The sequence below is a fragment of the Stenotrophomonas sp. YJH_SMC_10 genome (assembly GCF_059371555.1).
In genome coordinates this window covers 1-42,597 of sequence record NZ_JCAFUS010000022.1, presented here as the reverse complement: position 1 = coordinate 42,597, position 42,597 = coordinate 1, and the positions used below count along the sequence as shown (strand labels likewise).

Sequence of the window (42,597 nt, the reverse complement as noted above, 5' to 3'; positions counted from 1 at the left end):
TAAAACAATTAATAGTTGCTTGATCAAACGTCTGCAAGATGGACAATCATCCTTCCTGCAGGCGCCTTCACAAGATACCTGCGCATACTTTCAAAGATCGAGGGAAGTGGCCTCAGCGCCGTTCCCGTGTGCTGCGAAGTTTCCTTCGTAGCGAGCCGCCCATTATGCCAGACTTTTTCAGTCCGTCAACACCTTCGTTCGATCATCTCGTTCGGCGGTGGTGGGCGCCCTGTTGTCGCTGAAGCCCCTTGGTGGCGACCCCTGCGACGGGGGAGGAGAAGTATGGCCCCATCCACATCGTTTGTGAAGGGGGTGTGGCGATTTTTTTCACCGGATGTTGCATCCGTTCATCCGTCGCGCCCCTGGAGGCATGCCGCGAAGAGCAAGAGCAGTCGAGCATGGCTCGACTCTACAAAGGAAGGGCCGGCTGCGCCGGCCCTTCCTTTGTCTCAGGCAGCGACCAGGCGCACGCGGGCGAAAGTACGCTTGCCGACCTGCAGCAGGCCTTCGAAGCCCGGCTGCAGCACCTGCTGGCCGTCTTCGACCACTTCGCCATCCACCTTCACCGCGCGCTCCTTGAGCTTGCGGTTGGCTTCGGAATTGCTCGGGGTCAGGCCGGCCGCAGTCAGCAGCGCAGCGATACGCAGGCCTTCGGCCGGAATCGCCACGTCCTGCAGCGGCAGCTGGGTGATGTCACCCTGCCCGGTCACCGCTGCTTCCCAGCCTGCAATGGCCTGCTCGGCCGCCGCGGCGTCGTGGAAACGGGTCGCCAGTTCACGCGCCAGGCGCAGCTTGACCACGCGCGGGTTCAGGCCGCCATTGCCCACCTGCTCACGCAGCTGCACGGCTTCGGCCTGGCTGATGTCGAAGGACAGCAGCTCGATCCAGCGCCACATCAGGGTGTCGTCCACCTTCATGGTCTTGGTGACGATGTCGATGGCCGGCTCGCTGATACCAATGTAGTTGCCCAGCGACTTGGACATCTTGTTGACGCCGTCCAGGCCTTCCAGCAGAGGCATGGTCAGCACCACCTGCGGCTTCTGCCCGTGGTGTTCCTGCAGGCCACGGCCCATCAGCAGGTTGAATTTCTGGTCGGTGCCGCCGAGTTCGACGTCGGCCTCCAGGGCCACCGAGTCGTAGCCCTGCACCAACGGGTAGAGGAACTCATGGATGGCGATGGACTGCTGGGCCGCATAGCGCTTGGCGAAGTCGTCGCGCTCGAGCATGCGCGCCACGGTGTGCTGGCCGGCCAGGCGGATCATGTCGGCCGCGCCCATCTTGCCGAACCACTCCGAGTTGAAGCGCACTTCGGTACGGCTGCGGTCCAGCACCTTGAACACCTGTTCCTCGTAGGTGCGGGCGTTGGCCAGCACGTCGTCGCGGCTGAGCGGCTTGCGGGTCAGGCTCTTGCCGGAGGGGTCGCCGATCATGCCGGTGAAGTCGCCGATCAGGAAAATGACCTGGTGGCCGAGGTCCTGGAACTGGCGCATCTTGTTCAGCAGCACCGTATGGCCCAGGTGCAGGTCGGGCGCGGTGGGGTCGAAGCCGGCCTTGATCCGCAGCGGACGGCCTTCCTGCAGGCGCGCACGCAGATCCTCAAGCTTGAGGATCTCGTCGGCACCACGGCCGATCAGGGCAAGGGCTTCTTCAATCGAGGACACGTGACTACTCCCGGCAACGCCGATTCTTGTGTGGGGTGTTAAAGCAAAGTTAACCCGATTGGCTTCACAAAAGCCAATGGGCACAAGGGTTTGACGCGGTTTTCTCAGGTGTCTATGGTAACCGGCGATCAGGCCCGCGCTCCCGGGCTGCCAGGAAAGAACCGCCGATGCACAATTCCGAACAAGGGCGCGCACGCAAGCAGCGCTTCCAGGAACGCCTCCACGTCCTGCACGACAACACCCTGCATCGGAAGCTCAGGCAACACCTTCCCGCCGCCTTCAATGAGCGCTGGACCCGCCGCCATTGGATGCATGCCAGCCTGTTTGCGACCATCGGCGCCCTGGTGGCGACGATCGTCCCCGGTTTCTCGCACACCATCGATGCCCCCTACGCCGACAGCCACACCAGCCTGGCGCTGCCGTTGCCGCCACTGACCCTGGCCCGCCAGCAGCAGGTGCCGGGCGACAGCTGGCAGGTGCTGCGCGTGCAGCGCGGCCAGACCCTGAGCGACCTGTTCGACCAGGCCGGCATTCCGGCCACCACGCTGCACCGGGTGCTGGACCACCCCGGCGCGCGTGAGGCGCTGACCCGCCTGCGCCCGGGTGCCGAGATCGCCTTTGACATGCCGCTGTCCGGCGACCTGCGCAGCATCCGCTTCGACCGCGATGCCGACAACCGTGTGGAGCTGAGCCTGACCGGCGATGACATCAAGGAAAAGGTGACCCGCCGCGAGACCTCCACGCGCACCGTGGTCACCAGCGGCGAGATCACCAGTTCGCTGTATGCCGCCGCGCGCCGCGCCGGGCTGTCGCCGTCGGCGATCGCGACGATGACCGACGACATCTTCAAGTACGACATCGACTTCTCCAAGGACCTGCAGCCGGGTGACCGCTTCAGCGTGGTGATGGATGAAACCTGGCGCGAAGGCGAGAAGGTGGACACCAGCAAGATCCTGGCGGCGACCTTCACCACCGGGGGCAAGACCTATTCCGGCTTCCGCTTCGACCGCAACGGCAAGTCCGAGTACTACGACATCAACGGCCGTTCGCTGAAGAAGAGCTTCATCCGCATGCCGATCCCGTTCGCGCGGCTGAGCTCCACCTTCGGCGCCCGCAAGCACCCGGTGCTGGGCAAGATGCGCATGCACAAGGGCGTCGACTACGCCGCGCGCACCGGTACCCCGATCATGGCCGCCGGCGACGCCCGCGTGCAGTTTGCCGGCGTGCAGAACGGCTACGGCAACGTGGTGATCCTCGACCATGGCCGCGGCCACACCACCCTGTACGGCCACATGTCGCGCTTTGCGAACATCAAGACCGGCCAGCGCGTGGCCCAGGGCACGGTGATCGGCTACGTCGGTTCGACCGGCCTGGCGACCGGGCCGCACCTGCACTACGAATTCCGCGTCAACGGCGAGCACCGCAACCCGCTGACCGTGACCATGCCGCCGCCGGAACCGCTGAAGGGCGCCGAGCTGGTCGCCTTCCGCGCGCAGACCGCGCCGGCGATGGCGCGCATCCAGGGCATGGAGAAGCTGATCTACGCCGACGCCAGCCCGGCACCGACCAGCCGCGACGAGGCTGCGCCCGCGGTGGCCAGCGCCAAGGACAAGCCGTCCAGCAGCCGCAAGCGCGGCTGAGCCCTGCGTTGACGAAGAAGGACGCGGCAGCCCAAGCTTGCCGCGTCCTTTTTTTATGCCTGCCATGAACACCACTGTCGACGCTGACGCCCCCCTGTACCTTGGCCTGATGTCGGGCACCAGCGCCGACGGCATCGACGCCGCGCTGGTGCAGTTCCCCGCCGGCGGTGGCTGCCGCTTCGTGCACGGCCTGACCGCCCGCTGGGAACCGGTGCTGCGCGCGCGGCTGGTGGCGCTGGGCGAAGGTGGCCCGCTGGAGTCGCTGGAGGAACTGGGCGCCCTGGACGCGCGGATCGCGATCAGCTTCGCCGACGCCGCCAATCAGTTGCTGGCCGAGGCCGGCGTCGACCGCCGCCAGGTCCGCGCGATCGGCTCGCACGGCCAGACCGTGCGCCACCGCCCGCTGGCCAGCCCGGCCTTCACCGTGCAGCTGGGCGACGGCAACCGCATCGCCGAACTGACCGGGATCACCACCGTGTCCGACTTCCGCCGCCGCGATGTGGCGGCCGGGGGCCACGGTGCGCCGCTGATGCCGGCCTTTCACCTGGGCATGCTGGGCACCGCCGATGAGGACCGCGCGGTGCTCAACCTGGGCGGCATCGCCAACCTGACCCTGATCCCGCGCGAAGGCGAGGTGCGCGGCTTCGATACCGGCCCGGCCAACGCGCTGATGGATGCCTGGTGCCAGCGCCACACCGGCCGCACCTTCGATGCCGATGGCGCGTATGCCGCCAGTGGTGCGGTGGACGAGTCCCTGCTGGCCGGCTGGCGTTCGGACCCGTGGTTCGCGCTGCCGCCGCCGAAGAGCACCGGGCGCGAACAGTTCCACCTGGCCTGGGCCGAGGCGCACATGGGCGAAGGCCAGTACGCCGCCGCCGATGTGCAGGCCACCCTGCTGGAGCTGACCGTGGCGACCGTGGTCGATGCGCTGCTGGCACAGCAGCCGCAGACCCGTCGCCTGCTGGTGTGTGGCGGCGGCGTGCGCAACCGGCAGCTGATGAAGCGGCTGGCAGCCCAGTTGCCGGAGGTGCAGGTGGAATCCAGCGCAGTGCACGGGCTGGACCCGGAGTACGTGGAGGCGATGGGGTTCGCCTGGCTGGCGCAGCGGACGATGGACGGGCTGGCCGGCAACCTGCCGAGCGTGACCGGGGCCAAGGGCCCGCGGATCCTGGGGGCGATCCACCTGGCGTGAGGTGGGCCATCCGCGCAGGTGAGGCGCTGTTGTAGAGACGAGCCCCACTCGGCTTCGCGCGGGCCAGGCCAGGAGCAGCCGAGCGTGCGCTCGGCGCTACAGCATGGCAGCGCGGCCGCTAATCGAAGCCCTGCCCTGCCGACAGGGCCTGCAGGGCGGCAATCGCGGCGGAGAGGGCGTCCACTTCGGGATCGCCGAAGCCGGAGCAGACCTCCAGTTCACTGCTGAACAGGCCCTGCTCCAGCAAGGCGGCGCAGGTCTGTTCGTGGGTCCAGCCGCGGGCGACCGCGACCCGTCGGATGCGTTCCAGCAGCAGCGGGTCCAGGTCCCGCAGCACAACGTCGGCCATGCTCACTTCCCCGTTCGCAAGGCACCGCCCCCTCGGCGCGTCGGGGGCGATGATCCCGCAGTCCGGGCGGGCAGGCAATCAGGCGACCGGCGGCGGCCCGCGATCGGCGATCCGCGGCCACAGCCACGCCAGCAGCAGCAGGGTTGGCACCACGGTGATCGAGCTGAGGATGAAGAACGTGCTGTAGGACGTGGCTTCGACGATGTAGCCGGAGACGCCACCGACGAACTTGCCCGGCAGGTTGGCCAGCGAGACCAGCAATGCGTACTGGGTGGCGGTGAAGTTGCGGTCGGTCAGCGACGACATGAAGGCCACCAGCACGGTGCCGGCAAAGCCCTGGAACAGGTTGTCGGCACTGAGCGCGGCGTAGAACGCCCACAGCTTGCCCGGATTGTGCGCCATCAGCAGGAAGGCCAGGTTGGACAGCGCCACGCCCAGCGCGGCCACCAGCAGCATGCGGCGGAAGCCGAACGCAGCCACCGCGATGCCGCCAAGGAACGCGCCGCCGATGCCCATCCACACACCGAACAGCTTGGAGACGGTGGCGATGTCGGCCTTGTCGAACCCCGAGTCGAGATAGAACGGCCCGGCCATCACCCCGATCACCTGGTCGGGGAACTTGAACAGGCCGACGAAGGCCAGCAGCACCAGCGCCAGTGCCACGCCATTGCGGCTGAAGAAGCTGGAGATGGGCTGGACGAACGCTTCGGCAATATCGATGCGGCGCTGCACGGCGGTGGCCGGGCGTTCCGGTTCGGCGCACAGCAGGGTGGTGACGATCGGCAGCAGCATCAGCGCGGCCATCGCCAGGTAGGCGACGATCCAGCCTTCGAACTGGGCCAGGTACAGCGCGCCGGCACCGGCCAGGATCAGGCCGATCCGGTAGCCCAGCGTATAGGTGGCGGCCAGCGCCGCCTGGGCGGTCTGCGGCGCGATCTCGATGCGGTAGGCATCGACGGCCGAATCCTGGGTGGCGCCGGCGAACGACGCCACCAGCACCCACATCACCAGCGGCCACACGCCCTGCTCGGGCCGCACGAAGGCCAGCGCGACCAGCCCGACCAGCACCAGCACCTGCGACACCAGCAGCCAGGAGCGGCGGCGGCCGAGCCGTCCCAGCAGCGGGAAGGCGTAGCGATCCAGCAGCGGCGCCCACAGGAACTTGAGCAGGTAGAAGAAGCTGGCCAGGCTGATCAGGCCGATGCTGCCCAGGTCCAGGCCGACGTCGCGCAGGCGCGTGGACAGGGTCTGCGAGGCGATCAGCAGGAACGGCAGGCCACTGCCGAAGCCGAGCATGGCCATGGTCAGCGCCGACGGGGTGCCGAAGGCGCGCTTGATGCCTGCCCAGCCCTTGTAGCTGACCGGCGTGGCAGCCTCGGTCACAGGTCGTAGTCCACGGTGAACGGGGCGTGGTCGGAGAAGCGCTCGTCGCGGTAGATCGAGCAGCTGCGCAGGCGGTCACGCAGGCCCGGGCTGATGAACTGGTAGTCGATGCGCCAACCGACATTGTTGGCGCGGGCGGCGCCGCGGTTGCTCCACCAGGTGTAGTCCTCGCCGGTGGGGTTGAGCAGGCGATAGGCATCGGCCCAGCCGCGGCCGGCGGCGACATCGGTGGCCTGGCCGTGGTCGGCGCACAGCGCGTTGAGCCAGTCGCGCTCTTCCGGCAGGCAGCCGGAGTTCTTCTGGTTGGACTTCCAGTTCTTGATGTCCAGCGCCGAACGCACGATGTTCCAGTCGCCGCACAGCACGTAGTCGCGGCCGCTGCGCGCCCACTCCTCGAGGATCGGCCGCAGCCATTCCATCACTTCGAACTTGAAACCCTGGCGCAGGTCGCCCGAGCTGCCGGAGGGAATATAGAAGGAGACCACGCTGAGATTGCCGTAGCGCGCCTCGATGTAGCGGCCTTCGTCGTCGAACGGCGCCCAGCCCAGCGAGGTGATGACCTGGTCCGGCTCGCGCTTGCTGTAGATCGCCACGCCGCTGTAGCCCTTCTTGGTGATGGCATCGCGATAGAAGCAGTGGTGGCCGTCCGGACGGAACATCGGGTCGGTCAACTGGTCTTCCTGTGCCTTGGTCTCCTGCAGGCACAGGACGTCGGCGTCCTGGGCCCGGAACCAGTCGAGGAAGCCCTTGGTCGCGGCGGAACGGATGCCATTGGCGTTGAAACTGATGATGCGCATGCGGGGGACCTGCGGCGGGAAACCGGGCAAGCATACCGGTTGCCCGCGGGGCTGCGCAGTCCGCCAGGCCGGGCTGCGGTGCGCGCCGCAGCGGGCCGGACGAGCGCGAAAGGCCCAGCTGGATTAGGATTTGTGCTCCAAATGAAGATGAATCGAGTTTTGATGAGCGACCACCGCCACCGTTTCCTGCAGCTGGCCCTGACCGCCGACGCCCTGCGCTTCGGCCAGTTCACCCTCAAGTCCGGCCGGCTGAGCCCCTATTTCTTCAACGCCGGTCGTTTCGACTCCGGCTCGCTGCTGTCCCAGCTCGGCGCCTGCTACGCCGACGCCATCGATGCCAGCGGGATCAAGTACGACGTGGTGTTCGGCCCGGCCTACAAGGGCATTCCGCTGGCCACCGCGATGGCCTGCGAACTGGCCCAGCGTGGCCGCGACCTGCCGCTGTCGTTCAACCGCAAGGAAGCCAAGGCGCATGGCGAAGGCGGCCAGCTGATCGGTGCCGACATGAATGGCAAGCGCGTGCTGATCGTCGATGACGTGATCACGGCCGGTACCGCCATCCGCGAAGCGCTGGGCATCATCCGCGCTGCCGGCGGCACCCCGGCCGGCATCGTGGTGGCCCTGGACCGCCAGGAGATCGCCTCGGAAGCCGACCGCCGCTCGGCGGCGCAGTCGGTGGCCGAAGAGGCCGGGATTCCGGTGATCGCCGTGGCGTCGCTGGCCGACCTGCTTGATTTCGCCTCCGGCAACCCGGAACTTGTGGGTTACCGGCAGCCGCTGGAAGCCTACCGGGCCCAGTACGGCGTCCGTTCGATCCGCTGACCGACCAGGGGAAAGGTCATGTCCCGAGTTCCTGCTGTTCTCTTTGCCGGCCTGCTGCTGGCCGTGCCGTTCACCGTGCCGGCGCAGTCGCGCGACGGCGGCAAGGTGGAAAAGAAGCTGTACTGCTGGAACGAGGGCAAGGAGCGGATCTGCAGTGATTCGCTGCCGGCCGATGCGGTCAATCACGCCCGCGAGGAGTTCAACGCGAAGAGCGGCCTGCGCAATGCGCAGGTCCAGCGCGCGTTGACCGACGAGGAGCGTGCCGCAGCCAGCACGGCGGCGCAGCAGCAGCAGCTGGACCTGATGGCCGAACAGACCCGCCAGCGCACCGAACAGGCAATGCTGTCCACCTATGGCAGCGAGGACGACCTGCGCCGGGTGTTCGCCGAGCGCCAGGAGGTGCTGGACAACAACCTGAAGACCGCCGAGTACAACGTCACCAGCCTGCGCGAATCGCTGGTGGCGCTGTTGTCGGCCGCTGGCGACCGTGAACTGGCCGGCGGCAAGGTAGCCGACAAGCAGGCCGAGGCGATCCGCCAGCGGCACGTGCAGCTGCAGTCGCAACAGCGCCTGCAGGCCGGATTCCTGCAGCAGCAGCAGGCGCTGAAGGCGGAAATCGAAAGCACGCTGCAGCGCTATCGCGAGCTGAAGGGCGTGGCGCCGGCGAGCCAGGCCCCGTGATTCGCTTGTGGAGCCGAGCCCATGCGCGGCTCCGGCGCCCGGTTACGGCTTGACCCACCGAATTTATGCACTCTTTACGCGTCGGCCCGGTCCGGCGCGTAGTGCGTTTATGGGCGGCAGGACGACGATGGCGGCCTGAGGTGGAGGGGTTCCACCAGGACGCTATTGCAATGTCCCCCTGGCTGTCGTTGTTGTGTGGCGTGCTGGTGCTGGTCGCCGCCGCCTATCTTCTCTATGTCGTGCTGCGGCCCGAGTCGTTCTAACGGAGCCGGCCATGACTGAGATGCTTGTCATTCTTGCCGCCAGCCTGCTGCTGGCGTGGCCGCTGGGCCTGTACCTGGCGCGCGTGATGCGCGGCACGCCGATGAAGGTCGACGTGCTGTTCAACTGGATCGAAAAGCCGCTGTACACGGTGTTCGGCGTCGATCCCTCGCGCGCGATGTCCTGGCGCGGTTACGTACTGGCCTTCGTACTGAGCAACGTGGTGGTCGCTGTATTGACCCAGGCGGTGTTCATGACCCAGGCCTGGCTGCCATTGAATCCGGACCAGATCCCGAACATGCGCTGGGACACCGCGCTGCACACGATGATCTCGTTCCTGACCAATACCAACCAGCAGCACTATTCGGGCCAGGCGCAGCTGTCCTACCTCTCGCAGATGACCGGCATCACCGGCCTGCAGGTGGTGACGCCGATGATGGGCCTGGCGCTGGCGGTGGCGACGCTGCGTGCGCTGTTCGCGCGTGCGCCGCAGGCTGCGGCGACCACCGGCAGCGGCGATGACCGCCAGATCGCAGTGGGCAACTACTACGTGGACGTGGTGCGCCTGTGCGTGCGCTTCCTGCTGCCGCTGTGCCTGCTGTGGACCCTGCTGCTGACCAGCCAGGGCGTGCCGTCGACGATGGCCGGCGGCCCGCAGGCCGCACCGATCGACGCCAGCGCCGGCATGGCCCAGCAGAAACTGCCGCTGGGCCCGGTGGCGGCGATGGTCGCGGCCAAGCAGCTGGGCGCCAACGGCGGTGGCTGGTATGGCCCCAACAGCAGCTTCCCGCTGGAGAACCCGACCCCGCTGTCGAACGCGCTGGAGGTGGTGGGCATCCTGCTGGTGCCGATCGCGGTGATCTTCATGATCGGCGCGTTCACCGGCCGGCGCCGCTTCGGCGCCCTGGTGTTCAGCTGCATGCTGGGCATGTCGCTGCTGTCCACCGGCGCGATGATGTGGAGCGAAGGGCATAGCGCCAGCGCCGCCACGCCGCTGCTGATGGAGGGCAAGGAAGTGCGCTTCGGCGCCGACGGCACCGCGCTGTGGGCGGCGGTCACGACCCAGGTCTCCAATGGCTCGGTCAACGGCATGCACGATTCGCTGGCGCCGCTGAGCGGTGGCATCGCGATGGTCAACATGCTGGTCAGTGCGATCTGGGGCGGCATCGGCTGTGGCCTGCAGCAGTTCATCGTGTACCTGCTGCTGGGCGTGTTCCTGGCCGGCCTGATGACCGGGCGCACGCCGGAACTGTTCGGCCGCAAGCTGGAAACGCCGCAGGTACGCCTGCTGGCGCTGCTGGTGCTGCTGCAGCCGATCACCCTGCTGGTGTTCACTGCGATCACCCTGGCCGTGCCCGGCCTGGCCGGCACGTCCAACCCCGGCTTCCATGGCATCAGCCAGGTGTTCTACGAGTATGTCTCGGCTTACGCCAACAATGGGTCGGGTTTCGAAGGGCTGGGCGACGCCACGCTGTGGTGGAACCTGAGCTGCTCGCTGGTGCTGCTGCTGGGCCGCTTCCCGCTGTTGATCATCCCGCTGGTGGTGGCCGCACAGCTGGCCGCCAAGCGCCAGGCGCCCGAGTCTGCCGGCAGCCTGCAGATCGAAACCCCGACGTTCGCCCTGACCCTGGTCTCGGTGATCGTCATCCTGACCGTGCTGCAGTTCATGCCGGCGCTGGTACTCGGCCCGATCGCCGACCACCTGAGCCTGGGACTGCACTGAGGACACCGCCATGAGTAGTCTTGCAAGTTCCACCCGTAGTTCCTCCGCCGCGCGCCCTGCCCTCCTCGATGGCGCCGGCCTGCGCCGCGCACTGATCGAAGCCGTGCGCAAGTTGTCGCCGATGCACCTGGTCCGCAGTCCGGTGATGGCGGTGGTGATGGCCGGCACGATCGTGGCCGCGATCGTCACCCTGACCGGCAATGCGCCGCTGGGCTTCGGCCTGGCGGTGACCGCGATCCTGCTGGTAACCGTCCTGTTCGGCAATTTCGCCGAGGCGGTCGCCGAAGCCCGTGGCCGCGGCCAGGCCGCTTCGCTGCGCCGTGCCCGCCAGGACCTGGTGGCGCGCCGGCTGGCGGCGCCGCAGCCGGGAGCGGCGGAAGCCCAGGTGCCGGCCGCCGAGCTGCGCCCGGGCGACCACGTGATCGTCAGTGCCGGCGAGCTGGTGCCGGCCGATGGCGAGATCGTGCAGGGCCTGGCCACCATCAACGAAGCGGCGGTGACCGGTGAATCCGCGCCGGTGCTGCGCGAGGCCGGCACCGACCGCTCCGGCGTGATCGGCGGCACCAAGGTGCTGTCCGACCAGATCATCGTGCGTGTCACCGCCGAGCCGGGCCACAGCTTCCTGGACCGGATGATCGCGCTGGTGGAAGGCGCCAACCGGCAGAAGACCCCGAACGAGATCGCACTGACCCTGCTGCTGGCGGCGATGACGCTGACCTTCCTGGTGGTGGTGGCCACGCTGCCGGCCATCGGTGCGGCCGTGGGCGTCAAGGTCGACCCGCTGCTGCTGATCGCGCTGCTGGTGTGCCTGATCCCGACCACCATCGGCGGCCTGCTGCCGGCCATCGGCATCGCCGGCATGAACCGTGCGCTGGCCGCCAACGTGCTGGCCAAGTCGGGCAAGGCGGTGGAAGTGGCCGGCGACGTCGATGTGCTGCTGCTGGACAAGACCGGCACCATCACCTACGGCGACCGCCAGGCCAGCCACTTCCATCCGCTGGCCGGCATCGACGCCAGCCAGCTGCGCGAGGCGGCACTGCTGTCCTCGCTGGCCGACCCGACCCCGGAAGGCAAGTCGATCGTACGCTTGGCGCGCGAACAGGGCTGCGCCACCACCGAGCCGGACCGTGCCGAGTACCTGGCCTTCAGTGCGCAGACCCGCATGTCCGGCGTCGATCTGGAGCATGGGCGGCAGATCCGCAAGGGCGCTGCCGATGCGATCCGCGCCCACGTGCAGGCGCTCGGCGGCAACGCGCCGGCTGAACTGGCCGGCCGCGTCGAGCAGGTCGCGCGCAATGGCGCCACCCCGCTGGTGGTGGCCGAGGGCCGCCACGTACTGGGCGTGATCGAGCTGTCGGACGTGGTCAAGCACGGCATGCGCGAGAAGTTCGCGCAGCTGCGGGCGATGGGCATCCGCACGGTGATGATCACCGGTGACAATCCGCTGACCGCCGCCGCCATCGCCGCCGAAGCCGGTGTCGATGACTACATCGCCGAGGCCCGTCCGGAAGACAAGCTGGCGCGCATCCGCCAGGAACAGTCCGGTGGCCGCCTGGTGGCGATGGTGGGTGACGGTACCAACGACGCTCCCGCGCTGGCCCAGGCCGACATCGGCCTGGCGATGAACTCAGGCACGCAGGCAGCGAAGGAGGCCGGCAACATGGTCGACCTCGATTCGGACCCGGCCAAGTTGCTGGCGGTGGTGGAGGTGGGCAAGCAGCAGCTGATCACCCGCGGCGCGCTGACCACCTTCTCGCTGGCCAACGACGTCTCCAAGTACTTCGCGATCCTGCCGGCGCTGTTTGCCGCTGCGGTTCCGGCCATGGCCGCACTGAACGTGATGCAGCTGTCGAGCCCGCGCAATGCGGTGCTGGCGGCGCTGATCTTCAACGCGCTGGTGATTCCCGCGCTGATCCCGCTCGCCCTGCGTGGCGTGCGCTTCCGTCCGGCCACGGCCACCGCGCTGCTGCGCCGGAACATGCTGGTGTACGGCCTCGGCGGCGTGCTGTTGCCGTTCGCGGCGATCAAGCTGATCGACCTCTTCCTTGTCCTGGTATTCGGCGCATGAACCGTTCTGCTTCCACCTCCACCTCCCTGCCCCGCGAAGCGAAAGCCGAGGCCCGCGTGGCCAGCCTGCAGGACGGCGCCGGCTGGCGCCCGGCGATCGGCCTGGGCCTGGCCACCCTGCTGCTGGCCGGCGCGGTCTACGCCGGCATCGCCACCGGTTTCGCCGGCCTGGCCTACCCCACCCAGGCCGAGGGCAGCCTGCTGCGCGACGGCAACGGCCAGGTGCGCGGCTCGGCCTGGCTGTCGCAGCCGTTCACCGGTGATGGCTACTTCCAGGCACGGCCGTCGGCGGCCAACTACGACCCGATGGCCGCGGCCGGTTCCAACCTGGCGCGCAGCAACCCGGCCCTGGCCGAGCGGGTTGCCGCCAGCACCGCGGCGGTGGCTGCGCGCGAAGGCGTCGCGCCGACGCAGGTGCCGGCCGATCTGGTCACCCAGTCCGGCGGCGGCCTGGATCCACAGCTGTCGCCGGCCGCTGCTCAACTGCAGGTGGCACGCGTGGCGCGTGCCCGTGGCCTGCCGGTGGAGCGCGTGCAGGCGCTGGTGCAGGCACATACCGAGGGGCGCCAGTGGGGCCTGTTCGGCCAGCCGCGGGTGAACGTGGTCACGCTGAATTTCGCGCTGGACCATGCGGCCAAGGCACCGTGATGCCAGCCTGCACCGGCTGCGCGCACAATGGCGGCCATGACAGCGGCCCCCATGACTGATGCGCGTACCCGCCAGGCCGATGCCCTGGTGGAAGGCCTGCAACGCGAAGCCGGTGGCAAGCTGACCGTGTTCCTCGGCGCCGCGCCGGGCGTGGGCAAGACCTACACCATGCTGACCCGCGCCCAGGAACAGCTGCGCCGCGGCGTGGACCTGGTGGTCGGGCTGGTGGAAACCCATGGCCGTGCCGATACCCAGGCGCTGCTGGAGGGCCTGCCGCAGCTGCCGCTGAAGGAAGTGGCCTACCACGGCCACACGTTGCAGGAGATGGACCTGGATGCCGTGCTGGCACGGCATCCGGCGCTGGTGCTGGTGGATGAACTGGCCCACCGCAACGCGCCGGGCAGCCGCCACGAGCGACGCTGGCAGGATGTGATGGAGCTGCTGGACGCTGGCATCGACGTCTGGACCACGGTCAACATCCAGCATCTGGAAAGCCTCAACGACGTGGTGATGCGCATCACCGGCGTGCGCGTCAGCGAGACCGTACCGGACGGCGTGCTCGATCGCCTGCACGACATCGTGCTGGTCGATCTGCCCCCGCGCGAACTGATCGCGCGCCTGCAGCAGGGCAAGGTCTATGTGCCCGAGCAGGCCGCGCAGGCGCTGCAGGCGTTCTTCTCGCCGGCCAACCTGACCGCCCTGCGTGAGCTGGCGATGCAGGAAGCCGCCGACCGCGTCGACAGCTGCCTGCGCGAAACCCGCGCCGCGCGGGGTGAAGGCAACCTGCCGCTGCGGCGCGGCGTGCTGGTGGCCATCGATGGCGGTGGCCAGAGCGAGTACCTGGTGCGGGTGGCGCGTCGCATCGCCGAGCGCCGCGACGCACCGTGGACGGTGGTGACCGTGCAGGGCCGGCGCCAGGACGAGGCCACGCGGCGCGAGATCGATGCGGCCTTCGCCCTGGCACGTCGCCTGGGTGGCGACGCCGAACTGCTGCATGGATCGAGCATTGCCGATGCCCTGCTCGACCACGCCGCGCACAACGGCGTGTCGACCCTGGTGCTGGGGCGGACCCGTGAGCGCCCGCTGGCGCGGATGTTCAACCGTACCCTCACCCAGCAGCTGATCCAGCGCGGCGCGCACTACGAGATCACCATCATCAGCACGCCGCAGGCCCGGGCGCGCTCGCGCCGCGAGGGCCTGCTGCCACCGATGCGCGGCATCAGCTACGAGCCGGTGCAGGCGCTGATCGCCACCGCGCTGGCCTGTGCGGTGGCCTGGCTGGCCGAACGCTGGGTCGGCATGGCCGACCTGTCGATGGTGTTCATCGTGGCAGTGGTGCTGGTGGCGGCGCGCACGCGCGCCAGCGTGGCGGTGATGGCGGCGATCCTGTGTTTCCTCGCCTACAACTTCCTGTTCATCGCGCCCCGCTTCACCTTCGCCATCGGTGCACGCCAGGGCGTGATCACCGTGTTCCTGTTCCTGGCTGCGGCACTGGTGGCCGGGCGCCTGGCCTCGCGCCTGCGCATGCAGGTGATCGCGCTGCGTGCGGCCAACCGCCATGCGCGTGCGCGCCAGCAGCTGGGCCGCCAGCTGGCCAGCGCCGCCGGCAACGGCGAGGTGGCACAGGCAGGTCGGCATGCCCTGGAACAGGCCATGGATGTGCCGGCCTGGCTGCGGATCGGCGCCGACACCGCCGCCGGTGGCCGCAGCCAACCCGGCGATACCGACCTCGCCGCCGCCGACTGGGCGCTGCGCCATGGCCAGCCCAGCGGGCGCTTCACCGACACCTTGGCCGGTGCGCAGTGGTGGTTCCTGCCATTGCTGGATGGCGAAGATCGCGCGATCGGCGTGGCCGGCCTGTACCTGCCCGGCGCACAGGCACGCCTGCTGCCCGAACAGCGGCAGCTGGCCGAGGCGATGGTCGATGACATCGCGCAGGCCGCGCTGCGTACCCGGCTGGTGGCCGAACTCGAACAGGCACATGTCAGCAACGAGACCGAGCGGTTGCGCTCGGCCCTGCTTTCTTCGGTGTCGCACGACCTGCGCTCGCCACTGGCGGCGATGATCGGTTCGGCCGACAGCCTGGCCAGTTACGGCGCGGCAATGGACACGGCCGATCGCCGCGCCCTGCTGGACACCATCCTGGTCGAAGGCGAGCGGCTGGACCGCTACATCCAGAACCTGCTGGACATGACCCGCCTGGGTCACGAAGGGCTGAAGATCAACCGCGACTGGATCGGCGTGGACGAACTGATCGGCTCGGCGGCGCGGCGCCTGCAGCGCTACCAGCCGAAGGTGCGGCTGGAGCTGGACATTCCGGCCACGCTGGCGCCGATCTGGGTGCACCCGGCGCTGGTCGAACAGGCCGTGTTCAACGTGATGGAGAACGCAGCCAAGTTCTCGCCGCCCGACGCCGCCGTGCAGGTGCAGGCGCGCGAACTGGACGGACAGCTGCGCATCGATGTGATCGATGCCGGCCCCGGCATTCCCGATGACGAGCGTGCGCGCATCTTCGACATGTTCTACAGCGTCGAGCGCGGCGACCGCGGCCGCCACGGCACCGGCCTGGGCCTGACCATCTGCCAGGGCATGATCGGCGCACATGGCGGCAGCGTGCAGGCGCTGCCCGGACGCGACGGTCGCGGTACCCTGATCCGCATCACCCTGCCCCTGCTCAAGCCAGCCTCCCACGATGAGCCCGACCCCGATTGATGCCAGCGTGCCGGCCGCGCGCGTGCTGGTGATCGACGATGAAACCCAGATCCGCCGGTTCCTGGACATCAGCCTGCGCGCGCAGGGCTACCAGGTGCGGCAGGCGGCCACCGGCCAGGAAGGCCTGCAGCTGGCCGCCAGCGAGGACATGGACCTGGTGATCCTGGACATCGGCCTGCCGGACATGGAAGGCCACGAGGTGCTGGAACAACTGAGGCAGTGGAGCCAGATGCCGGTGATCATGCTGACCGTGCGCGCCGGCGAAGCGGAGAAGGTGCGCGCGCTGGACACCGGCGCCAACGACTACGTGACCAAGCCGTTCGGCACGCAGGAGCTGATGGCGCGGGTGCGGGCGCTGCTGCGCACGCGCAGCGTGCCGACCGACGGCACCCCGCCGGTGTTCGACGATGGCCATCTGCACGTGGACCTGGTGCGCCGTGAAGTCGCCCTTGATGGCGAAGCGGTGGCGTTGACCCGCAAGGAGTATGCGTTGCTGTCGCTGCTGCTGCGCAATGCCGGGCGGGTGGTGACCCAGCCGCAGATCCTGCAGGAAATCTGGGGACCGACCCACCAGCACGACACCCATTACCTGCGCATCCTGGTCGGCAAGCTGCGGCACAAGCTGGGCGACTCGGCGCTGGATTCGCGTTACCTGTTCACCGAACCGGGCGTGGGATTGCGGTTCAAGGGGTAGTGCCGGCCGCTGGCCGGCAATTGGGCTTGCCGGCCAGCGGCCGGCACCACCCATTCTGCTGCAGCGTCCAAAGGGGTCAGAACCCCAGCGGGGTATCGCCCAGCACCGGTTGCAGCTGGCTGCGGAACAGGGCCTGGATGCGCTCCAGTGCCGCCTCGTCGTTGCCCTCGAAACGCAGCACCAGCACCGGGGTGGTGTTGGAGGCACGCACCAGGCCCCAGCCATCGGCGAAGTCCACGCGCAGGCCGTCGATGGTCGACAGGCGGCCGCCCACGTACGGGTTGTCCGGCGACTGCGCCGCCGCCACCAGCATCGCCACCAGCGCATGCGGCGTCCCCTCGGCCACCGGGACCTTCAGCTCCGGCGTGGCGACCATCTCCGGCAGTTCGCCCAGCACCTCGTCCGGGGTTTCCTCGCGCTGGGCCAGGATCTCCAGCAGGCGCGCAGCGGCGTACAGGCCGTCGTCGAAACCGAACCAGCGTTCCTTGAAGAAGAAGTGGCCGCTCATCTCGCCGGCCAGTTCGGCGTCGGTCTCGCGCATCTTCGCCTTCATCAGCGAATGCCCGGTCTTCCACATCAGCGGGCTGCCACCGTTGCGCAGCACATGGTCGGACAGCTTGCCGGTGCACTTCACGTCGTAGATCACCATCGCGCCCGGATTGCGCATCAGCACATCGGCGGCGAACAGCATCAGCAGGCGGTCGGCATAGATGATCCTGCCTTCGCCGGTGACCACGCCCAGCCGGTCGCCATCACCATCGAAGGCCACGCCGAGATCGGCACCGAAGCGCTTGACCGTCTGCACCAGGTCTTCCAGGTTGGCCGGCTCGCTCGGGTCGGGATGATGGTTGGGGAAGGTACCGTCGACATCGCAGTACAGCGGGATGACGTCGGCGCCGATTGCTTCCAGCAGCTGCGGGGCCAGTGCGCCGGCCACGCCATTGCCGGCGTCGGCCACCACCTTCAGCGGACGGTCCAGCTGCACGTCATCGGCGATGCGCTGGATGTAGTCGGCACTGACGTCGCGCTGCTGGTAGTCACCCGGCTCGGCGGCCTGCACCAGGCGGCCCTCGACGATGCGCTGGTAGAGGTCGGTGATCGCCTCGCCGGACAGCGTTTCGCCGCCGATGACCACCTTGAAGCCGTTGTACTCGGGCGGATTGTGGCTGCCGGTGACCGCCACGCAGGTGCCGGTCCGCAGGTGGAACGCGGCGTAGTACACGAGCGGGGTCGGCGCCAGGCCGATGTCGATCACCGCGCAGCCGGCACGGCGCAGGCCTTCGGCCAGCCCGGCCGTCAGCTCCGGTCCGGACAGGCGGCCATCGCGGCCGACCACCACCTCGCGCAGGCCCTGCTCCAGCGCCACGGTGCCGATGGCCTGGCCGATCAGCGCGGCGGTCTTCGGCGTCAGTTCGCTGCCCACCACGCCGCGGATGTCGTAGGCGCGGAAGATGCCGGCGGCCAGTTCTTCGACAGGCACCGGCGGTGGCGGCGGTGGCGTGGCATCGCCACTGCCGGCCAGGTTCGCCACCGGTGGCGGCGCCTGCTGCAGGCTCTCGCTCAGGGTCGGGCCATGGTCGGCTTCGGACGCTGCGGCGCGGCGCGGCAACGGCAGCGACTTCGGCAGCCGGTCGCGGCCGACCACCAGCAACACGGCAATGAACGCCAGCAGCAGCGCGACGATGGCGCTGGCCAGCGCACCGAGGCCGAGCGGGCCGGCCTCGACGTTGGGCACCGACGCGACCAGCCGCAGCGGCGTGCCGGCCACGGGTCGCGCCAGCGCCTCCGCACTCTCGGCCAGGCTCGGGTCGCCCTGGGTGACCAGATCGAATCCTCCCTGGCGCAGGCCGAGGAAGCCGGCCGACGGCGCGCTGACCTGGTCGAGCGGTGAAGTCAGCCGCAGCAGCGGTTGGCGCACATAGATGACGGCCGGCCCCAGGCTGCCCAGCTGCACCGGCGCGGCCAGGCCCAGGCGGTTGCCACCGCCGTCGCGGACCACGCGCAGGCTGGGCTTGGCCTCGGCCAGCGCGGCTTCCAGCAGCGCCAGCCGCGCATAGCCGAAGGCGGCCGGATCGGCATAGGCGTTGGCCAGATCGGCCGCCAGCACCTCGACCTGCTCGACCCCGCTCCAGCCCTCGCGCACGGCCAGCGCCGCCGCAGCGGCATCGCCAGCCTGCAGCGCCTGCTGCACGCGATCGTTCTTCAACTGCTGCTGCAGCTGCTGCAACTGGCCCGCAGCGGCCTGCTGCAGGCCCTGCACGGCCTGGTCACGCGCCTCTTCCAGCGCCTGCCCGTTGGCCTCCTGCCGCCACTGCTGCACCGCACTCCATCCGAACCAGCCGGCCAGCAGGATCAGCAGTACCCCCAGCAAGGGTGCACTGCGTCCCAACGACCGTCCCCGCTGTCCTTCCCCGATGCCGCTCATCGATGCCCCCTGTCAACGCACCCCGGTATGGCCGAATCCACCCGCGCCCCGCACGCTGTCGGTGAAAGTATCCACCACCTGCAGGCTCACGCGGGCGATCGGAACCACCACCAGCTGCGCGATGCGATCGCCCGGCTCGATGGTGAACACCTCGCGGCCACGGTTCCAGACGCTGATCAGCAGCGGCCCCTGGTAATCGGCGTCGATCAGGCCGGTGCCGTTGCCCAGCACGATGCCGTGGCGATGGCCCAGCCCCGAGCGCGGCAGGATCACCGCGCACAGGTTCGGGTCGGCGATGTGGATGGCCAGGCCGCTGGGCACCAGCGCGGTGTCGCCCGGCTGCAGGGTCAGCGCGGTATCCAGCGCCGCGCGCAGGTCCATGCCGGCACTGGCCTCGGTGGCATAGGCCGGCAGCGGCCAGCTGTCGCCGAAGCGCGGGTCGAGCAGCTTGACCTGCAGCGGTTGGGAAAGGGATGCCTGGGTCATGCCTGGAGTCTCCGCGCGATCAGCGCCAGCAGTTGTTCGGCCAGCTCGCGCTTGGAGGTGGCCGGGAATACCTGTTCACCGTCCTGCCAGAAGGCCGTGGCGGCATTGTTGTCGCTCTCGAACCCGCCGCCGCTGATGCCCACCTGGTTTGCGATCACCAGGTCCAGGCGCTTGTCGATCAGCTTGCCGCGTGCGTACTTCTCCACGTCGTGGGTCTCGGCGGCGAAGCCGACCACCAGCTTCAGCGACTGGGTCTGCGCCGCAACTTCGGCAAGGATGTCCGGCGTGCGCACCAGCTCGATCACCAGCGACTGGCTGTCAGCGGTCTTCTTCAGCTTCTGCGTGGCAACCTGGCGCGGCGTGTAGTCCGACACCGCGGCGGCACCGATGTAGATGTCGGCAGGCAGGGACGTCAGCACGGCATCACGCATCTGCGCGGCCGAACGCACATCAATGCGCTGCACGCCCGGCGGCGTCGGCAGCTGTACCGGTCCGCTGACCAGCACCACCTCCGCGCCCAGCGCGGCGGCGGCGGCGGCCAGGGCGAAGCCCATCTTGCCGCTGCTGCGGTTGCCGACGTAGCGCACCGGATCGATGTCTTCGTAGGTCGGGCCGGCGCTGATCAGCAGGCGCAGGCCCTGCAGCGCGCGGGTCTCCGGCGCGGCAACGGCCGCGGCGCTGCCGCCATTGGTGGCCAGCGCGGCCACGATGTCGCCGGGCTCGGCCAGGCGACCGGGGCCGGATTCGCCTTCGGCCAGCGGGCCATCGACCGGGCCGATCACCTGCGCGCCCCGCTGGCGCAGCAGCGCGATGTTGGCCTGGGTGGCCGGATGCAGCCACATGCGATGGTTCATCGCCGGGCAGATCGTCAGCGGCGCGGTGCTGGCCAGGCACAGGGTACTGACCAGGTCATCAGCATGGCCCTGGGCCAGGCGTGCCAGCAGGTCGGCGGTCCCCGGCGCGACCACGATGCGGTCGGCCCAGCGGGCCAGCTCGATGTGGCCCATGGCCTGTTCGGCGGCGCTGTCCCACAGCGTGGTGCGGGTCGGCTGCCCGGACAGGGCCTGGAAGCTGAGGGGGGTGACGAACTGCTGGGCGCCGGCGGTCATCGCCACCTGGACCTGGGCGCCGGCGTCACGCAGCCGCCGCACCAGTTCCAGAGCCTTGTAGGCCGCGATCCCGCCTCCGACGCACAGCAGCAGTTTCTGGCCTTCCAGCGCGCGAACCGGCGCGGGGGAAGCGTTGGGGGAGTCAGCCACCTGGAATTCCTGTGCAAACGAGGGCATTAGCTTACCCGATGGTCGGTAATGTCCCGGTACACGGCGCACATAGCGGGCGGCTATCAGCAGATGGGACTTGGACCACAGCGCTTCCGGGGTTCAGGCCAGTGCGATTCGGAACTTTCCTATACCTGCGGGCCGGCCACGTTTGCAGAATCGTCGGTGGCCACCACAGGTGTGCCGCTTCGCTTTTCGAGGATCCCGCGTGCACCCGCGCATCATCATCGCCGACGACCATCCCGTCGTCCTGCACGGCATCCGCATCGTGCTGCAGACCCACCTGATGGAGGTTGTCGGCAGCGCGCGCGACGGCGCCCAACTGCTGCACCTGGTCGAACGCCACGACTGCGACGCCGTGCTGACCGATCTCTCCATGCCGGGCGACGGTCCCGACGGCGCGGACCTGATCGCTGAACTGCGCGCACGCCACCCCGGCACGCCCGTGGTGGTGCTCACCGGCGCCCGCCACCCCGGCCTGCTCGACGGCCTGCTGCGCGACGGGGTCGGCGGCCTGGTCGACAAATGCGCCGATTTCGGCGAGTTGCCGCAGGCGCTGAACGCCGCCCTGGCAGGCCAGGTATTCGTCTCGCAGCAGCTGCGCCACCACCTGCAGGCGCGCGACCTGATGTTCGCGCGCGAACCGGCCGCGCTGTCGGCCCGCGAGCAGGAAGTACTGGACCTGCTGGCCGCCGGGCTGAAGGTGAACGCCATCGCCGTCCACTGCGGACGCAGCCCGAAGACGATCAGCCGGCAGAAGGCCGAAGCCAAGCGCAAGCTGGGCCTGCAGAACAACCAGGAACTGTTCGCCTACCTGCAGTCGCGGCGCGGCTGAGGCAACGGCCGACCCTGGCATGCGTGCTGCCCCGATGGGACGCCTCACCCGCACCGGCGATGATGCAGGCATGCCCATCCATGACTGGCCCGAACAGGAACGTCCCCGCGAGAAGCTGATCGCCCGCGGCCCCGCCACCTTGTCCGACGCCGAGCTGCTGGCGCTGTTCCTCGGCTCGGGCGTCGGCGGGCGCGACGCGGTGCAGACCGCGCGCGACCTGCTGCAGGCGCATGGCCCGCTGCGCGTGCTGCTGGACCGCCCGGCCCGGGAGCTGGCCCGGCTGCCTGGGCTGGGCCCGGCGCGCAGCTGTGCCCTGGCCGCCGGGCTGGAACTGGCCCAGCGCTACCTGGCTGCCGAGCTGCAGCAGGGCGAGGCGGTCGGCAACAATCCCGTCGCGGTGGGCCGTTACCTGCAGCACCGCCTGCGCGGCCAGGCCCGCGAGATCTTCATGGCGCTGTTCCTCGACAACCGCCACCGCCTGATCGCCTGCGAGGAGCTGTTCCAGGGCACCATCAACGCCGCGCCGGTCTATCCCCGCGAGGTGGTGCGGCGCGCCCTGCTGCACAACGCGGCGGCGGTGATCCTCAGCCACAACCACCCCTCCGGCGACCCGGAGCCCTCCGGCGCCGATACCCGCATCACCGACGAACTGCAGCAGGCGCTGGCCCTGGTGGACGTGCGCCTGCTGGACCACTTCGTGGTCGGCGAGGGCCGCCCCGTTTCATTTGCTGAACGAGGGCTGCTGTCCCCGCCCCAGCCGCGCCTGTTCGGCTGAGCCGCGCCCGCCAGGCGCGGGCGGGGGCCCCACAGGCATGTTCTGGTCAGCGTGGGCGCGGGCATCTGCGCTAAAATGGGCGATTCCGCCGCTCATTCTCACAGCAGGCCTCGTGAAAAATCTCCTCCGCGCCCTGATCAGCCAAGGCATCGAAGCCTTGCGCGCCAATGGCACCCTGCCCGCCGACTCCCTGCCGCCGGACTTCGTGGTCGAGCGCCCGAAGACCCGTGACCACGGCGACTTCGCCACCAACGCCGCGATGCTGCTGGCCAAGGCCGCGCGCAGCAATCCGCGCGCACTGGCGCAGGCGCTGGTCGAGGCGCTGCCGCGCAGCGAGGACGTCAGCAAGGTCGAGATCGCCGGTCCCGGCTTCATCAACTTCCACCTGGCTCCGGCCGCGTACCAGCGCGAAGCCGCCTCGGTCATCAAGGAAGGCCACGATTACGGCCGCAACCTCTCCGGCAACGGCCGCACGGTGGGCGTGGAATACGTCTCGGCCAACCCGACCGGCCCGCTGCACGTCGGCCATGGCCGCGCAGCGGCCATCGGCGACTGCGTGGCCCGCGTGCTCGATGCCAACGGCTGGAATGCCAAGCGCGAGTTCTACTACAACGACGCCGGCGTGCAGATCGAGAACCTGGCGCTGTCCACCCAGGCGCGGATCAAGGGCATCGCACCCGATCAGGACGGCTGGCCGGAAGGCGGCTACCGCGGTGAGTACATTGCCGATGTCGCCCGCGCCTACATGGCCGGCGCCAGCGTCGATCTGGAAGGCAGCATCGTGGTCGGCGCCAAGGACCCGGACGACATGCAGGCGATCCGCCGTTTCGCGGTGGCGTACCTGCGCAACGAGCAGAACCTGGACCTGGCCGCGTTCGGTGTCGACTTCGACATCTACTTCCTGGAAAGCTCGCTGTACGCCGACGGCAAGGTTGCCGAGGCCGTGGCCAAGCTGCAGGCGTCCGGCCACACCTATGAGGAAGGCGGCGCGCTGTGGCTGCGCAGTACCGACTTCGGTGACGACAAGGACCGCGTGATGCGCAAGTCCGACGGCACCTTCACCTACTTCGTGCCGGACGTGGCCTACCACCTGTCCAAGTGGCAGCGCGGCTATGAGCGCGCGATCACCGAACTCGGCGCCGACCACCACGGTTCGCTGGCACGCGTGCGCGCCGGCCTGCAGGCGCTGGAAGTGGGCATCCCGCAGGGCTGGCCGGAATACGTGCTGCACCAGATGGTCACCGTGATGCGCGGCGGCGAGGAAGTGAAGCTGTCCAAGCGTGCCGGCAGCTACTTCACCCTGCGCGACCTGATCGAGGAAGCCGGCCGCGATGCCACCCGCTGGTTCCTGATCGCGCGCAAGCCCGATTCGCAGCTGACCTTCGACATCGACCTGGCCCGCCAGCAGAGCAACGACAACCCGGTGTTCTACGTGCAGTACGCGCACGCCCGCGTGTGCAGCCTGCTGCGCCAGGCACAGGAAAAGGGCCTGGTCTACGAGCAGGGCGATGGCCTGGCCAATCTCGGCCGCCTGGCCGACGACGCCTCGCTGCTGCTGATGAACGAGATCTCGCGGTACCCGGAAGTGGTGGAAGCGGCCGGCGTGGCGCTGGAGCCGCACCTGGTGGCGCAATACCTGCGTGAATTGGCGCATGCCTTCCACACGTGGTATCACGGGACGCCGGTGCTGGTGGACGACGCCGCCGACCGCAACGCCAAGCTGACCCTGGCCTGCGCGGCGCGCCAGGTGCTGGCCAATGGCCTCGAACTCCTGGGCGTGAGCGCCCCGGAAAAAATGTAAGCATCAGGAGACGCAGTACACATGGCAGCACGACGCGGCAAAAGCCAGGCACGACGCAACAGCAGCAGCCAGGGCACACCCGGATGGGTGTGGCTGGTGGCCGGTGTGGCGATCGCCGCCGTGGTGTTCCTGGCGGCGCCGAACCTGTTCAAGGGCGATGGCGATGGTTTCCTGCGCGCCGGCCCGCAGCCGAACCCGAACGCGCAGCCGGCCCCGGTCGCTGATGCCGACAGCGATGTCGGTGGCCAGCCGGCCGCACCGCCGGCCACGCCGAAGCCGGCCGAGGCGGAGAAGCCCGCCGCGACGCAGTACGACTTCTACACCCTGCTGCCGGGCAAGGAAGTGGAAATGTCCGATGCCGAACTGGCCGCCAGCGCGCGCGCCGAGGACCAGCGCCGGGCCAAGGCGGAAGCGTCGCGCGCGCAAGCCGCGCTGGAGGGCAAGCCGGTACCGCCGGCCAGCACCGCCCCCGCGGCAACCGCCAGCGTCGCCAGCACCGCACCTGCGGCCGCCGCCAGCCGCCCACTGCCGGCACCGCTGAGCGAGCGCCCGACGGCGGCAACGCCGCCGGCCAGCACCGCGCCGGCGTCCACCAGCACGGCGGCCACCCCGGCGGCACCGCGGGCGGAGACCGCGCCGGCAACGGCCGCTGCCGCACCAGCGGCCGCCGACAACGCCCGCTACATCCTGCAGGCAGGCGCCTTCGGTGCCTCCGGCGACGCCGAAGCCACCAAGGCCAAGCTGGCGATGATGGGCCTGGCCGCACGCGTGGAGTCGGCGCAGATCAACGGCAAGACCGTGTACCGCGTGCGCATGGGGCCGTACGGCAGCGCCAGCGAACTGTCCGAAGCCAAGCAGAAGCTGGACGGCACCGGCCTGCAGGCGATGGCGATCAAGGCGCAGTGAGGCTGCCGATCTGAATGAAAAAAGCCGGGCAGTGCCCGGCTTTTTTTTGTTCCTGCTGAGTCGAGCATGGCTCGACTCTCCATACGGCGTCAGCCCTCGCGGGCAACCTGGAAACCGGCGAACGACTGGCTGACCGGCATCAGCTCCAGGCGATTGATGTTCAGGTGCGGGGGCAGCGTGGCCACCCAGAAGATCTGTTCGGCGATGTCTTCGGCCGTCATCGGATTGGCACCGCTGTACAGCTTGTCCGAGGCGTTCTGGTCGCCATGGGTGCGGACCACGGTGAACTCGGTCTCGGCCATCCCCGGCTCGATCGTGGTCACGCGCACGCCGGTGCCGTGCAGGTCCGAGCGCAGGCCGAGCGAGAACTGGCTGACGAAGGCCTTGGTACCGCCGTAGGCATTGCCGCCCGGGTACGGGTAGACACCGGCTACCGACGAAATGTTGATGATCGCGCCCTTGCGCTCCACCAGCTGCGGCAACAGGCGGTGGGTCAGGGTCACCAGCGCGGTGATGTTGGTGTCGATCATCGTGGTCCAGTCCGACAGCCTGGCGCTCTGTGCCGGTGCGGTGCCCTGCGCCAGGCCCGCGTTGTTGACCAGCAGGTCGATCTCGCCGAAGGCCGGCGGCAGCGCCAGCAGCGCCGCTTCCATCGCCACCGCGTCGCGGATATCGAAGGCGGCGGCGTGCACCACGTCCTTGCCGTAGCGCTCGACCAGCGGCTGCAGGCGTTCACTGCGGCGGCCGGTGGCGATCACCTTCCAGCCCGCCTGGGCGAAGCGGTGGACAGCGGCGGCGCCGAAGCCGGACGTGGCGCCGGTAATCAGGACAGTGCGGGTCATCAGGCAACTCCAGGGGAAAAACCAGACCCCCATTCTGGCACCGTCGGTTGGTCTCTGTGTTGCCCGATCAGCCAGATCCGGGGTCAGGTCCCCTTGCTCCGCAAAGCGATCTGACCCCCAGCTGCAGGGTGACCGGTACAATCGGGCCATGATCAACAACGATGTCCTGCGCAGCGTGCGCTATTCCCTGGACCTGGGTGACCAGCACGTGGTCGCCCTGTGCCAGATGGCCGATCCGGCCTTCACCGTGGATACCGAACAGGTGAAAGCCTGGCTGCGCCGCGAGGACGAAGCCGGTTTCGAGGCGATGAACGACAGCGCGCTGGCGCACTTCCTCGACGGCCTGATCGTGCACCTGCGCGGACGCGACGAGAGCCAGCCGCAGCGGGCGGTGGAAACCCGCATCGACAACAACCTGGTGCTGAAGAAGCTGCGGGTGGCCTTCCAGCTGCGCGACGTGGACCTGATGGAGATCTTCGCCAGCGCCGGCTTCAACGTGTCCAAGTCCGAAGTCGGCGCGCTGTTCCGCCAGCCCGGGCACGCCAACTACCGGCGCTGCCTGGACCAGATGCTGCGCAACTTCCTCAAGGGCCTGAGCCTGCGCCTGCGCGGCTGAGCACCGCCTCGACGAAGGCGCGCGCGGCCGGCGCCGGCAGTCGCTGCCAGACCAGGTGCACGCGCCGGGTCGGGGTCGGCTGCAATGGAATCCGCACCACGCCCTCGAAGCCGTCGGCGATCGACGCCGGCACGATGCCGACGGCCAGCCCATGGCGGACGAAGCGTTCGACCAGTTCCATCAGGTTGACCTCGAAACGCACCGCGTGCGGCACGCCAGCGGCGGCGAACGCATCGTCGGTCTGCCGGCGCGCACCGGTGCCGCGCGGGAAGTCGACCAGCGCCTCATCCTGCAGCGCGGTCAATGGCAGGCGCGGCTGCCCGGCCAGGCGATGCGACGGCGCCAGCACGGCCACCAGATCCTCCTCCTGCAGCATCTGGTGGCAGACCCCATCCAGGGGTGCCGAGGGTGCCAGCCCGACCAATGCCACATCCAGCGCGCGCGACTGCACCTGCGCAATCAGGTCCTCACTCCTGTCCACCCGCAACTGGAATTCCACCTGCGGGTGCACCTGCTGGAACGCCGCGAGCATCGCCACCAGGTCGATGCCGGCCAGCGAGGAGATCTGCCCAATGGCCAGCAGTCCGCGTACCTCGCCGCTGACGGCGGCCACGTCGGCGCGCAGGTGGCGCAGGCTGGCCTGCACCTGGCGCGCATGCACCAGCAACGCCTCGCCGGCCGCGGTGGCCCGTACCTGGCGCGGCAGGCGCTCGAACAGCGTGACACCCAGTTCCTGCTCCAGATGGGCGATCTGGTGGCTGAGCGCGGACTGCACCACGTGGCAGCGTTCGGCGGCACGGGTGAAATTGCCCTCTTCGGCCAGGGCCACGGCGAACTCCAGCTGCTTGAGATTCATCCTGCTATCTTATTTTCAGATGACACGGATGATGATGATTCATTTCCATCATGTCCGCAGCAGGCGGACACTGTGTACCCCACTTGCTGGAACACCGCGTGAGTCCGTCGCTCCCCCCTCTGCACCGCTGGCAGGTGCTGCTGATGTCGGTTGCCACCGGCGTGGCCGTGGCCAGCAACTACTATGCGCAGCCACTGCTGCACACCATCGCCGACGCGTTCGGCGTGCCGTTCGGCCAGGCCGGCATGGTGGTCACCGCCGCGCAGCTGAGCTATGCCGCCGGCCTGATCCTTCTGGTGCCGCTGGGCGACCTGTTCGAACGCCGGCGCCTGATCGTGGTGATGAGCCTGCTGTCGGCCGGCGGGCTGGTGATCAGTGCCTGCGCACCGTCGCTGACCTGGTTGCTGGTGGGCACCGCGATCACCGGCCTGTTCTCGGTGGTGGCCCAGGTGCTGGTGCCGTTCGCGGCCACGCTGGCGGCACCGGAACACCGTGGCCGCGTGGTCGGCACGCTGATGAGTGGCCTGCTGCTGGGCATCCTGCTGGCGCGCACCGTGGCCGGATTGCTGTCCAGCCTGGGTGACTGGCGTCTGGTGTATGCGATCGCCGCCGGCGCCCTGGTGCTGACTGCACTGGCACTGCAGCGCGGCCTGCCCCGCTTCCACCACAGTGCAGGGCTGGGCTATTTCGCGTTGCTGCGTTCGATCGGCGTGCTGTTCGTGCAGGAACCGGTGCTGCGCCAGCGCACCCTGCTGGGCGCCTGCAGCTTCGCCATGTTCGCGATCTTCTGGACACCGCTCGCGTTCCTGCTGGCACAGCCGCCCTACGGCTACAGCGACGCGACGATCGGCCTGTTCGGGCTGGTGGGTGCGGCCGGCACGCTGGCCGCCGGCCTGGCCGGCCGCATGTCCGACCGTGGCCAGAGCGGTCGCGCCACCGCCATCGCCCTGGTGCTGTTGCTGCTGTCGTGGCTGCCGCTGGGGCTGTCGTCGCACTCGTTGTTGGCACTGCTGATCGGCGTGGTGGTGCTGGACATGGCCGCGCAGCTCCTGCACGTCAGCAACCAGAACCTGATCTACGCACTGCAGCCTGCGGCGCGCAACCGCCTCAATGCCGGCTACATGACCGGCTACTTCATCGGCGGCTCGCTGGGTTCACTGCTGTCGGCACAGGTCTACCCGCGCTTCGGCTGGACCGGCGTGTGCGTGGCCGGTACCGCCGTGGCCGTGCTGGCGCTGCTGCTGTGGCTGCCCGGCGCGCTGCGTGCGCGCCAGGCGGCATCGTCGAACTAGAAGCTGCCCTGCAGCGCCAGCTCCCAGCGTCCACCGGCATTGCCCGGGAACAGGCGCTTGGCGGCGTTGTCGGTGTCATGCACGGTGGCGCGCAGCTCCCATGCCGGGGTCAGCGTGGCAATGGCACTGAGCTGGCCATGCAGGTAATCCGGGCCCTGTGCGGTGGCCAGCCAGTACTGGCCCACCGCCGCTTCCAGGCGGAAGCGTTCATGCAGCGGCACACGCACGCCCAGCTGGGCATAAGTGCCGCGATGTCCGCCGGCCAGTGCATCGTTGGAATGGGCGACCTGCAGCCAGGCACGCTGCTTCCAGGTCGCGGTGGTGCTGAGCTCGGTCCAGTCCAGCGCGCGGCCGGTGCCCGGGTACACATAGCGGGTCAGGTTGGCATCCAGGGTCCAGTCCGGTGCCAGCGCGCCGGACCAGCCTGCCACCAGATCGAACTCGCTGCGCGCGCCATTGTCCGGTTTGAACGAGACGTTGGAACCCCAGACGCTGGCGTACCACCCCGATGCGATCGCGATCTTCGCGCCGGCCTGTACTGCCGGGTCGCCCTCGCTCTGCGAACTGCCGCGCCACACGTAATCGCTGGTCAATGCGGCGCTGCCACTGGCCTGCACCTGTGCCTGCGCGCTGCCGATCCCGAGCAGCCCTGCCAGTGCGGCCACCACCGCCGCCATCATCCCCTTGCTGTTCACTGCACTGTGTTCCTCGTCGAAGGCGGTCGCGCCGCCGGGACGGCAGTGTCGGGCGCGTGCCCGTAACGGATCGAGGGTGCTGCCCGGCCGGCGGCGCAAATTCGGCGTAAATCCCGTGGATCGGGGCCATGTGCCAGCGACGCGGTATCATGGCGCCCTGTTTCCAGGAACCAACCGCGTGGACGCCATCCTGACCCCGGTATCGATCGGCGAGCTGATCGACAAGATCACCATTCTCCAGATCAAGGCCGAACGCATCGACGACGCCGCCAAGCTGGCCAACGTGCGCACCGAGCTGGACGGCCTGCTGCCCCTGTTGCAGCAGCAGTTGCAGGCACAGCCGGCGCTGGCCGCGCTGCAGCAGCAGTTGAAGGCGATCAACGAGCGCATGTGGGACATCCAGGACCAGCTGCGCGACAAGGAAGCGGCGCAGGTGTTCGACGATGCGTTCATCCAGCTGGCACGCGGCGTGTATGGCACCAATGGCGAACGCGTGCAGGTGAAGAACGAGATCAACCGCGTGGCCGGTTCGGCGCTGGTGGAAGAGAAGCAGTACCAGGGCGAGTGAGCGCGCTCATCCGCATTCCAGCAGCTGCCGGAAGCGGAACAGGTCGCCGTCGCCGCGGATGCCGAGCTTGCGGTAGGCCGAGGTTTTCTGCGAACTGATCGTGCTGGCCGAGCGCCCTGACCGCAGGGCCATTTCGCTGGTGCTGAACCCTTTCAGCACCAGCCCAAGCACTTCACGTTCGCGCCGGCTCAGTGGCGCCAGCGTGGGCGCCGGCATCCTGCGGGTGCGTGGCAGGTTGAGTGCCGCACGCAGCTCCGGAGGCACGAAGCGCCCTCCGCGGGCGACCACGTCGATCGCGCGCAGCAGCAGGTCCGGCGGCGTCGACTTGGACAGGAAGCCACGCGCGCCGGCACGCATGGCGGTCGTTACCGTACTGGCATTGCAGTGCGCCGAAAGCACCAGTACCAGCAGTGCCGGCCAGCGCTGCGACAGCACGTGCAACAGCGCCATGCCATCGCCCAGGTTGCCCATCGGCAACGCATCGATCAGCAGCAGGTCGACGCAGCGTGGACTGCGCTGCAGCAGCTGCAGCAGATGGGCCTCGCTGGACAGGCTCACCCGGACCTGTACGCCACTGTGCTGGCGCAGCAGCACTTCCACGCCCAACCGCAGCACAGGATGCGGGTCCAGCAGCGCCAGGCGGCATGGCCGATCAGGCAGCAGGGGCGGGAGAGTGGGCGGCATCGCGGCATGTCCAGGCAACATGGGGCATCCACCGTAGGCCGGTGCCCGCAGCGGCGGAATCCAATTCCTTGCAATGCCCGGCCCGCGCACGCCACCAGTCAGATGGCATTTCGTTTTTGCATCCCCGCAAATGCAACAGGCCCGGCAAATGCCGGGCCTGTCGAAGCGTCTGCAGCGCGGAATCGCGCCGAGGGCGCAATTACCAGCTGAAGCGCGGGCCGACGGTGTATTCCTTGTCGCCGTGGCGGTTCATCTTCAGCTCGCCGTTCAGGCCCCAGTTCTGGTTCAGCTTGACCTGACCACCCAGGCGGCCGTACCACTGGCCATCCGGATTGACGCCGTGCTTCTTGGCGTAGTCTTCGTAGCCGACCATGCCGTAGACCTCGGCGTGGGCGCCAAAGGCGGTGCGGATACCGGCTTCAGCGCTGTAGCCGTTGAAGTCCAGGCCGTGCTTCGGGTCGAACTTCTGGTAGGCGACGCGGGCAACGAAGTCGGTGGTCGGCGCGATTTCGACGTTGTAGCCGGCACCGATCTTCCACTGGTCAACCTTCAGGTTGGTGTGGTCGATTTCCTGGCGGCTGTACTCGCCGAAGGCGTGGAAGTTCGGCAGGAAGCCGTACGAACCCTTCACGCCCCAGCCGTCGGCCTTGATGCCTTCAACGTCGGTCTTGGCGTAGTCGGCTTCGGCGTAGTTGTAGGACAGGTTCTCAGCAGCCGAGGCGGTGAACGGCAGGGCAGCGGCCAGGGCCAGAGCAATCAGCGAATTCTTCATGGGGGTACACCTTTACTTTCTTATGGTGTGCAGCAGCGCCAGGGCGCCATCGCATCGGGAATGTAAATTCTCCGTTATTCGCCACAACGCTCCCTGAAAACAGCAGTCTTCGCATTGCTGAATTTTCTGGCTTGATTCAGGCTCTATCTGGCATACGCGCGCGCCGCGCGTGCATTCTGCTTCCAGCTTTCACCCACCTTTCCCCCGATGTCGATCCGCGATGCCCGGGTTCGTCGGTTACTTGAAGACCGTGCATGCGGCACGGTCCATGCGGAGGCAGGCAATGAGCTACATCGATGGTTTCGTCCTGGCGGTACCCACCGCCAACAAGGAGAAGTTCCTCGCCCATGCGCGCGCCGGCGACGTGGTGTTCATCGAATACGGCGCGCTGCGCGTGGTTGAGTGCTGGGGTGACGACGTACCGCACGGCAAGACCACCGACTTCTTCGGCGCGGTGAAAGCCACGCCGGAGGAGACGGTGGTGTTTTCCTGGATCGAATGGCCGGACAAGCCGACCCGCGACGCCGGCATGAAGAAGATGATGGAGGACCCACGGCTGGATCCGGCGAAGAATCCGATGCCGTTCGACGGTGCGCGGATGATCTACGGTGGCTTCGTGCCGATCTACGAGCTGACGCGCTGAAGCCGGCGGACGTGCTCAGCGCGCGTCCGTTTCATCGCTGCCAGCGGCATGGCCGGCGCCCAGTGCGGCGCCGGCGCCGAGGCCCATGCCGCCCATCCCGGCGCCCATGCCGCCCCCGCCGCCCGCACGCCCGCTCCTGGCATCGCCATCATTGCGGCCCTTGCCACCGCCACTGGCACCAGGCCGGGTCGGGCCCTGCGGTGGAATCTTCAGGTCGGCCGGAATCGGGGCGAGGCCCAGTGCTTCGCGCACGAAGTCACGCAGCGACACCACCAGTTCGTGGGTATGCACCGGGCGCCCCTGCGCCAGTTCATGGGCGGCACGCGCGGCCAGCCGCACCTGTTCGTCGGTGCCCAGCAACAGGATGTCCGACAATGCGGCTTCGACCGCGTCACGGATGCGCCGCGCGCGGTCCGAGCGCGGCTCGGCGATGGCTTCGGCACCTTCGCGCTGGCCCAGGTCGCGACGATGGCGCGGATCCACGCCCAGCTCGCCGGTGAACGAACCACCGAGGGTCTTGTAGGCCGCCATCAGCGTGCGCAGCCGCTCGTTGATCTGCCGGTTCTCGCGCTCGCGGCGCTGCTGCAGGGTCTGCATCACCAGCAGGCGGATGCCCACGCCCAGCAGGGTGATCAGGACCAGGCCGGCCAACGTGGACAGCACGCCCTGCCAGGAACTGAAGTCGATACCGCGCATGCGTGGGCTCCGGCGGGAAGAACCTGCATCTTGCCCCAGTCCCTGCCCCGGAAACGCGAAGGCCCCGCCACCCGGTGGGCGGCAGGGCCTTCGGTCACGGCGCGATTACTTGCGCTTGGCGACCTTGCGCACGGCCTTGGCCGGCGCCTTCTTGGCAGCGACCTTCTTCAGCGGCGCAGTCTTCTTGGCGACCGTCTTGCGGGTGGCGGCGACCTTCTTGCCCACCGCCTTCTTGGCGACGGCGGTCTTCTTGCCGACAACCTTCTTGGCAGCGGCGGTCTTCTTGCCGACGGCCTTCTTGGCAACAGCAGCCTTCTTGCCGACCACCTTCTTGGCGGCTGCGGTCTTCTTGGTAGCGACCTTCTTGGTGGCGGCAACCTTCTTGCCGACAACCTTCTTCGCAGCCACGGCCTTCTTGCCGGCGACCTTCTTGGCGGCAACGGTCTTCTTGGCCACAGCCTTCCTGGCGGTGGCGACCTTCTTGCCAACCACCTTCTTGGCGGCCGCGGTCTTCTTGGCAACGGTCTTCTTCGCGACGGCGGCCTTCTTGGTGGCGGCCTTCTTCACGGTGGCGACCTTCTTGCCGGCAGCCTGGGTGGCGGCCTTGGTGGTCTTCTTGGCGGCGGCAGCCTTCTTGGTCACGGCCTTGCCCGCGGCGGCCTTCTTCTTGGCCACTTCCTTCTTCAGGGCAGCGGCTTCGGCCTTGGCGTTCTGCTTGGCCGCTTCCAGCTTCTTCCTGGCGTTGGCAACGGTCTTGCCGACCGACTTGGCGGCCTTCTCGGCCTTCTTGGCCACGGTCTTCTCGACCTTGGCGACAGCCTTCCTGGCCTTGGCAACGCGGGTGCCGGCCGCCTTGGTGGCGCGCTTGACGGTCTTCTTGACCGACTTCACTGCGTCTTCGGCAGCGTGGGCGATGGTCTCGCCAACGTTGGTGGCGGTTTCTTTGACGTTCTCGACGGCGTCGGTCACGACCGACACACCATTACCGTTGCTCATGTTGCCCTCCTGCGGGCCTTAAGTATCAAAACGGGGCGATGCTATACCGACATTGACGATCGTGGAACGGGGCATGTGCCCGCAATCGCATCTGCTGCGACACCGATGGTGTACGCAGCCGTCCCCACCATCGCCTGCGCTTTGCAGCAAACCCCTTTTTTTCAGCGATGTGCCGCGCCCATCGCGTGGTGTCCGGCAGGCCCCGCGCGTGCCCGCGCGAAGGCGGCAGCCTGCACGCATCGTGGCGCATTGCGGTGCCGGCTTGCGCGGAACTGCGCAAGGTTCGGCTGCGGCCGGCGCGCTCGGCGATCGCCTTCGGTGGCGCGCGAATCCGCTGCCCGGTGTGTCGCTACGGCCCTGTTTCCGCCCCTGCCGCCGACGTCCAGGCACGCCGTTTTCATGGCGCATTTATCCAGATCGCGACACACTCATTCAGCTTGTTTTACCGTAGGGCCGAACCGCCCCCACCCACGCCAGCGAACCGACTCCCATGCGACCGCTACCTACCCTGCTCACGCTCGCAATCGCCGCCGCCTTCGGTGGCTTCGTTGCCACCGGCCTCAATGCGCACCTGGACAACCGTGCCGACGCAGCGCCACTGCCTGCGGTGCTGCCGACCACCGCGGCGCTGCCGGCCTCGGTGGCCGGGCAGGCGGTGCCGTCGCTGGCACCGATGCTGGAAAAGGCAATGCCGGCGGTGGTCAGCGTTAATACCAAGCAGGTGGTGCGCGTGCGCAACCCCTTCTTCAACGACCCGTTCTTCCGCCGCCTGTTCCCGGACATCCCGCAGGAACGCATCAATGAATCACTGGGCTCGGGCGTGATCATCGATGCCCGGGAGGGCCTGGTGCTGACCAACCACCACGTCATCGACAACGCCGATGACGTGCAGGTGACCCTGGCCGACGGGCGCACGGTGAAAGCGGAGTTCCTCGGTTCGGACCGCGATACCGACATCGCGCTGATCCGCATCCCGGCGCAGAACCTGACCGACATCAAGCTCGGCAACAGCGACCAGCTGCGCGTGGGCGACTTCGTGGTGGCGATCGGCAATCCGTTCGGCTTCAGCCAGACGGTCACCTCGGGCATCGTTTCGGCGGTGGGCCGCAGCGGCATCCGTGGGCTGGGCTACCAGAACTTCATCCAGACCGACGCGTCGATCAACCCGGGCAACTCCGGTGGCGCGCTGGTCGACCTGCAGGGCCAGCTGGTCGGCATCAACACCGCCAGCTTCAACCCGCAGGGCAGCATGGCCGGCAACATCGGCCTGGGCCTGGCCATTCCATCCAACCTGGCGCGCAGCGTGGTGGACCAGCTGGTCAAGCACGGCGTGGTGGTGCGTGGCACGCTGGGCGTGGAGAGCCAGAACCTGACCGCGCAGATCGCGCAGGGCCTGGGCCTGGGCGAAACCCGTGGCGCGCTGATCACGCGGGTACTGGCCGGCTCGGCCGCGGCCGCGGCCGGACTGAAGCCGGGCGACGTGGTGGTTTCGGCAAACGGCCAGCGCGTGGACAGCGCCGAAGCGCTGCACAACGTGGAAGGCCTGGCGGCGGTCGGCAGCCCGATGACGCTGGACGTGCGCCGCGAAGGCAAGCCCCTGCAGATCAAGGCAACGCTGAAGGAACAGGCGCGTGCGGTCAGCGGTGAGAGCCTGGACCCGCGCCTGACCGGCGCGACCTTCGTCGACCTGCCCGAGTCGCTGCGGCAATCGGGTGTCGGCGGCGTACTGGTCAGCGAGGTCAAGCGCGGCAGCCGCGCGGCCAGCAATGGCCTGCAGCAGGGCGACATCATCACCGACGCCACCGTCGGTGAGTTCGCCGATCTGGCCAGCTGGCGTGCCAACTTCCAGCAACGCCCGCCGACCCTGGTGGTGCGCGTGCTGCGCAACAACGGCCAGCAGCAGGGCCAGCTCGTGATGCGCTGATCGCCCTGCCGTAACACCCCCTATACCCTGGCAATGGTATTGCTGTCAGTCCAAGTCGGCACCGCCGACGCCCGTTCCCCCATCGCAACAGGAGTGATTCGATGAGCCCCACCAATACCGAGAACCTGAAGGAACACCTGGGTGAAGCCGGTTCCCACCTGAAGCAGGCCGCCAGCGCCGCCGGCGGTGCGATCAAGGGCGCCACCGGTGCAGCAACCGACGAGCTGCGCATCGGCAAGGCCAACGTGAAGGCCGAACTGTCCGACAGCGCGCTGTCCGGCCTGGCCGCCGCCGAGTTCGGCGGTGCCGCCGCCAAGGAACAGGTCGACGCACTGATGGACAAGGGCAAGGACCTGATCGACAGCGCCGCCGAGCTGATCCGCGAGCGTCCGCTGGCCTCGTTCGGCGTCGCCTTCGCTACCGGCTGGATCATTGCCAAGCTGGCCCGCGGCAGCAGCGACAAGTAAGCCGCGGCGTGAGCGAAGACAACGCGCAAGCCCCTGATCCGGCGGCCACCCCGCCGCTGGATGAGAGCATCCGCCAGGTCGGCGCGGCCGGTCGTGCCGCCGCCGATTCGGCCAAGCACACCGTGCGCTCGCTGCGCCGGCTGGCCTCGGCCGACTTCGCCCTGGCCCGCAGTGCCTTCGGCCGTGCGCTGGCCTGGGCCGGCGTGGCGATCGTATTTGGTGCCTCGGCCTGGCTGCTGATGGCGGCCACCCTCATCGCGCTGCTGCAGAGCTGGGGGCTGAGCTGGCTGCAGGCGCTGCTGATCACCTCGCTGCTGAGCCTGGCCGTCACCGGCTATGCCATCTGGCGGGTGTCCTACTTCTTCCACCACACCGGCATGCATGCCACCCGGCGCCAACTGTCACGCCTGGGGCTGTTCGACGAGCCCAGCGAGGACGATCCGGATGCCGAGGTGCAGCTGCCCGAGGGCAAGCCATGAAGTTCGGTGCGCTGCAGCGGCGGGTAAAACGCTGCGAACAGGTGGTGACCGTGCGCCTGGTCGAAACCCAGGACCACTGGTCCACGCTCAGCCAGGTCTGGCGCCGGGGCTGGTCGCCGCTGCGCATCGTCGTGGTCGGACTGGCCGGCGGTTTCATCGCCGGCAAGCTGGAAGTGCCAGGCAAGGTGAACGGTGCGCGCTGGCTGCAGATGGCCGGTTCGGTCTCGAACCTGTTCGCCAGCGCACAGGCGGCGTTCGCCACCGCGATGGCGGCACAGGCGGCAGCCACAGCCGACGACGCGGCCGAAGAAGCCGGCGATGCCAGCGAACAGGCGCAGGCAGCCGTCTCCGCCGCCGACGCACGGCCCGCACCGGCGCCGCGACCACCGGTGCCGGAAGCGGAGCTGCGCGAGCCGCGTCCGGCCGAAGCGGCCACCGAGCTGTCCGAGCGTTGATCCATGGAAACCGCCGCGCCGCAGACGGCCGGCGGATAATGCGTTTCCCTTTCCGGCTGGTGCGTCGATGAGCGAGTCCCTCCTGTCCCCGTCACCGGCCGATCCACAGGAACCGGACGCGCCGCTGCCGCCTCCCTCGCGCCCGCGCGGGCCGATGTCACTGGTGGTGCTGGCAACGCTGGCCGTCGGATACACGCTGTGGGCCGCGCAGGACATCATCCTGCCGGTGCTGCTGGCGATGTTCTTCGCGCTGGTCGGCAATCCGATCCTGCGCCTGCTGCAGAAGCTGTGGATTCCGCGCGCCCTGGGCGCACTGCTGATCCTCGGCGCCGGCCTGGGCGTGACCGGTTCGCTGGCGGTGCAGCTGATCGGCCCGGCGATGGAATGGGCGCAGGAAGCGCCGCAGCAGCTGCGCAAGGTCGCCCGCCAGGTACAGAACCTGACCAAGCCGGTGCAGCAGGCCAACCAGGCCGCGGAGAACTTCGCGCGCGTGGCCGGCGGTGACAGCAACCACAAGGTGCAGGTGATCCGCACCCAGCTGGACGACCCGTACCGCATGCTGACCCGTGCCCCCCGACTGGCGGCATCGGTACTGGCGGTGGTGTTGCTGACGCTGTTCTTCATGATCTACGGGCAGAGCCTGCAGCGCGCGGCGATCGCCCTGTTGCCCAACCGCCAGCAGCAGCGCTTCACCACCGACATCCTGCGTTCGATCGAGCGCGAGGTCTCGCGCTATGTGCTGACCATCAGCGTGATCAATACGCTGGTCGGGCTGGTGTTCGCCGGCGTGCTGATGCTGCTCGGCATCGGCCTGCAGGAAGCGCTGTTGTGGGGCACGGTCGCCGCGCTGCTGAATTTTGCGCCCTACGTGGGCCCGCTGATCGGCGTGGCGCTGATGCTGCTGATGGGCTTCGTGGAATTCCCCGACCCGCTGCAGGCGCTGCTGCCGGCCGCCGCCTACCTGGCCCTGCACACGCTGGAAGGGCAGATGGTGACCCCGATCGTGCTGGGCCGGCGCATGAAGCTGTCACCGCTGGTGCTGATCCTGGCGCTGATGGTGTTCGGCTGGGCCTGGGGCATGATCGGCCTGCTGCTGGCAGTGCCCCTGCTGGTATGCATCAAACTGGTGCTGGCACGGCTGGATGGCACCCAGGGCTGGGCGCGGCTGCTGGAATGAAAGCCCGCGCGGGCAGGCGTAGAATGGCGGGGTGAATTTCCCCGTCCAAGCCATCACCCTCGACCTCGACGACACGCTGTGGCCGTTCGCTCCGATCGGCGCCCGCATCGAGCAGGTCCTGCACGCATGGATGCGTGAACACAGCCCCGCCACCGCCGCGATGTATCCGGTGGCCGCGATGCGCGAACTGCGCGAGCGCCTGTACCACGCCCACCCGCATCTGCACCACGACCTCAGCGAACTGCGCCGGCTGACCCTGCACGAAGCGCTGCACAGCAGTGGCGCCAGCCTGGACCTGCTGGAGCCGGCGTATGAGGTGTTCTACGCCGCGCGCAACCAGGTCGAGTGCTACCCCGATGCGATCGATGCGCTGGCGAGGATTGCCGCGCGGGTGCCGGTGGCTGCGTTGAGCAACGGCAATGCCGACCTGGAACGGATCGGCCTGGCCCACCACTTCGCCTTCCAGCTGGGCGCGCGCGAACACGGCGCGGCCAAGCCCGAAGCAAGCATCTTCCACGCTGCCTGCACCCGCCTCGGCGTGGTGCCGGCACAGGTACTGCATGTCGGCGACCACGCCGAGATGGACGTGGCCGGGGCGATCGCCGCCGGCCTGCGCGGCTGCTGGATCAACCGCGACGCAGCCACCTGGACCCATCCGCAGCTGCAGCCGGACCTGCAGTTCGACACCCTCACCGGCCTGGCCGACTGGTTGGACGCCAACCTCGACGCCGCCGCATCCCGGAGTACCTGACGCATGAGCGAGATCACTGGTTTCACCGCCGACAGCGGCGCAGCACTGCCGCTGTACGTGCTGGACCGCGAACAGTTCGCGGCCTGGAAGGACGGCCAACCGGCCGCCACCCAGGCCTGGCTGGCGTCGCAGGGCTTCAGCGCCGGCGCGCACAGCGTGGCGTTGCTGCCGGGCGCCGATGGCCTGGCCGGCGCCGTGATCGGCGTCGGCGACCGCGCCGATGCCTACAGCTATGCGCACGCCCCGCACGCACTGCCCGAAGGCAGCGTGTGGCAGCTGGCCAACGAACTGCCGGCCGCCGAACAGGCACTGCTGCAGCTGGGCTGGGGCCTGGGCAGCTACCGCTTCGACCGCTACCGCAAGCGCAACCGTGCGCCGGCACAGCTGGTGGCGGCACCGTCCGGGGAAGTGGCCGACCTGATCGCTGCCAGCCTGCGCGTGCGCGACTGGATCAATACCCCGACCGAAGACATGGGCCCGCAGCAGCTGGAAGACGCCGCGCGTGCCCTGGCCGCTGCCCATGGCGCGCAGGTCGAGGCGATCACCGGCGATGAACTGCTGAAGCAGAACTTCCCGGCCATCCACGCCGTCGGCCGTGCGTCGCACCGCGCGCCGCGCCTGGTCGTGCTGCGCTGGGGCAAGGACACCGATCCGGCGCTGGTGCTGGTCGGCAAGGGCGTCTGTTTCGATACCGGCGGGCTGGACATCAAGCCGGCCGACGGCATGCGCAACATGAAGAAGGACATGGGCGGCGCCGCGCATGCACTGGCGCTGGCCGGCCTGGTGATGGCGCGCGGGCTGCCGGTGCGCCTGACCCTGCTGGTGCCGGCGGTGGAAAACGCGATCGGTCCGGATGCATTCCGCCCGGGCGAAGTGATCGCCACCCGCAAGGGCCTGAGCGTGGAGATCGACAACACCGACGCCGAAGGCCGGGTGATCCTGTGCGATGCGCTGACCTTCGCCAGCGAGCAGAAGCCTGACCTGGTGCTGGACTTCGCCACCCTTACCGGCGCTGCACGCATTGCGCTGGGTCCGGACCTGCCGGCGCTCTTCAGCAATGACGACAGCGTGGCCCAGCAGTGGCTGCAGGCCGGCGACGCCACCCGTGACCCGGTCTGGCGCATGCCGCTGTGGCGCCCCTACCTGCGTTACCTGAGCAGCGGCATCGCCGACCTGGCCAACGCCGGTTCGCGCATGGCCGGCTCGGTGACCGCCGCGCTGTACCTGGAACGCTTCCTCGAAGACGGCCAGCGCTGGGCGCATCTGGACGTGTACGCCTGGAACGACGGCGAGCGCCCGGGACGCCCGGCCGGTGGCGAGGCGCTGGCCCTGCGTTCGGCGTGGGCGATGCTCAAGGCGCGTTACGCATGATGGCGGCGCCGGGCACGGCCCGGCGTGTCCCCAGGCGGGGTCGGCAAATCTGACGAAAAATTGAATTCCGGCCCCGGCCGGGTTCTGCGAGGATGTGAGGGTCGACCACCCACACGCTCCGTGAAGGCAGGACTCCGACCATGTCGCTCTTCCGCTACACCCGCGCCGGCCAGACGGCAGGCGCACCGCGCAGGCATTCGCCGCTGCTCTGGATCGCATTGATCGCACTCATCCTGGGTGGCGTCGCGCTGGCCTTCGCCTGGCTGGCCGGCTGGATGGGCGACCGCCTCACCGCGCAGCGCTTCACCGACACCATCGAGGCCACCGGCACGGCCCATCCGGGCTTCCGTCGTGCGCACAGCAAGGGCATCTGCGTAAGCGGCTGGTTCGAACCCAGCGCACAGGCCCCCACCCTGTCCAGCGCGCGGGTGTTCTCGCAGGCCCGCGTACCGGTGATGGGCCGCCTGTCGATCGGTGGCGGTGATCCCTACGGCGCCGACAACACCGCGCGCGTGCGCAGCCTGGCGGTGCAGTTGGTCAGCGACGATGGCCAGGAATGGCGGATGGCGATGAACAGCTTCCCGTTCTTCGCTGTGCCCAGCGCCGAGGCGTTCTACGAGCAGACCCGCGCCTCCATTCCCGACCCGGCCACCGGCAAGCCCGATCCGCAGAAGATGGCGGCGGTGCTGGCCAGGTACCCGAGCGCGCAGGCGTTCCAACAGTGGGCGAAGACGGCCCCCTGGACCAGCAGCTGGGCCGACACCACCTTCAACAGTGTCAACAGCTTCTGGTTCACCAACGCGCAGGGCCAGAAGCGTGCGGTGCGCTGGCGCTGGCAGCCGCAGGCACCGGTGGTGGAGATGGACGCGGAAGCGCGCAAGCGGGCCAGCGTCGATTTCCTCAGCGAGGAACTGCAGCAGCGCCTGGCCAAGGGCCCGGTGCGCTGGAACCTGGTCGTGACCACTGCCGAGCCCGGCGATGCCATCGACGATCCATCGGTACCCTGGCCGGAATCACGTGACCAGGTGGTGGCCGGCGTGCTCAGCCTGGACCACATGCAATCGCAGGAACAGGGTGCGTGTGGCCAGATCAACTTCGATCCGTTGATCCTGCCCAGCGGCGTGCGCGGCAGTGACGACCCCATCCTGGCGGCACGCTCGGCGGTCTATTCGCAGTCCTTCAACCGCCGCGAACGCGAGCGTGCCAGCGGTAACGTCGAGCCACCGAAGGAGGCCGCACGATGAGCACCGGTAACGGCCACTTCAACCTGCTGGCGCGGGTGCTGCACTGGTCCATGGCGCTGATGATCATCGCCATGCTGTTCATCGGTGTGACCATGGTCGCCTCGCTGCACCTGCGGCCGATGCTGATCGACCTGCACCGCCCATTGGGCATCGCCCTCGGCGTACTGGTGCTGCTGCGCCTCTACAACCGGCTGCGGCATCGCCCGCCGCCGCTGCCGGCGGATCTTCCGGTGTGGCAGGTGATGGCGGCCAGGGCTTCGCACTGGATGCTGTATGCACTGATGCTGGCGATGCCGCTGATCGGCTGGGCGATGCTGTCGGCCGGCGGCTACCCGATCGTGCTGTGGGGTGGCCTGCACCTGCCGCCGATCGTGCCGCACACTCCGGCGCTGTATGCCGCGTTGCGCAATGCGCACAGCCTGCTGGCCTATGTGTTGTTTGCCACGGTGCTGATGCATGTGGGCGCGGCGCTGTTCCACCTGTGGGTGCGGCGTGACGGGGTGTTCCAGGCGATGGCGCGCGGCAAGGATTGAGCGGGTTCGCCGGGTGTTCCCGGCGGGTTGTTTCCGCGACCGCGGGGGGTGTCACTTTCTTTGCGCGCAAAGAAAGTAACCAAAGAAACGCTCCGCCGGCCGCGAGCCGCCGCTACGCGACGGTTCCCTGCGCTCCTCGGTCCGTCGAGGTACGGCGCGGGAACTCGCTGCGCTCAAACACCCGCGCCTCTTCGCCCTCGCCGGACCTGCGGTGCTCGGCTCGCTCAAGGCGGACTGGAGGGTCAAGATCAACAGCAAGAGCATCCACGCATGGCGTGGATCTTATCTCTTGCCGATCTGGCACCTTGGGTGCCGAGAGCCCGGCGTGGGCGACCGTGTGGATCCAGGTCTTGCGACCGAGAAGTAGCTTGGGTCCCCACGCCGGATTCTCCCTGAACCGC

41 protein-coding genes are annotated in these 42,597 nt (G+C 68.7%); 27 read left to right on the top strand and 14 right to left on the bottom strand.

What is annotated here, in order from left to right:
- Positions 1 to 449 precede the first annotated feature (449 nt).
- Positions 450 to 1,661: a tyrosine--tRNA ligase gene (gene tyrS / locus AC5P9C_RS19460; RefSeq protein WP_049465908.1), complete on the bottom strand. Its 1,212-nt coding sequence runs from the start codon at positions 1,659 to 1,661 to the stop codon at positions 450 to 452.
- A gap of 167 nt (positions 1,662 to 1,828) precedes the next feature.
- On the opposite strand from tyrS, the gene AC5P9C_RS19455 reads away from it, so the two are divergent.
- Both AC5P9C_RS19455 and AC5P9C_RS19450 read left to right on the top strand, forming a co-directional pair.
- A complete protein-coding gene (locus AC5P9C_RS19455; protein WP_057495231.1) occupies positions 1,829 to 3,301 on the top strand; it encodes a M23 family metallopeptidase in 1,473 nt (490 codons plus the stop codon).
- A gap of 64 nt (positions 3,302 to 3,365) precedes the next feature.
- On the top strand, positions 3,366 to 4,493 hold the full coding sequence (locus AC5P9C_RS19450; protein WP_082591259.1) for an anhydro-N-acetylmuramic acid kinase: 1,128 nt from the start codon (positions 3,366 to 3,368) through the stop codon (positions 4,491 to 4,493).
- 118 nt (positions 4,494 to 4,611) lie between these two features.
- Here the strand turns inward: AC5P9C_RS19450 and AC5P9C_RS19445 are convergent, their stop codons facing one another.
- The 3 genes from AC5P9C_RS19445 to AC5P9C_RS19435 form a co-directional block, all read right to left on the bottom strand.
- Positions 4,612 to 4,842, bottom strand: a complete 231-nt coding sequence (locus AC5P9C_RS19445; protein WP_495205246.1) for a hypothetical protein — start codon at positions 4,840 to 4,842, stop codon at positions 4,612 to 4,614.
- A 78-nt stretch (positions 4,843 to 4,920) separates the two neighbouring features.
- Complete coding sequence (locus AC5P9C_RS19440; RefSeq protein ID WP_049465914.1) at positions 4,921 to 6,225, bottom strand: AmpG family muropeptide MFS transporter; 1,305 nt, start codon at positions 6,223 to 6,225, stop codon at positions 4,921 to 4,923.
- Positions 6,222 to 7,022, bottom strand: a complete 801-nt coding sequence (locus AC5P9C_RS19435) for an exodeoxyribonuclease III (protein WP_049465916.1) — start codon at positions 7,020 to 7,022, stop codon at positions 6,222 to 6,224. Before AC5P9C_RS19435 ends, AC5P9C_RS19440 begins: the two co-directional genes overlap by 4 nt.
- A gap of 162 nt (positions 7,023 to 7,184) precedes the next feature.
- On the opposite strand from AC5P9C_RS19435, the gene pyrE reads away from it, so the two are divergent.
- The 8 genes from pyrE (at position 7,185) to AC5P9C_RS19395 (ending at position 16,630) form a co-directional block, all read left to right on the top strand.
- Positions 7,185 to 7,844, top strand: a complete 660-nt coding sequence (pyrE, locus tag AC5P9C_RS19430) for an orotate phosphoribosyltransferase (protein WP_049465919.1) — start codon at positions 7,185 to 7,187, stop codon at positions 7,842 to 7,844.
- 18 nt (positions 7,845 to 7,862) lie between these two features.
- Complete coding sequence (locus AC5P9C_RS19425) at positions 7,863 to 8,525, top strand: hypothetical protein (protein ID WP_053461961.1); 663 nt, start codon at positions 7,863 to 7,865, stop codon at positions 8,523 to 8,525.
- A gap of 170 nt (positions 8,526 to 8,695) precedes the next feature.
- Positions 8,696 to 8,788 (top strand): potassium-transporting ATPase subunit F, encoded by a 93-nt coding sequence (locus tag AC5P9C_RS19420; protein ID WP_005407770.1) that lies wholly within the window; start codon positions 8,696 to 8,698, stop codon positions 8,786 to 8,788.
- Positions 8,789 to 8,799: 11 nt separating this feature from the next.
- Positions 8,800 to 10,509 (top strand): potassium-transporting ATPase subunit KdpA, encoded by a 1,710-nt coding sequence (kdpA, locus tag AC5P9C_RS19415; protein ID WP_074726484.1) that lies wholly within the window; start codon positions 8,800 to 8,802, stop codon positions 10,507 to 10,509.
- A gap of 10 nt (positions 10,510 to 10,519) precedes the next feature.
- Entirely contained in the window at positions 10,520 to 12,577 is a 2,058-nt protein-coding gene (gene kdpB, locus AC5P9C_RS19410; RefSeq protein WP_414615233.1) for a potassium-transporting ATPase subunit KdpB, read from the top strand.
- Complete coding sequence (gene kdpC / locus AC5P9C_RS19405; RefSeq protein ID WP_049465927.1) at positions 12,574 to 13,224, top strand: potassium-transporting ATPase subunit KdpC; 651 nt, start codon at positions 12,574 to 12,576, stop codon at positions 13,222 to 13,224. The genes kdpB and kdpC overlap by 4 nt, the downstream gene beginning before the upstream one ends.
- Positions 13,225 to 13,275: 51 nt before the next feature.
- On the top strand, positions 13,276 to 15,936 hold the full coding sequence (locus AC5P9C_RS19400; RefSeq protein ID WP_343543063.1) for an ATP-binding protein: 2,661 nt from the start codon (positions 13,276 to 13,278) through the stop codon (positions 15,934 to 15,936).
- The gene (locus AC5P9C_RS19395) at positions 15,917 to 16,630 is read left to right on the top strand and encodes a response regulator transcription factor (RefSeq protein WP_343543065.1); all 714 of its coding nucleotides are present in this window, start codon (positions 15,917 to 15,919) and stop codon (positions 16,628 to 16,630) included. Before AC5P9C_RS19400 ends, AC5P9C_RS19395 begins: the two co-directional genes overlap by 20 nt.
- A 76-nt stretch (positions 16,631 to 16,706) precedes the next feature.
- Here the strand turns inward: AC5P9C_RS19395 and AC5P9C_RS19390 are convergent, their stop codons facing one another.
- From AC5P9C_RS19390 to coaBC, 3 genes are read right to left on the bottom strand one after another with little or no spacing between them, the layout of a single operon-like run.
- Positions 16,707 to 19,055: a phosphomannomutase/phosphoglucomutase gene (locus tag AC5P9C_RS19390; RefSeq protein ID WP_053505724.1), complete on the bottom strand. Its 2,349-nt coding sequence runs from the start codon at positions 19,053 to 19,055 to the stop codon at positions 16,707 to 16,709.
- 12 nt (positions 19,056 to 19,067) lie between these two features.
- Positions 19,068 to 19,541, bottom strand: a complete 474-nt coding sequence (dut, locus tag AC5P9C_RS19385) for a dUTP diphosphatase (RefSeq protein ID WP_049465935.1) — start codon at positions 19,539 to 19,541, stop codon at positions 19,068 to 19,070.
- On the bottom strand, positions 19,538 to 20,827 hold the full coding sequence (gene coaBC / locus AC5P9C_RS19380; RefSeq protein ID WP_210241083.1) for a bifunctional phosphopantothenoylcysteine decarboxylase/phosphopantothenate--cysteine ligase CoaBC: 1,290 nt from the start codon (positions 20,825 to 20,827) through the stop codon (positions 19,538 to 19,540). Before coaBC ends, dut begins: the two co-directional genes overlap by 4 nt.
- Before the next feature lie 199 nt (positions 20,828 to 21,026).
- Here coaBC and AC5P9C_RS19375 point away from each other — a divergent pair, with 199 nt between their 5' ends.
- From AC5P9C_RS19375 to AC5P9C_RS19360, 4 genes are all read left to right on the top strand, one after another.
- Positions 21,027 to 21,653, top strand: a complete 627-nt coding sequence (locus AC5P9C_RS19375; protein WP_049465939.1) for a response regulator — start codon at positions 21,027 to 21,029, stop codon at positions 21,651 to 21,653.
- Between the two features lie 70 nt (positions 21,654 to 21,723).
- Positions 21,724 to 22,428, top strand: coding sequence for a RadC family protein (radC, locus tag AC5P9C_RS19370; protein ID WP_103283218.1), 705 nt, complete (start codon positions 21,724 to 21,726; stop codon positions 22,426 to 22,428).
- A 112-nt stretch (positions 22,429 to 22,540) separates the two neighbouring features.
- A complete protein-coding gene (argS, locus tag AC5P9C_RS19365) occupies positions 22,541 to 24,229 on the top strand; it encodes an arginine--tRNA ligase (protein WP_049465941.1) in 1,689 nt (562 codons plus the stop codon).
- A gap of 21 nt (positions 24,230 to 24,250) precedes the next feature.
- Entirely contained in the window at positions 24,251 to 25,135 is an 885-nt protein-coding gene (locus AC5P9C_RS19360; protein ID WP_049465943.1) for an SPOR domain-containing protein, read from the top strand.
- An 89-nt stretch (positions 25,136 to 25,224) separates the two neighbouring features.
- On the opposite strand, the gene AC5P9C_RS19355 is transcribed toward AC5P9C_RS19360, so the two are convergent.
- Entirely contained in the window at positions 25,225 to 25,977 is a 753-nt protein-coding gene (locus AC5P9C_RS19355; protein WP_053461952.1) for an SDR family NAD(P)-dependent oxidoreductase, read from the bottom strand.
- A gap of 148 nt (positions 25,978 to 26,125) precedes the next feature.
- Here AC5P9C_RS19355 and AC5P9C_RS19350 point away from each other — a divergent pair, with 148 nt between their 5' ends.
- Positions 26,126 to 26,593 (top strand): YehS family protein, encoded by a 468-nt coding sequence (locus AC5P9C_RS19350; protein WP_049465947.1) that lies wholly within the window; start codon positions 26,126 to 26,128, stop codon positions 26,591 to 26,593.
- Here the strand turns inward: AC5P9C_RS19350 and AC5P9C_RS19345 are convergent.
- Positions 26,562 to 27,449, bottom strand: coding sequence for a LysR family transcriptional regulator (locus tag AC5P9C_RS19345; RefSeq protein WP_049465949.1), 888 nt, complete (start codon positions 27,447 to 27,449; stop codon positions 26,562 to 26,564). The genes AC5P9C_RS19350 and AC5P9C_RS19345 overlap by 32 nt on opposite strands.
- 143 nt (positions 27,450 to 27,592) lie before the next feature.
- On the opposite strand from AC5P9C_RS19345, the gene AC5P9C_RS19340 reads away from it, so the two are divergent.
- Positions 27,593 to 28,741, top strand: coding sequence for an MFS transporter (locus AC5P9C_RS19340; RefSeq protein ID WP_370596945.1), 1,149 nt, complete (start codon positions 27,593 to 27,595; stop codon positions 28,739 to 28,741).
- Here AC5P9C_RS19340 and AC5P9C_RS19335 read toward each other — a convergent pair.
- Positions 28,738 to 29,436 carry a TorF family putative porin gene (locus AC5P9C_RS19335; RefSeq protein WP_049465953.1) on the bottom strand — a complete coding sequence of 233 codons (699 nt, stop codon included), beginning with the start codon at positions 29,434 to 29,436 and terminating at the stop codon, positions 28,738 to 28,740. The genes AC5P9C_RS19340 and AC5P9C_RS19335 overlap by 4 nt on opposite strands.
- A 178-nt stretch (positions 29,437 to 29,614) precedes the next feature.
- Between AC5P9C_RS19335 and AC5P9C_RS19330 the strand changes: the two genes are divergently transcribed.
- Positions 29,615 to 30,004: a DUF6165 family protein gene (locus AC5P9C_RS19330; protein WP_010486915.1), complete on the top strand. Its 390-nt coding sequence runs from the start codon at positions 29,615 to 29,617 to the stop codon at positions 30,002 to 30,004.
- A 6-nt stretch (positions 30,005 to 30,010) separates the two neighbouring features.
- Here AC5P9C_RS19330 and AC5P9C_RS19325 read toward each other — a convergent pair whose 3' ends face one another.
- Positions 30,011 to 30,688, bottom strand: coding sequence for a response regulator transcription factor (locus tag AC5P9C_RS19325; RefSeq protein WP_074726489.1), 678 nt, complete (start codon positions 30,686 to 30,688; stop codon positions 30,011 to 30,013).
- Positions 30,689 to 30,887: 199 nt separating this feature from the next.
- Complete coding sequence (locus tag AC5P9C_RS19320; protein WP_049465959.1) at positions 30,888 to 31,460, bottom strand: OmpO family porin; 573 nt, start codon at positions 31,458 to 31,460, stop codon at positions 30,888 to 30,890.
- A gap of 283 nt (positions 31,461 to 31,743) precedes the next feature.
- Between AC5P9C_RS19320 and AC5P9C_RS19315 the strand changes: the two genes are divergently transcribed.
- Positions 31,744 to 32,103 carry a DUF1428 domain-containing protein gene (locus AC5P9C_RS19315; RefSeq protein WP_053461947.1) on the top strand — a complete coding sequence of 120 codons (360 nt, stop codon included), beginning with the start codon at positions 31,744 to 31,746 and terminating at the stop codon, positions 32,101 to 32,103.
- A gap of 15 nt (positions 32,104 to 32,118) precedes the next feature.
- Here AC5P9C_RS19315 and AC5P9C_RS19310 read toward each other — a convergent pair whose 3' ends face one another.
- On the bottom strand, positions 32,119 to 32,799 hold the full coding sequence (locus AC5P9C_RS19310; protein ID WP_074726490.1) for a hypothetical protein: 681 nt from the start codon (positions 32,797 to 32,799) through the stop codon (positions 32,119 to 32,121).
- Between the two features lie 105 nt (positions 32,800 to 32,904).
- Complete coding sequence (locus tag AC5P9C_RS19305) at positions 32,905 to 33,795, bottom strand: histone (RefSeq protein ID WP_414615235.1); 891 nt, start codon at positions 33,793 to 33,795, stop codon at positions 32,905 to 32,907.
- Between the two features lie 490 nt (positions 33,796 to 34,285).
- On the opposite strand from AC5P9C_RS19305, the gene AC5P9C_RS19300 reads away from it, so the two are divergent.
- From AC5P9C_RS19300 to AC5P9C_RS19260, 9 genes are all read left to right on the top strand, one after another.
- Positions 34,286 to 35,719 carry a Do family serine endopeptidase gene (locus AC5P9C_RS19300; RefSeq protein ID WP_049465966.1) on the top strand — a complete coding sequence of 478 codons (1,434 nt, stop codon included), beginning with the start codon at positions 34,286 to 34,288 and terminating at the stop codon, positions 35,717 to 35,719.
- A 101-nt stretch (positions 35,720 to 35,820) separates the two neighbouring features.
- Positions 35,821 to 36,186, top strand: a complete 366-nt coding sequence (locus tag AC5P9C_RS19295) for a hypothetical protein (protein ID WP_053461944.1) — start codon at positions 35,821 to 35,823, stop codon at positions 36,184 to 36,186.
- 8 nt (positions 36,187 to 36,194) lie between these two features.
- The gene (locus AC5P9C_RS19290; RefSeq protein ID WP_049465970.1) at positions 36,195 to 36,665 is read left to right on the top strand and encodes a phage holin family protein; all 471 of its coding nucleotides are present in this window, start codon (positions 36,195 to 36,197) and stop codon (positions 36,663 to 36,665) included.
- A complete protein-coding gene (locus tag AC5P9C_RS19285; protein ID WP_326423449.1) occupies positions 36,662 to 37,120 on the top strand; it encodes a protein sip-5 in 459 nt (152 codons plus the stop codon). The genes AC5P9C_RS19290 and AC5P9C_RS19285 overlap by 4 nt, the downstream gene beginning before the upstream one ends.
- 67 nt (positions 37,121 to 37,187) lie before the next feature.
- The gene (locus AC5P9C_RS19280; protein ID WP_049470021.1) at positions 37,188 to 38,297 is read left to right on the top strand and encodes an AI-2E family transporter; all 1,110 of its coding nucleotides are present in this window, start codon (positions 37,188 to 37,190) and stop codon (positions 38,295 to 38,297) included.
- 31 nt (positions 38,298 to 38,328) lie between these two features.
- The gene (locus tag AC5P9C_RS19275; RefSeq protein ID WP_049470017.1) at positions 38,329 to 39,048 is read left to right on the top strand and encodes an HAD family hydrolase; all 720 of its coding nucleotides are present in this window, start codon (positions 38,329 to 38,331) and stop codon (positions 39,046 to 39,048) included.
- Between the two features lie 3 nt (positions 39,049 to 39,051).
- Positions 39,052 to 40,419: a leucyl aminopeptidase family protein gene (locus AC5P9C_RS19270; RefSeq protein ID WP_414615236.1), complete on the top strand. Its 1,368-nt coding sequence runs from the start codon at positions 39,052 to 39,054 to the stop codon at positions 40,417 to 40,419.
- Between the two features lie 140 nt (positions 40,420 to 40,559).
- Positions 40,560 to 41,663, top strand: a complete 1,104-nt coding sequence (locus tag AC5P9C_RS19265; RefSeq protein WP_414615237.1) for a catalase family peroxidase — start codon at positions 40,560 to 40,562, stop codon at positions 41,661 to 41,663.
- A complete protein-coding gene (locus tag AC5P9C_RS19260; RefSeq protein ID WP_150828184.1) occupies positions 41,660 to 42,196 on the top strand; it encodes a cytochrome b in 537 nt (178 codons plus the stop codon). Before AC5P9C_RS19265 ends, AC5P9C_RS19260 begins: the two co-directional genes overlap by 4 nt.
- Positions 42,197 to 42,597 lie beyond the last annotated feature (401 nt).

Bases quoted from the DNA above. Each gene is read 5' to 3' on its own strand.
- AC5P9C_RS19455 (WP_057495231.1), top strand. From the start codon at position 1,829: ATGCACAATTCCGAACAAGGGCGCGCACGCAAGCAGCGCTTCCAGGAA.
- AC5P9C_RS19450 (WP_082591259.1), top strand. From the start codon at position 3,366: ATGAACACCACTGTCGACGCTGACGCCCCCCTGTACCTTGGCCTGATG.
- AC5P9C_RS19445 (WP_495205246.1), bottom strand. From the start codon at position 4,842: ATGGCCGACGTTGTGCTGCGGGACCTGGACCCGCTGCTGCTGGAACGC.
- AC5P9C_RS19435 (WP_049465916.1), bottom strand. From the start codon at position 7,022: ATGCGCATCATCAGTTTCAACGCCAATGGCATCCGTTCCGCCGCGACC.
- pyrE (WP_049465919.1), top strand. From the start codon at position 7,185: ATGAGCGACCACCGCCACCGTTTCCTGCAGCTGGCCCTGACCGCCGAC.
- AC5P9C_RS19425 (WP_053461961.1), top strand. From the start codon at position 7,863: ATGTCCCGAGTTCCTGCTGTTCTCTTTGCCGGCCTGCTGCTGGCCGTG.
- AC5P9C_RS19420 (WP_005407770.1), top strand. From the start codon at position 8,696: ATGTCCCCCTGGCTGTCGTTGTTGTGTGGCGTGCTGGTGCTGGTCGCC.
- kdpA (WP_074726484.1), top strand. From the start codon at position 8,800: ATGACTGAGATGCTTGTCATTCTTGCCGCCAGCCTGCTGCTGGCGTGG.
- kdpB (WP_414615233.1), top strand. From the start codon at position 10,520: ATGAGTAGTCTTGCAAGTTCCACCCGTAGTTCCTCCGCCGCGCGCCCT.
- kdpC (WP_049465927.1), top strand. From the start codon at position 12,574: ATGAACCGTTCTGCTTCCACCTCCACCTCCCTGCCCCGCGAAGCGAAA.
- AC5P9C_RS19400 (WP_343543063.1), top strand. From the start codon at position 13,276: ATGACTGATGCGCGTACCCGCCAGGCCGATGCCCTGGTGGAAGGCCTG.
- AC5P9C_RS19395 (WP_343543065.1), top strand. From the start codon at position 15,917: ATGAGCCCGACCCCGATTGATGCCAGCGTGCCGGCCGCGCGCGTGCTG.
- AC5P9C_RS19390 (WP_053505724.1), bottom strand. From the start codon at position 19,055: ATGAGCGGCATCGGGGAAGGACAGCGGGGACGGTCGTTGGGACGCAGT.
- dut (WP_049465935.1), bottom strand. From the start codon at position 19,541: ATGACCCAGGCATCCCTTTCCCAACCGCTGCAGGTCAAGCTGCTCGAC.
- coaBC (WP_210241083.1), bottom strand. From the start codon at position 20,827: ATGCCCTCGTTTGCACAGGAATTCCAGGTGGCTGACTCCCCCAACGCT.
- radC (WP_103283218.1), top strand. From the start codon at position 21,724: ATGCCCATCCATGACTGGCCCGAACAGGAACGTCCCCGCGAGAAGCTG.
- AC5P9C_RS19360 (WP_049465943.1), top strand. From the start codon at position 24,251: ATGGCAGCACGACGCGGCAAAAGCCAGGCACGACGCAACAGCAGCAGC.
- AC5P9C_RS19355 (WP_053461952.1), bottom strand. From the start codon at position 25,977: ATGACCCGCACTGTCCTGATTACCGGCGCCACGTCCGGCTTCGGCGCC.
- AC5P9C_RS19350 (WP_049465947.1), top strand. From the start codon at position 26,126: ATGATCAACAACGATGTCCTGCGCAGCGTGCGCTATTCCCTGGACCTG.
- AC5P9C_RS19345 (WP_049465949.1), bottom strand. From the start codon at position 27,449: ATGAATCTCAAGCAGCTGGAGTTCGCCGTGGCCCTGGCCGAAGAGGGC.
- AC5P9C_RS19340 (WP_370596945.1), top strand. From the start codon at position 27,593: ATGTCGGTTGCCACCGGCGTGGCCGTGGCCAGCAACTACTATGCGCAG.
- AC5P9C_RS19325 (WP_074726489.1), bottom strand. From the start codon at position 30,688: ATGCCGCCCACTCTCCCGCCCCTGCTGCCTGATCGGCCATGCCGCCTG.
- AC5P9C_RS19320 (WP_049465959.1), bottom strand. From the start codon at position 31,460: ATGAAGAATTCGCTGATTGCTCTGGCCCTGGCCGCTGCCCTGCCGTTC.
- AC5P9C_RS19315 (WP_053461947.1), top strand. From the start codon at position 31,744: ATGAGCTACATCGATGGTTTCGTCCTGGCGGTACCCACCGCCAACAAG.
- AC5P9C_RS19310 (WP_074726490.1), bottom strand. From the start codon at position 32,799: ATGCGCGGTATCGACTTCAGTTCCTGGCAGGGCGTGCTGTCCACGTTG.
- AC5P9C_RS19305 (WP_414615235.1), bottom strand. From the start codon at position 33,795: ATGAGCAACGGTAATGGTGTGTCGGTCGTGACCGACGCCGTCGAGAAC.
- AC5P9C_RS19300 (WP_049465966.1), top strand. From the start codon at position 34,286: ATGCGACCGCTACCTACCCTGCTCACGCTCGCAATCGCCGCCGCCTTC.
- AC5P9C_RS19295 (WP_053461944.1), top strand. From the start codon at position 35,821: ATGAGCCCCACCAATACCGAGAACCTGAAGGAACACCTGGGTGAAGCC.
- AC5P9C_RS19285 (WP_326423449.1), top strand. From the start codon at position 36,662: ATGAAGTTCGGTGCGCTGCAGCGGCGGGTAAAACGCTGCGAACAGGTG.
- AC5P9C_RS19280 (WP_049470021.1), top strand. From the start codon at position 37,188: ATGAGCGAGTCCCTCCTGTCCCCGTCACCGGCCGATCCACAGGAACCG.
- AC5P9C_RS19270 (WP_414615236.1), top strand. From the start codon at position 39,052: ATGAGCGAGATCACTGGTTTCACCGCCGACAGCGGCGCAGCACTGCCG.
- AC5P9C_RS19265 (WP_414615237.1), top strand. From the start codon at position 40,560: ATGTCGCTCTTCCGCTACACCCGCGCCGGCCAGACGGCAGGCGCACCG.
- AC5P9C_RS19260 (WP_150828184.1), top strand. From the start codon at position 41,660: ATGAGCACCGGTAACGGCCACTTCAACCTGCTGGCGCGGGTGCTGCAC.